This window comes from Luteitalea sp., from assembly GCF_044337415.1.
Lineage (GTDB): Bacteria > Acidobacteriota > Vicinamibacteria > Vicinamibacterales > Vicinamibacteraceae > Luteitalea.
The window spans coordinates 1-45,562 of sequence record NZ_JBIINP010000024.1; the positions used below are offsets into that span (position 1 = coordinate 1).

Sequence of the window (45,562 nt, forward strand, 5' to 3'; positions counted from 1 at the left end):
CGGGACGTCTCAGGGCCGCCTGCACCACATTCCCGGCGGCCCGGGGCGACACTTTCGCCTGGAAAGGACCAGCAGTTTGTCGGAAACCCGCCTCAAGATTGCCCTCTTCATCGACTTCGACAACATCGAGATCGGCGTCAAGACCACCCTGGGTGGCCACTTCGACGTCGGCGCCGTGCTCGAGGCCATGAAGGAACGCGGCGAGGTGGTCACCAAGATCGCGTACGGGGACTGGACCCGTGCCGGTGACTACAGCCGCTCGCTCACCCAACACGCCATCCAGATGGTCCAGCGCAACCTGACGCCCGGCGGCGACAAGAACGGCGCGGACATCAACCTCGCGCTCGACGCGCTGGAGATGGCCTTCACCCACAGTCACATCAACGCCTTCGTGATCGTCGGCGGCGACAGCGACTTCATGGCGCTGGTCGAGAAGCTCAAGCTGTACGACCGCCAGGTCTTCGTGATCGGCGGCCGGGCGTTCACCAGCGTGATCCTGCAGAAGAACTGCACGGAGTTCATCGCCTACGAGAACCTGATCGGGCGGCGCGGCAGCAGCAGCCGCGGCGGCGCGAGCAAGGACATCAAGGACTCGATGCCCCTGGTCAAGCGCGCCCTCAAGGTGCTCGCCGATCGCGAGGTCACGCCGCAGCTCGGCGTCCTCAAGAGCACGCTGCTCCAGCTCGACTCGACGTTCTCGGAACGCGAGTACGGCGTGAGCACCTTCCGCGACTACGTGCAGAAGCTCGAGCGCGCCGGGCAGGTGACCCTGCGCGGCGACGAGCGCAGCCTGCTCGTCGAGATGAAGGAAGGCGTCGAGGTGCCCGACGTCGTGCCGAGCGCCCCGCCGGTGGCCGTGCAGCGGCGCTCGGAGCCTCGTCGCGAATCCACGCGCGAGGCAGCGCGCGAGGCCGCCCCCGCGGTACAGGCCGAACCGACGCCTGAGGCCCCGCTCGACGGCCAGTCCGAGCCCGCCGTGGCGGCCGCGCCCGACCAGGCCGGTGAGGCCGCGCCCGCGGCGCCGGCCGAGCTCGCCGAGGGCTACGCCGTCATCCGCGACATCTTCCTGCGCCCCGGCATCGTCTCGCGCTGGCCGCTGTACGTGCGCCAGGTGAAGCAGGTCATCCGCGCCAACAACGAGGGCTTCGACGAGCGCCGGTACGGCTACAACGGCATCGTGGACGCGCTCCGCTACGCCCAGCGCGAGGGCCTGTTCCGGCTCGACCGCGACCGCCAGGGCGTGATTCGCATCTACCCCGGGACGCTGCTGGCCGATCAGCCCGGCGCCACGCAGCCCGCCGCGGGCGCTGGCGAGCCCGAACTGCCGATCTTCGACGGCGGCGCGCGAGTGGTCACCGAGGGTGACGACCTCCACGAACCGGGCGACGTCAATGGCAACGTGGCCAGCCCGCACGACCCGCCGCCGGCCCCGAGGCCGGGACGCCGCAGCCGCGGTGGCCGCGGGCGCCAGCGCTTCGGTGACCGCGAGCCGGTCGTCGACACGACCGGCGAGGTGGAGGCGCCCACACACGATGGCGATCTCTTCCCGGACCAGGCCGACGCGATCGCCGTGTCGCCGGCCCCCGCGCCCGTGATCGAGGCCGAGACCGGGACTGCGCCCGAGACCGAGGCCGTCGAGGCCACGCCGGCCCGGGCGCGCAAGGCCGCGAAGAAGCCCGCGGCGAAGAAGGCCGCTGCCCCTCGCAAGAAGGCGGCCGCTCCCGCCAAGAAGGCCGCCCGCAAGACCACGCGCTGACAGCGCGTACGGCGCGCAGGCGGACTCCTGTCGTCGCGCCCCGGACACCTCACACGCAAAAAGCCCGCCTCGGCCATGCCGGGGCGGGCTTCGTTGCAGAGGGCCCCCGCCAATGATGGCGAGTCAGCGTGGGCTTACGGCTCGAACGCGCGACTGGCCTTCACGACACCGGAGAAGTGCCTCTCGCCGCCGTCGGCCGCGCGGATCAGCACCTCGTGCGTCCCCGGCGTGATGGCGATGCGCCCGGGCCCCACTCCGGCCGAGGCGCCATCGACGATCACTTCCGTCCCCTCGGGCGCGTCGTAGTAGGCCGACGACACCTTGAGCGACAGTCGCGTGACCGCACCGGGCTCGACGGTGAACGAGAGCGGCTGGTCGATGCCGAGACCGCGGTTCTCGGCGCGGAGCCGGTACGGACCGGGTGGCAGCAGGATCTGGCCGTCCATGCTCGCGCCGATCTTCTTGCTGCCGAGGAACAGGTCGACTTCGTACTCCGAGTCGACGAGCACCCACCCCGCGAACACCTTCACTTCGATCGGCGTCGTCTCGCCCGCCACCACCGTGGCCGACGCCGTGACCGTCCCGGCCTCGCTGCGGACCACGAACTGCAGATCGCCCTCGGGCAGATCCTCGAGCAATGTCGGCGTCTTGCCGCGAGCCTTGCCGTTCACGAAGAGCTCGGCGTCCGACGGGCTGGACGACACCTGGAGCGCGCCCCGTCCCGTGCCTGCCGACAGCCATTCGACGGCCTGCGTCGTGACCACGCCGTCGCTGATCTCGACAGGCATGTCGCGCACGAGCCTGCCCTGGCGCAACCGAAGCGTATGGCGGCCCGGCTTCACCTCGCCCCGGAAGGGCGTGCGGCCCATGACCGTGCCGTCGACGAGCACTTCGACGCCGGAGCGCCCGGTCTCGACGACGAGCGTGCCGTGCGCGCCCGGTTGCACCCACCACCACGCCGCGAACGCCGCGCCATTGAACAGGGCGATGAGGGCCGCCGCGGCGAACAGGCGGCGCCAGTTGATGCCGCGAGGCGTGGCCTCCGGCATCGGCAGCACTCTCGGTTCCTGCGCCGCGGGACGTCCCGAGGGCAGCGGACCGAGGGCGTCGGCGGCCGTGGTGACCGCGACGCGCGAGCCGTGCGCCATGAGGTCGGTGACATCCGGCATGCCGACGGCGCGAATCTCCTGTTCGAAGGGTCGCAGGCTCTCGGCGCCGACCACAGGTGCGGGCATCGGGGCCACGGGCGCCGGCGGCGCTGCCGCCACCGGAGGCGCGGGCACGAAGACAGGCGCGGGCGGCGCCGGGGGCGCAGGCCTCTCGGGAATGACCACCTCGCCCGACGCGGACGCAGTCGCCGGATAGGAGCCGGTGCCCCAGTCGTCGCTGCCACTGCGAGCCGCCACCTCGGGCAGGTCCGTGAGCGGAGGGCTGGCCGGCGGCGGAGGGGCGGCCATCTCGCTGGCGGTCGGCTGCGCGATGCGCGGACGCATGACCCCCATGTCGGCGGGCGGGGTCCAGGTCGGGACTTCGCGTTCGAGCAACGACGTCGGTCGCGCCGCCACCACGGCGTGCAACTGCGCCTTCTCCTCGACCGCATCTCGTTCATCAGGCGGCGGGATCGGCGCCATCACCATCGGCGCTGGCGCAGCGACAGGCACGGCGACCGGCGGCGGTTCCGGAGCGACCACGGGCGCGGTCACGACCGGGTCGTCGGGTGGTGCGATCACGACAGGGGCCGGCGGGAGGACCGGTGTTCCCTTCTTCTTGCGCGAACGACGACGCTTCTTGCGCGACGCAGTCGCGCCTGACTGTTCGTCGCTCCCCGACGACGCGTCGACGTCGTGATCCTCGCGGTCGTCGAGGTCGGCACTCGCCTCCACGGAGGGCAGCGGTGTCGACTCGGTCTCCGGCGCCTCCGAGGCGAGCTGGTCCCAGGCGTGATGGTCCACACCCTCGTCGACGACCACGACCTCCGGCACCACCTCGAGATCGGCGGGCGGCGCCTCGACGGCCAACACGTCGGTCGGCGGCGCGTCGGTCAGCGACGCCTCGAGCGCGACCATTCCCGGCTCGAGGTTCGCACCCGACAGCACGCTCGTCGGCAGGTCGTCCGCGACGACACCGAGGACTCGCTCGGCGACGACGACCGGCGCACCCTCGTCCGGATCGGCCTCGACGGCGCCAAGCGGCTCGACCGGCGCGACGGCCTCGTCCGGCTCCGGACTCGCCTCGGCAGCGTCCGCAGGCCGGGCGGTCAACAGCGCATCACGCCAGTCGCTGTCCTGCGGGCCGCTCTCGGCATCCATGAACAGCGCAGAAACGGCCTGCAGCGGCGCTGCCTCGGCCAGGGGCGACGACGCCTCGTCGGCCTCGTCTGGCGCCGGCTCGAGCTCCTGCAACATGATCGGGCGCAAGTCGCCGAACACGCTGCCGGACGAGCGGCGGGCGTAGGGGTCCGGCTCGGTGTCGGCGGCGGTCTCGGCCACCATCGCCTCTGCACGATCGCCGTCCGGCACGAACGCGTCAGCTATCACGAACGCATCGGCACTGTCGAGGACGACCGACGGTGTCTCGTCGAACGTCGGGATCTCGATCGCTTCGGCGGCCGGAGCCGCGTCGCCGGCAATCGTGACGAGGACCTCCGGTTCGACCGTCGTCGCCACCCACGCCTCACTCGCGTCGCGGAGTGTGTCGTCGGTCACGGACGCATCGACGTCTGCCGGTCCGGGCGCCTCGACCTCCACAGGGGGCGCGACCGCGTCCAGCAGGACCTCGGGCGCGAACTCGAGCGTTGCCGGCTCATCGCCCACGAAGGCGAAGGGCGTGCTCGCGTCCTCGACGATGGACGGCGCCTCATCGCGGTCCTGCGCGTGGTCGACGACGACGGCTGCGTCCTCACCCGCACCGATGCGCGTCGCGCGCGCCTCGATCGCCTCGAGCGACAGGTACCCGAAGTCTGCGCCGACCGCCTGGTCGTCCCCTGCGGGCGCGGCGTGCGCCTCGTCGTCACTGACCGGGATCGCGTCGTCCGCGACGGGCGTGGCCTGCTCGACGACCTCCTCGACGAGCTCCTCGCGGGCGCTCGAACGGTCATCGGCCTCCGGCGCGACGGGGGTCTCGTCGCGCCACGGCAGCGCCTCCTTCCACCAGTCGGCAGGCACGTGATCGATGGCTGCCGCTGGCGCGGGGGCCTCCGGTGCAAGGACGACGATGGGTTCCACCGCGAACGTCGGCTCGACGGCAACAGCGATGTCCACGTCGTCGGCCACGCCGACGACGTCCTGGCTCACGACGATGTCTTCGATCGGTTCGAACCGGTGCTCGACCGGGCTGGCCACCGCGAACGCGTCGGCCGCAGGTTGCGCCGCGGGTTCCGCCACGTAGTCCGGCTCGGCAGGCACCGGCTCCTCGACGGCCACCTGCGTCGTTGCGTCCGCAAGCACGACCGATGCGGGCGGAGACACGAGCGCAGGCTCGTCCACCTCGACTGGAGGCGGGGTGTCGACCACGAAGTCGAGCGCCGCGGGCACGTCGGCCAGATCGCCGCCGGGCATGGACGACCACCGCACGCGCTCATCGACGAGGGGTTCCGACGTGGGCGGCGTCTCCGGAATCAGGTGCACCGGTCCGGGATCGGCCACCGGCGCCACGGCCTCGACGAGCGTCGAGAACTGTTCCTGCAGCGCACGCCGCTCAGCCTCGAGCGTCTCGAGGGATGGCGCGGCGAACTCGGGGGCCGGAGCTGCCCGCATGGCGCGGGTCACCGGATCGGGCAGGGGCGCACTGCCGCCCTCGAGTTCGGCCTCCAGGCGGAGCAGGGCTTCGATATCGATCCCATCGTCGCCGCCTGCGGCGTCAGCCTGCGGGGCGGCGACAGCCGGCGACGTGACGGCGATGGGGACGGCTGGCGCGGTGGCCGGGCTGGCCGACGCGGGCGCTGGCGCCGAGGTCGGGGCCGGCGCAGGCGCAGGCGCGAGGGCCGCGACGGCGGCAATCACGCCCTTGACGCGCGCCGAGGTGACGCCCATCGCGGTGGCGCCGCCGGCCACGAGCCGTTCGTACGCCTGCTGGGCCTCACGCACCGAGGCGAAGGCCTTCCGGTTGTCGAGCGGTGCGAGGCGCTCGAGCCAGGCAACGACAGCACCGGCGATGCCCGCCGCCGGTGAACGCGACAGGCGGTCCTGGATGAGGGGCAGCAGGCCGCGCAGCCGGTGCGGATACTCCTCCTCGTCGATCGGCCGTCCCAGGAGGGCCGCGATGGCCAACAACCCGGCCTGCGCGAGGTCGGCCTGGATGTCGAGCCTGACCTGGCCGGTGGCGGGAGGCGTGGGGATGCGCCACTCACGCCAGAGCTGGTGGCGCGGGCGCTGCAACCGGTCGATGGCCGGGCCGAGCACGTGCTCGACCATGACGACGCGGCCGTTCGGCGTGAGCACGAGCCGTTCGGGCGCCAGGGTGCCATGCGACACCGTGCGCGAGTCGTGCAGGATGGCCAGGCCGCCGAGCACCTCGCGGGTCACGTGCAGGCCGGCGCCGGCGTCGAAGGTGACCAGGCCGTGGCCGGCCATCTCGAGCACTTCGGCCAGTCGGGTGCCCTCGAGGTGGCTCGACACGAGGACCGGCCCGCGGCCCTTGCCCGAGGGTTCCAGGCCGAGGATGCGGGAGAACTTGACGTGCTGGAACTTGGTGAGCCGCGCCACGCGCTCGCGCAGCAGCGCCTCGGCGGCCGAGAAGTCCGCGACGAGGTGGAACCACTCGACGACCTCGCCGCCGGGCAGGTCCCGGCGCTCGCGCACACCAAGCCCGTCGCGAAAGATGACCCGTTCTTCCGCCGGTTCCGGGGAGTGTGCTACTTTCACCGCGCGCGTCCTTTCCGGGTGTTGAAAGCCGCTGCGATCACACGCATTGCCCCTGTGGTCTTGCAACGCCCACACCAGCCCACCCGCGCATGCCGATCAGTGCAAAGCCTCAGTGTCATGGGCGGTTCTGGTATCGGCGCGGTCACGGGTCGGCTCCACTGCGCCGCCTCCGCACGCAAGCGTGCAACGGCGACCACGAATTTGTAATCGGCTGATATGTACCGCGCTTCATTCCGATGCATCGCGGGGTGCCACGGCACCCACCCGCTCTTCACCCCCCTGTACCGCTGCCCCACGTGCGGCGACCTCCTTGAGGTGACCCATGACATGGCGGCCCTCAAGGACCGGTCGGCCGGGGCGTGGATGCGGCTGTTCGATGACCGGTACAAGCGGACGCTGTGGCCCTACGGCTCAGCTGTATGGGGCAAGAAGGAGTGGGTGTGCCCCGACATCCGCGACGACCAGATCGTGTCGATGGACGAGGGCGGCACCAACCTGCTCTGGGCCGAACGCTACGGCACGAGCCTGGGCGTGCCCGACCTCTGGATCAAGCAGTGCGGCAACTCGCACACGGGGTCGTTCAAGGACCTCGGGATGACGGTGCTGGTGTCGGCGGTCCGGCAGATGATCACGGACGGCCAGCACGTGCGGGCCATCGCCTGCGCGTCGACCGGTGACACCTCGGCCGCCCTGGCCGCCTACGCCGCGGCGGCGGGCATCCCCGCCATCGTCCTGCTGCCGAAGGGCAAGGTGTCGGTCGCGCAGTTGCTGCAGCCCATCGCCAACGGCGCGCTGGTGCTGTCGCTCGACACGGACTTCGACGGCTGCATGGCCATCGTGCAGCGCCTGGCCGCCGAGGAGGGCGTGTACCTCGCCAACTCGATGAACAGCCTGCGCCTCGAGGGGCAGAAGACCGTCTCGATCGAGATCGTGCAGCAGTGGGACTGGCAGGTGCCCGACGTGATCATCATCCCCGGGGGCAACCTGGGGAACGTGAGCGCCCTGGGCGCCGGGTTCGACATGATGCAGGCGCTCGGGGTGGTCGCCAAGCGCCCGCGCATCGTCGTGGCGCAGGCCGAGCGGGCCAACCCCCTCTACCTGGCGTACAAGAACGGCTGGAACTTCGAGCCGGTGCAGGCCCAGAGCACGCTGGCCTCGGCCATCCAGATCGGCAACCCGGTGTCGATCCGGAAGGCGATCCGCACGCTGCAGGCCTACGACGGAATCGTGGAACAGGCCAACGAGGCAGAACTGGCCGATGCGTCGGCCCGCGCCGACCGGACCGGCATGTTCAACTGCCCGCACACGGGCGTGGCGCTGGCCGTGCTGGAGAAACTGGCGGCGCGCGGCGAGGTGACCCGGGACCAGCGCGTGGTCGTGGTGTCGACGGCCAACGGCCTGAAGTTCAGCGACTTCAAGCTGCAGTACCACACGCGGAAACTCGCCGGCATCGACGCCCGGCTGTCCAACAGCCCCGTCGAACTCCCCAACGACTACGACGCCGTCCGCCGGGCCATCGACGCGCACGGCTGACGCGTGACGCGACCGGGTACCGGGTACCGGGTACCGGGTGCCGGGTTCAGGGTGCCGGGCTTGGAGCGCTTCGGGCTGGAGCGGCCCGAGCCGGATGCCGGTGTTTGGTACCCCGTACCCGGTACCCCACATGCTTCCGTAACACTTGTGATACAAGAGCGTGCATGCAACAAGTCCCGGGCACGCCCGGCGGCCACCATGCGGTGGACCCCGGGGACGCCCTTGCGCGCACTCGCCCCCTGCCCACCGCCCCACGCCGCTCGCACACCAGCGCGGCCGAAACCATCGTCGAACACGTCCGGGAGTTGCTCGAGCGCGGCGCGCTCCGGCCCGGCGACCGCCTGCCTCCCGAGCGCAGCCTCGCCCTGCAGACGGGCGTGAGCCGGTCGTCGGTGCGCGTCGGCCTGCGCGCGCTGGCCACGATGGGCATCATCCAGTCGCGGCACGGCTCGGGCACCTACATCGCCGACGGCCCGCCGATGCTCGAGAGCGACTCGCTGCACTTCCTGGCGGCGCTGCACGGCTTCACGCGCGACGAGATGTTCGAGGCGCGCCGCCTGATCGAGGTGAGCGTGGCTGGCCTGGCGGCCACCCGCGCGACCGGCGAGCAGGTGGCGGCGATGGCCGAGGAAGTGACCAGCATGTTCGCGTCGCTCGACGACGCGCAGGCGTTCCTGCGGCACGACATCCGGTTCCACCAGGCCGTGGCCGCCGCATGCGGCAACCCGATCCTGACGTCGCTGGTGGAGATGCTGTCGCAGGTGTTCTACGAGCGTCGCCGCGAGACGGTGGAGCGGGCGCGGAACTTCCGCGACAACGCGGAGATGCACCGGCGCATCTACATGGCGATCCGCCACCGCGACCCGGTGGCCGCCCGCGAGGCCATGACCCAGCACCTCACGGCCTCTGACGAGGCGCAGGCGCTCGAAGAGGTTCATGCCTCATGAGCCATGCTTCATGCCTCATGCGAAGGCCCGCGCGACGCGAAGCCTTGCATGAGTCATGAGTCATGAGTCATGAAAGAAACGCCTCCACCCCACCCCACGTGGCGTGGTCCTGCAGGCGCAGGGTGTGCAGGTAGAGGTTCACGTCCTCGGCCGGGAACTGTTCCTTGATGGCCGTGACGGCGGCGGGCAGTTTCTCGGCGTCGACGGTGGGCTGGGACTCGTCAGAGATCAGCCCGTTCTCGTGGGCGATGCCGAGCGCGTCGAGGAACACGGCCATCATCGGCCGCTGCTTGCTCAAGTGGAAGGTCACGAGCAGGCGTCCCGCCACGCCGTCGGACACGGCGGCCAGGCCGGCGGTGTACTTCACCTTCTTCTCGAGCGGCAGCGCGAGCACCGACTTGACGCGGAAGTTGAGGCGGCGCGACAACAGCCCCAGGACTTCGGCGTGCTCGGCCCCGGCTTCCCCCTCGCTCCAGAACGCCTCGGCGGCGCCCTTGCGCTGGCCTTCGGTCATGAGCTTCCAGAGTTGCGAGGCGCGGGTGATCTGTTCGACGTCGGACATGGTCAATGGCTCGTACGGCTACGGGCTTCGGGCTACAGGCTACCTGAGTTGGCGACGGCTGCGGGTGGCCTGCAGCCTGTAGCCTGCAGTCCGCACGCCGTGAGCCGGTGATTTTACCGCGCCACCTCGGCGCGAGCCTCGAGATCCAGCCATCGGGCCATCACGGTCTCGAGTTCGGCCTCGGTGGCCTCGAGGGCCCCGGCGACTTCGGCCATCCCGATGGCGCCCCGCATGTGGAAGTCGGGCGCGTTGATGGCGGCCTCGAGTTCCTGCTTCCGGGCCTCGAGCGTCTCGATGGTGGCCGGCAGTTGCTCGAGTTCCCGCTTCTCCTTGAAGGACAGCTTGGCGGGGCGGGCGGCCGCCGCCTCCGCGCGGCCTGCGGGGCGGGCGTCGCGCACAGGCGCGGGCGGAGCCTCCGCGAGCGCCGCCTGCGCCGCCTTCTGGCGCACCCAGTCGCTGTACCCGCCCACGTACTCCCGCACCACGCCGTCGCCTTCGAAGGCGATGGTGCTGGTGACCACGCGGTCGAGGAACGCGCGGTCGTGGCTGACCACCAGGAGCGTGCCCGCGAACCCGAGCAGCAGGTCCTCGAGCACGTCGAGCGTCTCGAGGTCGAGGTCGTTGGTCGGCTCGTCGAGCACCAGCACGTTGGCGGGCCGCACCAGCAACCGCGCCAGGAGCAGGCGGTTGCGCTCGCCACCCGAGAGGGCACGCACGGGAGACTGGAACCGCTCGGGCGTGAACAGGAACTCCTTGAGGTAGCCGGCGACATGCCGCGTGCCGCCGCCGGGCACGTCGACCATCTGCCGGCCATCGGCCACCGTGTCCATCACGCTCGCATCCGGATCGAGCTGCTCGCGCTCCTGATCGAAGTACGCGATCTCGAGGTTGGTGCCGCGGATGACCTCGCCGTCCTGCACCGGTAGCGTACCCAGCAGCAGCCGCAGCAGCGTCGTCTTGCCCGACCCGTTCGGCCCGAGGATGCCCACGCGATCGCCGCGCATGATACGGCCGCTGAAGTCCCGCACGATCACGCGGTCGCCGAAGCGATGCGCCAGGTGACGCGCCTCGAGCACCACGGTACCCGACCGCTCGCTGTCGTCGATGGCCAGTTGCACGGTGCCGGCCTTCTCGCGCCGCTGCGCCCGCTCGCGCCGCATGGCCTCGAGCGCACGCACACGGCCCTCGTCGCGCGTACGCCGTGCCTTGATGCCCTGCCGGATCCAGGCTTCCTCGCGCGCGAGCAGCTTGTCGAACTTCGCGTCGGACTGCGCCTCGGCCTCCTGCTCGGCCTCGCGCGTCGAGAGGTAGCCGTCGTAATCGCCCGGATAGCTGCGCAGCCCGCCGCGATCGAGCTCGACGATGCGCGTGGCGAGCGACCGGAGCAAGGCGCGGTCGTGCGTCACGAACAGCAGCGCACCCGTGTATTCGCGGAGGAAGGCCTCGAGCCACTCGATGGAGTCGATGTCGAGATGGTTGGTCGGCTCGTCGAGCAGCAGCACGTCGGGCTGTCGCACGAGCGCCTGCGCCAGCAGCACGCGTCGGCGCTGGCCGCCCGAGAGGGTGTTCACGGGCGCGTCGGCCGGCAGGTCGAGCCGGACGATGACGTCCTCGACGCGCTGCTCCAGGCGCCAGCCATCCTGTCGCTCGAGCGCATCCTGCAACTGCCCGAGGCGGGTCATGAGTTCGGGCGTGCCGTGCTCGGCCACGGCGTGCGCCACCTGGTGGTACTCGGTGGCGATGTCGCCGAGGGCACCGAGGCCCTCGGCCACGACGGCGAACACGCTGCGATCGCCGCCCGGCGGCACGTCCTGCTCGAGCCGCGCGACGCGCAGCCCGGGCTGTCGCCACACCCGGCCGGTGTCGGCGGGAATGTCCCCGGCCACCACCCGCAGGAGCGTGGACTTGCCCGCACCGTTGCGCCCGATGAGGCACACGCGTTCCCCCGGCTCGAGCCGCAGCGTTGCGCGGTCGAGCAGGGGGCGATGGCCGAACGCCACCGTCACATCGTCGAGTTCAATCAGCGCCATTTGAAGAGAATGCGGCGATGCAGCGATGCCGGAATGTCGGGGCGCAGTGCCTCCATCGACGTCCTCGGCACGCGCGGCATCGCGACATCACACGTGATCACTTGCCGAGCAGCTTCTGGAACGCGGCCGACATCGCCGTGGCGCCGGTCGACGAAGGCGCGGGCGCCTGTGGCCGCCGGTCCTGCCGGTCCTGCCGCTCCTGTGGCTGCGGCCGCCCGCCGCCGGGACGCGGACCGCGGTTGGCCGGCTGGCCGGCCGCCTTGGCGTCGCGCGCCTGGGCGGGCCGCGGCGACGGGCGCTCGGCCTTGCGCATGGTGAGCGCGATCCGCTTGCGCGGGATGTCCACCTCCAGCACCGTCACGCTGACGATCTGGCCGGCCTTCACGACATCGCGCGGGTCCTTCACGAAGCGGTCGGCGAGTTGCGACACGTGGACGAGGCCGTCCTGGTGCACGCCGATGTCGACGAAGGCCCCGAAGTTGGCGACGTTGGTCACCACGCCCTCGAGCACCATCCCCGGCTCGAGGTCGGAGAGCTGGTGGACCGACTCCTTGAACTTCGCCTGCCTGAACTCGGGGCGCGGGTCGCGGCCCGGCTTCTCGAGCTCGGCGAGGATGTCGCGCACGGTCGGCGTGCCGAAACGGTCGGTCGCGAACTGCGCCGGATCGAGCGTGCGGAGGAACGTGCTGTCGCCGATGAGCGTCGGCAGGTCACGGCCGGTCACCTGCGCGATCCGCTGCACCACCTCGTAGGCCTCGGGGTGTACGGCCGACGCGTCGAGCGGATCGGGCCCGTTGAGGATGCGCAGGAAGCCGGCCGCCTGCTCGAAGGTCTTGTCGCCGAGCCGCGGCACCGACAGCAGCTCGCTGCGGCGCGAGAACGGCCCGTGCTGCGTGCGGTAGTCGACGATCTGGGCGGCCAGGCGCGAGTTGAGGCCGGAGATGCGCGAGAGCAGCGCCGGTGACGCCGTGTTGACGTCGGCGCCGACGGCGTTCACGCAGTCCTCGACGACGCCATCGAGCTGCCGCGCGAGCGCCGACTGGCTGACGTCGTGCTGGTACTGCCCCACGCCGATCGACCGCGGCTCGATCTTCACCAGCTCCGCGAGCGGGTCCTGCAGTCGACGAGCGATGGACACCGCGCCGCGCAGCGTCACGTCGAGGTCGGGCAGCTCCTTCGACGCGAGCTCGGACGCCGAGTACACCGACGCCCCGGCCTCCGACACCACGATGCGCGTCAGCCCGAGCTGCGGGAACTTCTCCATCAGGTCGACGACGAGCTTCTCGGTCTCGCGCGACGCGGTGCCGTTGCCGATCGCGACGAGGTCGACCTTGTGCGTCACGCAGAGCGCCGCGAGCGCCGCGATCGAGCCGTCCCAGTCCTTCCTCGGCTCGTGCGGGTAGATGGTGGTCGTGGCGACCACCGCGCCCGTGTTGCCCACCACGGCCACCTTGACGCCAGTGCGGATGCCCGGGTCCAGCCCCATCGTGACGCGGGTGCCGGCGGGCGCCGCCAGCAGCAGGTCGCGCAGGTTGCTGCCGAACACGCGGATGGCCTCCTCCTCCGCCATCTCGCGCAGCTTCGTCTCGACGTCGTTCTCGAGCTTGGGCTGCAGGCGGGCCTTCCAGGCCAGCGCGACCGCGGTCCGCAGGAAGTCGTCCGCCGGACGGCTCTTGTGCTCCACGCCCGAGAACGCCGCCATGCGACGCTCCGGCTCACTCAGCACGTGCCCGCTGCCGTCGTCGGGCAGCGTGATCGAGAGCTTGAGCGCGCCTTCCTTGCGGCCGCGGAGCAACGCCAGCACGCGATGCGACGGCAACTTGGCGACGGGCTCGCTGGCGTCGAAGTAGTCGCGGAACTTCGCGCCCTTCTCCTCCTGGCCCTCGACGACCGCCGACTTGAGCGTGCCCTGCTCCCACACGAAGGTACGCAGGCCGCCGACCAGCTCGGGCGCCTCACTGAAGCGCTCGATGAGGATCGCCCGTGCGCCGTCGAGCGCGGCCGCGACGTCGGCCACGCCGGTGGCCTCGTTCACGTACACCGTCGCCGCCTGCTCGGGCACCAGCGTGGGATCGGCCAGCAGCGCGTCGGCCAGCGGCTCGAGGCCCTGCTCCCGGGCGATCTGCGCCTTGGAACGCTTCTTCGGCCGGTGCGGCGCGTAGAGGTCCTCGAGGCGCGTCTTCGAGTCGGCGCTGCGGATGGCGTCCTCGAGCTCGGGCGTCAGCTTCTGCTGCTCCACGAGCGAGGCGAGGATGGCGGTACGCCGCTCCTCGAGCTCGCGCAGGTAGCGCAGGCGCTCCTCGAGCGTGCGCAGCTGCGTGTCGTCGAGCCCGCCGGTGGCCTCCTTGCGGTAGCGCGCGATGAAGGGCACCGTGGAGCCCTCGTCGAGCAACGCCACCGCGGCGGTCACCTGCATCGGCTTGACGGACAATTCCTGGGCGATCCGATCGAGGATCGGCGTGAACACGGCCGGGGTGGCGGCCGGAGTCGTCGTCATGGTCTGTCTTTCAGCGGCGCGGTGGGGACACCGCGCCCTGCCTGTGTGCGGTCGGAGATCGCGCCCCTACCTGGTCAGCTTGCGGTACTTGACGCGATGCGGCGTGTCGGCCGCCGTGCCGAGCCGGCGGTGCCGATCGGCTTCGTAATCCTGGTAGTTGCCCTCGAACCACACGACGGTGCTGTCGCCTTCGAAGGCGAGGATGTGCGTCGCGATGCGATCGAGGAACCACCGATCGTGGCTGATGACGACGGCACAGCCGGCGAAGTCGAGGAGGGCTTCCTCGAGCGCGCGGAGCGTGTCGACGTCGAGGTCGTTGGTCGGCTCGTCGAGCAGCAGCAGGTTGGCGCCGCTGCGCAGCAGCTTGGCCATGTGGACGCGATTGCGCTCACCGCCCGACAACTGCCCCACCAGCTTCTGCTGGTCGCGGCCCTTGAAGTTGAACCACGACACGTAGGCGCGCGAGGCGACGGTGCGCTTGCCGAGCGTGACCTCGTCGTGCCCGCCCGAGATCTCCTCCCACACCGACTTGTCGCCCTTGAGCGCGTCGCGCGACTGGTCGACGTACCCGAGCTGCACGGTCTCGCCGAGCCGCAGGGTGCCGCCGTCGGGCTGCTCGACGCCCGTGATCATCCGGAACAGCGTCGTCTTGCCGGCGCCGTTGGGGCCGATCACGCCGACGATGCCGCCGCGCGGCAGCGTGAACGTGAGGTTCTCGAACAACAGGTTCTCGCCGAACGACTTCTTCAGGTCGCGGGCTTCGACGACGATGTCGCCGAGACGCGGCCCCGGGGCGATGAAAATCTCGACCGAGTCGATCTTCTCCTTGGTGTCCTGCGCCAGCAGGTCCTCGTACGCGTTGAGGCGGGCCTTGCCCTTGGCCTGGCGCGCGCGCGGCGACATGCGGATCCAGTCGAGCTCGCGCTGCAGGCTGCGCTGGCGGCGCGACTCGGCCTTGGCTTCCTGCGCCAGGCGCTGCTGCTTCTGGTCGAGCCAGCTGGAGTAGTTGCCTTCCCAGGGAATGCCCTGGCCGCGATCGAGCTCGAGGATCCAGCCCGCCACGTTGTCGAGGAAGTAGCGGTCGTGCGTGATCGCCACGACCGTGCCCTTGTACTCCTTGAGGAATGTCTCGAGCCACGCCACCGACTCCGCGTCGAGGTGGTTGGTCGGCTCGTCGAGGAGCAGCAGGTCGGGCGACTGCAGCAGCAGCCGGCACAGCGCCACGCGACGCCGCTCGCCACCCGACAGCGTCGTCACGTCGGCGTCGGGCGGCGGCAGGCGCAGCGCGTCCATCGCCAGTTCGAGCTTGGTGTCCAGGTTCCAGGCGTCGACTGCGTCGATGCGGTCCTGCACCGCCGCGAACTCGTCAGCGGTCTCGTCCGAGTAGTTGGCCGACAGTTCGTCGAAGCGCGCCAGCAGGTCCTTGATGGACTGGACGCCTTCCTCGACGTTGCCGAGCACGGTCTTGGACGGATCGAGCTGGGGCTCCTGCGGCAGGTAGCCGACCGTGCAGCCCTGCGCGAGGAAGGCCTCGCCCGAGAATTCCGTCTCGACGCCGGCCATGATGCGCAGCAGCGTCGACTTGCCCGCGCCGTTGTAGCCGAGGACGCCAATCTTGGCGCCGGGCAGGAACGACAGCCAGATGTCCTTGAGCACGACCAGGTCCGGGGGATAGACCTTGGTCAAGCCCTTCATCGTGTAGATGTACTGAGGTGCCATGCAGGTGGGGCGAGCGAACCGTTTCCAGTGATGGTGCCGAGCGGCCCGCCGGGGATCGGCGGGCGGCAGGCTAGTCTAACCGAAGGACAGAGGTAGGGCGCGGTGTCCCACCGCGCCGCTGTCGACACGGCGCGGTCGGAGACCGCGCCCTACCTCAGTTGTCGCCGTCCAGCAGGTTGCCGAGGCCGCCGAGGACCGAGCCCTCTTCCTTGCCGCCGCGGGCCATGCCCGGCGCGGCCTTCATGATGCGATCGGCCATGCGGCTCAGGGGCAGCGACTGCAGCCACACGCGACCGGGACCGGTGACGACGGCGAAGAACAGGCCCTCGCCGCCGAAGAACGCGGTCTTCACCTTGCCGACGAACTGCACGTCGTACTGCACCGAGGGCGTCAGTGCGACCAGGCAGCCCGTGTCCACGCGCAGCGTCTCGCCCGCCTTGAGATCGAACGACTCGATCATCCCGCCGGCGTGTACGAAGGCGAGGCCGTCGCCCGTGAGGCGCTGCATGATGAAGCCCTCGCCGCCGAACAGGCCGACGCCGATCTTCTTCTGGAACGCGATGCCGATCGAGATGCCCTTGGCCGCCGCGAGGAAGCTGTCCTTCTGGCAGATCAGCTCGCCGCCGAGCTGCTTGAGGTCCATCGGCAGGATGCGACCGGGGTACGGCGCCGCGAACGCCACCTTCTGCAGCGACGCGGTCGGGTTGGAGAACACCGTGGTGAACAGGCTCTCACCAGTCAGCAGGCGCTTACCTGCGCCCATCAGCGCCCCCATCAGGCCGCTCGACTGCGGCTGCTGCGAGCCGTCACCGAACACCGTGTCCATCTGAACGCCGGACGTCATGTACATCAGGCCGCCCGCCTCGGCCACGGCCGCCTCGCCCGGGTCGAGTTCGACCTCGACGAACTGGACGTCCTCGCCGACGATCCGGTAGGTGAGCTCGAACGCGCGCTGCCCGATCGGCGGCGGCGCCGCGCCTGGCATCGCGACGGCTGGCGCGGCCGCAGAGAAGAACACGGCAAGCTGTGCCGTGTCGCGCGCGGCCTGCCACTGCGTCATGCCGTTGGTGAACACGAGCGTGTCAGGCGCGACCTGGCCGGACCTGATGCGGCTGGCGAGATCATCGAGCGAGATGGGGCCGACGGGCTGGTTGTTCTGGGCGTAGTACCACATGGCGGAAATGGGGGCTCGGGGCTAGGGGCTGGGTAGGGCGCGCTCTCCGAGCGCGCCGTTCATCGTTCTTGCTGCTGATCCTACTGCGCGTCACCGGCGAGCGTCTCGCGCTCGATGCGGTCGACGTCGGCGTGGTCGAGGCGCAGCAGGCGCTCGAGTTGCGTGAGGTACATGCGCTCGCCCGGGGAGACCTCGCCCTCGCCGTGGACGACGGCCCAGGCGAGCGCGTAGGCGGCCAGCTTCTGCTCGTCGGTCGTGAACGCCGGCGTGATCGACTCGAGCGGGCGGCGCGCGGCGATCTCGGCATCCACGAGGCCGCCAGCGCCGAGGGCCGTGGCACGCGCACGGATCGTCGCGACTTCCTCGTCCGAGAGATCGCCATCGGCGCGCGCCGCGCTCACCGCGAGTTGCACCAGCGGCAGCAGCGTCGCCGGCACGGGCACGTCGGGCACGGCCATCGGCGGCGGTGTGGATCCCGGAATCGGCGGGAGCGGCGGCGGTGCCATCGCTGGGGTGTCCATCACGCCCCGAGGCGTAGCCGCGGGCGGCGATGGCGGCATCGGCGGCACGTGGCCGCCCCCCGTCTGGCCACCGTGGGCCAGCGGGTTGCCGCTGCCCTGCTGCATGGTCTCGATCGCGCCCCAGATGAGGCCGCCGACGGTCAGCAGTGTCCCGGCATTCACCAGGCCGCCCTTCGACCGCCTGCCGCCCCCGAGCACACCGCCTGCCAGCGACGACAGGTCGAAGCCACCGCCGCGGCGCTTCTTCTTGCCACCGAAGAAGCCGCCGACCAGTTCGCCAATCAGTCGTTCAGGATCCATGTCACAAGATCTTACGAGCCAAAGCCCGCGGAGTTCAGCCAGGCCTGCGCGTGCGCCACATCGTCGCGCGTCAGGTTGTGGCCGCCAGTCGACCAGAACGGCGTCACGGTGGCCCCCGCCGCGGTGAGCACGTCGGCCAGCTTGCGTGCTTCTCCGAATGGCACGATGGGGTCGGCCTGCCCTGCCGCGAGGAACACGGCGTGCCCGGCGAGCGACGGCAGTGGCTCGGGCGTGATCACCAACTGCGCGTGCAACAGCGCAGCACCGGCCAGACTCTCGGGATGCAGCAGCATCGTCGCGTGGGCGATATTGGCGCCGTTGGAGTAACCGACGGCCACCATGCGCTGCCGGTCGAGACCGTAGTGCGCGGCCGCCTCGTCGAGGAACGTCGCCAGCTCGCCAGCACGCACCCGCACGTCGTCGAGGTCGAAGCGCCCTTCGGCAAAGCGACGGAAGAAGCGCGGCATGGCGCCTTCGAGCACGCGTCCGCGGGGACTGAGCAAGGCCGCCGTCGGGTGGAGCGCCTTGCCGAGCGGCAGCAGGTCGCGCTCGTCGCCGCCGGTGCCGTGCAGGAGGACCAGCGTCGTCGTCGCGCCCGCCTGCGCCGGCACGTACTCGTGCGTGAACTCGTCGAGCAGACCCATCACACCACTCTATCGCTACACGGGAACGCTTCGCGACCGCCGACGTGCGCGGCAGCCACCCGACGGCTCGCACCCGAGGCGCACCACCCACGCCAGAATGCCGCGCGGCAAGGCCCATGGCAGGTTTTCCCTCCCAACGTTGCTTGCCCGGATATGCGCCCTTCTTCTCCTCACCCCATGGCTCAGATTCACCGCTCTCCAGGTCGCCGCGGTCTCGGCGTCCTCGGCGGCATCTCGACGTTCATTGCCGTCCTTCTCCTCGCCGCGCCCGACGCTGCCGCGCAGCGCCTGACCAAGACGTCCACAAGCCTTGTCGTTCCGCCCACGAGCTTCGCCGGCCTGCCCCTCACTCTCAGCGCCACCGTCAGCCCGGTGCCCGATAGCGGCACCATCACCTTCACCGCGACCGGCAAGAATGCCGTGCCGCTGCCCGGGTGCACCGCCGTCCCCGTGACGGCGGGAACGGCGACGTGCAGCTTCGTGCCCACGAACGTCGGCACCTACAAATTCAGTGCCTCGTACTCGGGCAGCAGCCTGTTTGCCGCCTCGACGGCCCGCTCGACAGTCAGCGTGACGCCGATCGTGCCGGTCGCCACCACGACGACGGCCGGCATCGTCACGGCTGCCCCCACCGCCTACCAGCCGGTCGTCCTGCGGGCGGCGGTCACGCCCGTGCCGCAGGGCGGCACCGTCACGTTGACGGCCACCCTGGATGGGGCCGCCCTCTCACTGCCGTCCTCGTGCGCTGCGTTGGCGCTCGATGCCAGTGGACAGGGCACCTGCAGCTTCAGCCCGCAGTTGGCCGGCGTGCTCAGCGTGTCAGCCGCCTACAGCGGCAGCCTGACGCACCTCGCCTCGGCCACCACCACCCCCGCCTCCGGCGCCGTGGCGGGTGCGGCAACCACGGTGACCGTCACCGATAACGCGACGTCGGTCCCCGGTGGCCCTGCGCCGGCGGTCTTCGGCGACATGGTGGTGTTCAAGGCCAGGGTCTCTCCGGCCGGCACCACGGTGCCGCCGACGGGCAGCGTCGTGTGGACGCTGACCCACGAGGGGCCGCCAGACGCGGCGCAGGGGCTGGGCACCTGCCAGGAGTCGGTGGTGTCCGATGGCGAGGCCATCTGCGCGGTGACGCCCGTCGAGTGGAGCGAACCGGGCGACCCCTTCAACTTCTATCCGTTCAAGTACTCGATCACCGCCACGGCGACGTTCGTCCCGGCAGCGGGCACAGGCTGGGCGACGGGGTCGACGGCCTCCGACAACACGAGCAAGATCACGCTCGGCAGGCTGCTCGCGAAGTACTCCTCGGTGTGCGTCGGCGCCACTGCGTCGTAGAGCGCGGCCGACTCCTCGTCGAACGACACGCGCTGGCCGCCGCGGATGGCGGCACGCGTGGCGAGCGCCCTGGCCTGAGCCCGAAGCATCTCGAGCCGCCAGGCGGCGTCGGGCAGGGTGGGCATCGCGAGGGCGTCCAGCGACGCGCGCAGGGCGGCGATGTCGCGTGTCACGTCGGCAAGCGGGCGTGCCGCCGCGGTCGCCTCGGCCTGCAGGTCGGGCGGGCCGTAGTACGCGTCGACGGCGTCGGGGTCGTGCACGCCCAGCGCCAGCACGAGACGCACGTAGACAAGGGGGAGTTCATCCATGCTGGTCACGTCGTACCATGCGGAAGGCCGCCCGTCGTGCCCGTCCGGGACCGTTCATCCGCGTCATGGCACCGTCGTCGTGAACGACGTGCCCTCGACGTTGACCACGCGGCCCTCGCCGTCGAGGATGAAGACCTGGAGCTGCCGACCATCGTCCATGTGCAACGAGAAGGAATCGCCCCGTCCCCGCCACGCCGTGAGGACGTCGGGGGGCGCGAGCACGTGGCCCTCGATCACCCATTCCCCGGGCTGGAGTTCGGCCCCGTCGACATGCCAGTCGCGATAGACGTCGAGTTCGTACGCCACCGCCGTCGGCGAGGCCGGCGTGCGCGGGTCATGCAGGCGTCCTTCGCCGAACAGCCGCTCCACGAGTCGCAACATGGGTGATCTGCTCCGTCTTGTCCTGCGCGCCGTCGCCACCGCCTGGCTCGTGGCGATCGCGCCGCTGGAGCTGGCCTCGACGCTCACGCGCCTGGTGCCGCGCCTGGTCGACGGCGTCGGCTGGATGGCCAGCGGGTTGATCGCGGCGCGCATGCTGGTGGTCGTGCTGGGCATCGTGGTCGGTCGCCAGCTCTGGCACCGGTCGGCCCATGTCCTGCGCCCGGTCCTGGTGTGGGCTGCCGCCGATCTTGGCACGCTCGCGCTCGTCCTGGCGAGTCGCGCGCTGCCCAGCAATCGGGCGCCTGGCGATGGCCTGGTCGCGTGGCTGGGCTACGCAGGCGCTGCGCTCCTCGTGATTGTCGCGGCGCAGATGACGCAGGACGCGGCCCGGGACGCCGACCACTGACACGGATCGCGCTTGCCCCGCGCGGAGGCGCACGGTAGCATCGCGACCTTTCCGGGCGCTGCGCCCGCGTTCTCGCAGGAGGAGGCTCCGTTGTTCATCGCTGCGCCCGCGCGCGTCGCCGCGGCAGGACTGTGGTGTGTGCTGGCCTCGGCCGGCGCGCTGGCCCAGCCGGTCGCCCCAATAGCCATCCGCAACGCCCGCATCGTGCCCGTCGCGGGCACCCCAATCGAGAGCGGGACCATCGTGCTGGCCAACGGCGTGATCAAGGCCGTCGGTCCGCGCGTCGACATCCCCGCCGAGGCCGTGGTGATGGATGGCACCGGCCTCACCGTCTATCCGGGGTTGATCGACACCTTCTCCGAGGTCGGCGTCGGCGCGCCTGCGGGCCCGCCCGCCGGGGCCGCCCCGGGTGCGCCCGCAGGGGCTCCACGCCCGGCGACGCGCCCGATTCGCGGGCCCGAGGATCGGCCGGGCACCACGCCGTGGATCCAGGCCGCCGACGAGTTCCGCGCCGACGACCGTCGCATCGAGACCTGGCGCAATGGCGGCGTCACGACCGTCGTCACGGCGCCTCGCATCGGCGTCTTCCCCGGGCAGGCCGCCGTGGTGAACCTGAGCGGCGAGCGGCGCGAGGACGTCATCGTGCGCAGTCCCGCGGCCCTGCCGATCTCGCTGTCGCCACCAGCCGGGGGCGGCACCTTCCCGGGCTCGCCGATGGGCGTGATCGCCTACGTGCGGCAGGTGTTCCTCGACACGCGCGATGACGCGGAACGGCAGCGACGCTACGCGCAGGATCCGCGCGGCAAGGCGCGCCCCGACCACGACCGCTCGACGCTCGCGCTGCAGCAGGCCCTGCAGGCGAAGATCCCCGTGCTCATGCCGGCCGTGAGTGCCCGCCAGATCAGTCGCGCGATTGCTTTCGGCCGGGAACTGGATGTGCCCACCGTGATCTATGGCGCCCATGCCGGGTTCGAAGCCGCCCCGCAGTTGGCCAAGGCCCGCGTCCCGGTGCTCGTCAGCGCGCGCTGGCCCGAGAAGCCGCGCGACGCGGATCCCGACGCGGATGAGGCGCTCCAGGTGCTCGAACTGCGCGATCGCGCGCCTGGCACCCCCAAGGCACTCGTGGATCAGAAGGTGCCGTTCGCCTTCTACTCGGACGGCCTGGCGACGCCCGCCGAGTTCCTCGCCAATGTCCGGAAGGCCGTCAAGGCAGGCTTGCCGGCCGACGCGGCGCTGCGCGCGCTGACGCTCGATGCCGCGCAGATCTTCGGCGTCAACGATCGACTCGGCAGCCTGGAGACCGGCAAGGTCGCCAACCTCGTTGTCGTGCAGGGTGACTTGCTCGGCGACAAGCCCGTCATCAAGCATGTGTTCGTCGATGGTCGCCGCTTCGACGTGCCCGCAGACGCCGCGCCCGCCGGCCCCGCCGGGCCGCGCGGTGGTGCGCCCCGTCCCGGGGAAGGAGATCGCCGATGAAGCGCCTGGCCACCCTCGTCCTCACCGCCACGGCCGCCGCCGGGCTCGTGCCTGCTCGCGCCGATGCGCAGCCGGCCGGCCCGGTGACGGTGATCCGCAATGCCACGGTCCTGACGGTGACCAAGGGCACCCTCGAGAAGGCGTCCATCGTGATCCGCAACGGCCGCATCGCCGCCGTCGGGACGAACGTCGAGGTGCCGCGCGGCGCGACCGAGATCGACGCGACCGGGCGCTTCGTGATGCCGGGCATCATCGATGCCCACAGCCACATCGCGATCGACGGCGCCGTGAACGAGACGAGCCTCTCGGTGACCTCGATGGTCGGCATCGAGGACGTGCTCAATCCCGACGACATCGACATCTACCGGGGCCTGGCCGGCGGCGTCACCGCGGCCAACGTGCTGCACGGCAGCGCCAACGCGATCGGCGGCAAGAACGCCGTGATCAAGCTGCGCTGGGGCAAGGACGCCCAGGGGCTGCTGCTCGAGGGCGCACCTCCGGGCATCAAGTTCGCGCTCGGCGAGAACCCCAAGCGCGCGAACTTCGGTGGTGGCGGCGCCGCCGAGCGTCGCTACCCGGCGACGCGCATGGGCGTGATCGACGTCATCCGCGAGGCCTTCCTCGAGGCGCGGGCCTACCAGGCGACGTGGAAGGCCTACGACGCCGCCGTCAAGGCCGGCGACCGCACCGTGCAGGCGCCACGCCGCGACCTGAAGCTCGAGCCGCTCGTCGAGATCCTCGAGGGCAAGCGACTCGTGCACGCGCACAGCTACCGCGCCGACGAGATCCTGCAGTTGCTGCGCCTGGGCGAGGAGTTCAAGTTCCGCATCGCCACGCTGCAGCACGTGCTCGAGGGCTACAAGGTCGCCGACGAGATCGCCAGGCACGGGGCGGGAGCGTCCACGTTCTCGGACTGGTGGGCCTACAAGTTCGAGGCCTACGACGCCATCCCGTACAACGCGGCCCTCATGACCGAGCGCGGCGTCGTGGTCTCGATCAACTCCGACAGCGCCGAGGAGCATCGGCACCTCAACCAGGAAGCTGCCAAGACGATGAAGTACGGCGGCATGACCGAGGAGCAGGCCCTGCGGATGATCACGATCAACCCGGCGCTGCAACTGGGCATCGACAAGCGGGTCGGCTCGATCGAGGTCGGCAAGGACGCCGACCTGGTCATCTACGACACGCACCCGCTCAGCACGTACGCCGTGCCGCAGCAGGTACTGGTCGATGGCACCGTGTACTTCGACCGCCAGAAGGACCTCGAGCAGCGCGAGGTGCGCGCGCGCCGCAAGAGGGAGCTGAAGGACAAGGAGAAGGCCACCGCGCCGGCCGCCCGCCCCGGGGGCCCGGACACCACGCCGAAGGCCGAGACCACGCCTGCCCTGGAGGTCCGTCGATGACGCGCGCCCGCCACATCCTCGCGCCCGCCTTCGCGCTGGCGATCGCCGCGACGCAGTTGGGCACGGCCCCGGCCCACGCGCAGGCACGGGCCTCGACGTACGCCATTCGAGGCGCGCGCGTCCACACCGTGTCTGGCGCGGTCCTCGAGAACGCGACGGTCGTCATCGCCGACGGCCGCATCCTGTCGGTGGGGCCGTCCGCCCCCGTGCCCGCGGGCGCGGAGGTGATCGACGGCGCCGGCCTCGAGGTCGCGCCCGGGTTCTTCGATGCGATGAGCCAGCTGGGGCTCACCGAGATCAGCGCGGCCGCCGCGACCAACGACAGCACCGAGGTCGGGGCGTTCGCGCCGCAGGTCGACGCCGCGACGGCCATCCACCCCTCGACCGAGCACATTCCCGTGGCGCGCGTGAACGGCGTCACCCACGCGGTCTCCGCGCCTGGCGCGGGCGGCAACGGCCCCGTCATCGGCGGGCAGGCGTCGGCCATCCACCTCGATGGCTGGACCGTCGAGGAGATGCTGCTCCGGCGGTCGGTGGGCATGGTGGTGAGCTGGCCGACCGCGGGCGGTCGCTCGTTCGACCCCGCCACGTTCACGCTCCGCACGCGGCCCTATCGGGAAGCCCGCGAGGAGCAGGCACGGCAGACGCGTGAGCTGGCGCGCTGGATCGCCGACGCGCGCGACTACCGTGCCGCGCGAGCCACCGGCGGCGACCGCATCGGGCGCAACCACAAGCTCGAGGCGCTCGGTCCGGTGGTGGCTGGCGAACGGCCGTGGCTCGTGCGGGCCGACCGCGAGCGCGACATCCGCGAGGCCGTGGCGTTCTTCGTCGACACCCACAAGCAGAAGATGGTGCTGGTGGGAGCCGCCGAAGCCTGGAAGCTTGCGGGGTGGCTGGCCGAGAAGCAGGTGCCCGTCATCCTCGGGCCGACGCAGGCCCTGCCGCCCTCCGACGACGACCCCTACGACACGACGATGAGCGCGCCGGGCGCGCTGCACAAGGCGGGTGTCGCCTTCGCGCTGTCGACCTACAGCTCGTCGGACGTGCGCAACCTGCCCTACGAGATCGGCACGGCCGTCGGCTTCGGCTTGCCACGCGATGCGGCGCTGCGCGCCATCACGCTCGCCCCGGCACGCATCCTGGGCCTCGACGACCAGGTCGGCTCCATCGAGCCAGGCAAGGTCGCGAACCTCGTCGTCACGCGAGGCGCCCCCCTGGAGATTCGCAGCACGGTGACGCACGTCTTCATCAAGGGCGTGCCGGCGCCACTCGCCTCCAGGCACACCGAGCTCTACGAGAAGTACCGCAACCGACCGCGGCCGGCCACGAAGTAGGCCGCTCAGGGGGCCGGCGCCTGCCGCCGGCCCTGCCGTAGCCGCGTCCCTTCCCTCTCGGCGTCCAAGCGGCTACGATGCCGTGTCGGGCATGGCGCGCCACACGCTCGTCGGCGCCGGCCACGCCCTGCGTCCACGCCGAAAGATCGATGTCCAGCCTGCCCACGCCCTCGTCGCCCCAACCCCGTCCGTCCGTGCTCGGCCCCACGGTGGTGATCATCGGCTCGGTCAGCGCCGACGAGGACCTCTTCATCCACGGCACGCTGCGCGGTCACCTCGCCGCCCCGGACCACTGCGTCCGCCTCGAAGCCGAGGCGCATGTCGACGCCGACGTGCTGGCGCGCGACGTCACGATGCTCGGGGAAGCCACGGGCAAGTTCACGGCCACCGAGATCGTCGACATCCGCAACGGGGCGCGCGTCCAGGGGCAGATCGCCGCGCCGCGGCTCGTGCTCGAGGAAGGCGGCATCGTGAACGCCAAGGTCGAGACCCGCAGCGTCGACGCCGCCGTGCGCGTGGCGCAGTACCGCAGGCAGAAGTAGTCGCCTTCGCCGCGGTGTGGCGGCGCCACCCACGGCCGAATCACCCGCAGCGCGGCGTCGGCGCACGTGGCCGGCCTGAAACCGCTTGCCCACGGCGATGGCTGACCTCATGATGTCCGGATGACCACGGTCTCGCCTCGCGCCCTGCCGGGCACCAGCGCCACTGACTCCTGGACCGCCGTCGACGCGACCGAGCTGTACGACATCGATCGCTGGGGCAACGGTTACTTCTCGATCGGGAGCAACGGCCACGTGCTGGTGCATCCGACCAAGGATCGATCGCGGGCGATCGACCTGAAGGAGCTGATGGATCGGCTCCAGATGCGCGGCATCAACCTGCCGATCCTGGTCCGCTTCCCCGACATCCTCAAGCACCGCCTGGGCGACATCCACGACGCCTTCCAGGCGGCGATCCAGCAGCACCAGTACACGGGCAAGTACACGTGCGTGTACCCGATCAAGGTGAACCAGCAGCGGCAGGTCGTCGAGGAGGTCCTCGAGTTCGGCCGGCCGTACAACTTCGGCATCGAGGCCGGCAGCAAGCCGGAGCTGATGGCCGTGGCGGCGCTGGCCTCCAACGACACGCCGATCATCTGCAACGGCTTCAAGGACGCCGAGTTCGTCGAGATGGCGATGCTGGCCCAGAAGATCGGGCGCAACATCATCCCCGTCGTCGAGAAGTACACCGAGCTCCAGCTGATCCTCGACTACGCCGAGAAGGTCGGCGTGCGCCCGCAGATCGGCTTCCGCGTCAAGCTGGCGGCGCGCGGCAGCGGCCGCTGGCAGAGTTCGGGAGGCTACCGCTCCAAGTTCGGCCTCACCGTCACCGAGATCATGCGCGGCTTCGAGGAACTCAAGTCGCGCGGCATGGAGGACTGCTTCAAGCTCCTCCACTTCCACCTCGGCAGCCAGATTCCCAACATCCGCATCGTCAAGGGTGCGCTGGTCGAGGCGGCCCGCATCTACTGCGAGCTCCACAAGGCCGGTGCCGGCCTGCAGTACATGGACGTGGGCGGCGGCCTGGGCGTCGACTACGACGGCTCGCAGACCAACTTCGAGTCCAGCATGAACTACACGCTGCAGGAGTACGCCAACGACGTGGTGTACCACCTGCAGCAGATCTGCGACGAGATGTCGGTCCCCCATCCGACGATCGTGTCGGAGAGCGGCCGCGCGATCGCGGCGTACCACAGCCTGCTGGTGTTCAACGTGCTGGGCGTATCGGAGTTCGGCGAGGAACGCGTGCCCGAGGAGGTCACCGACGACCTCGAGCAACCGGTCGCCGACCTCATCGAGACGCTGAGAAACCTGACGGGCCGCAACGCGCTCGAGAGCTACCACGACGCGCAGGCCGCGCTCGACATGGCGATGAACCTGTTCTCGGCCGGCTACCTGTCGCTGGAGCAGCGCTGCCACGCCGAGAACCTCTACTGGCACATCTGCGTCAAGCTGCAGAAGCTGGTCGCGGGCCTCGATCACGTGCCCGAGGACCTGCAGTCGCTCGACGAGATGCTGTCGGACACGTACTTCTGCAACTTCTCGCTGTTCCAGTCGATCCCGGACAGCTGGGCGATCGGCCAGCTGTTCCCGGTGATGCCCATCCACCGCCTCGACGAGCGGCCGACGCAGCATGCGGTGCTCGGCGACATCACCTGCGACTCCGACGGCAAGATCGATCAGTTCATCGATCGGCGCGACGTCAAGAAGACGCTGCCCCTGCACACGATCAAGGACGAGCCGTACCTGCTCGGCGTGTTCATGGTGGGCGCCTACCAGGAGATCCTCGGCGACCTGCACAACCTGTTCGGCGACACGCACGCGGTGCACGTCTCGCTGAACGACAAGGAAGAGGTCGTCCTCGACGCGGTCATCAAGGGCGACACCGTGAAGGAAGTGCTCGACTACGTGGAGTTCGACGTCGAACACCTGCTCGGCAAGATGCGCATGGACGTGGAAGCCGCCGTGCGCGCCGGCCACCTCGACTACCTCGAGTCGGGTCGCCTCCTCAGGTTCTACGAGGAAGGCCTCCACGGGTACACATACCTCGAGGACCCGAACGACAGGTAGAGCGGAAGAGTAGAAGGAAAGAAGAGTAGAAGAGCAGAAGGCAGGGCGGGAAGGCGGAAGGGCGAAGCCCTGACACACAAGGGGCGAAGCAAGTCACCAGCAGCGCGGCCACTGGCCTTGCGTCTTGCTGGCTTCTTCCTTCGCCCCTTCGCCCTTCCCGCTCTGCCTTCTTACCTTCTACCCTTCTGCTCTTCTACCCTTGTCGTCGTGCCGCGGACCGCGCGGCGGTCTGGGGCCGCGGCGGTCGCCACGGTCCCCGCGGTCCCCGCGCTCTTCCCGCGGATCGTCGAAGCGACGGCACGCCGCGGCGAAGCGGCGCTCCAGGTCGGCGGCCTCCGGGCCGGCGAGCGGGCCGAGGCGGGCCCAGGCCCCGCGGGCGACGCGCACCGACTCCTGCGCCGCGCGACGCTTCGTCTGGTCGTCGACGCGGCCGCCGATGGTGTTGGAGGCGAGGGCCTCCTTCAGCATCGTCGCCAGCGCCACGGCGGGCGCGGCCTGCACTGCCGCCTGGGGCGCCTGCTGGGGCACGCCGAGCTGCTCGACCTGCTGCACGAGTTCGGTCATGCGGGCCCGCGTCACGGCCGCGTCGAATGTCGACTGGCGGAACGCGTCCGGGTACCGCTCGACCAGCGTCGCGGCGGCGGCGGCGAAACGCTCCTGCATCGGCGTGACGACGTCGCGCGGCAGCGGTGGGCCATTGCGCCAGGCCTGCCAGGCCTGCTCGGCCTGCGCCAGCACCGTCGCGCCCTCCAGGGCCTCGCCCTCGGCCGACGCCAGCGCCTCGAACTCGGCCAACGCCTGCTCACGGCTCACGCGGCGACTGTCGAACTCGACCTGGTGCCGATTCTTGTAGCGCTCGAAGAAGCGATCGCATGCGGCGCGGAACTTCTGCCACAGCTGTTCCGACTTCTGCCGCTTCACCGGCCCGCTGGCCTTCCACGTCGCCTGGAGCGCCTTGATCTTCTCGACGCCCGCCTGCCAGTCGGTGGACTCGGCGATCGCCTCGGCCTGCGCGATCAGGTCCTCCTTCACCGCCTGGTTGGCGCTCCACACGTCCTTGCGCTGCGACAGGTCCTCCTTGCGACGCGTGAAGAACCGGTCGCAGGCCGCCCGGAAGCGGTTGTTGAGCGCCTTGCCCTCGTCACCCCGCGGCGCGTGGCCCAGCGTGTTCCACCGCTGCTGCAGCGCCTTGAGGGCATCGGCCGTCTTGAGCCAGTCGCTCGACTCGGCGAGGGCTTCGGCCTGCTCGGCCAACTGCGCCTTCTCCTGCAGGACGGCCGCATCCTCCACCTGCCGCTGCGCGAACCAGGCGTCGGCGCGGACCTGCGCCGCATCGGCGCCGGCCTTGAAGCGCTGCCAGAGGGCGTCGCCCTCGGCCCCGCGCGGGCCGGCGCTGGCCTGCTTCCAGAGCACACGGAGTTCCTTGAGCTGCCTGGCCACCTCGGGCAGGGCCTCGACCTGCGCGAGCGCCTCGACCTTCTCACACAGCTCCTGCTGCACGGTCGCGTTGGCCCAGCGCTTCCAGTCGTCGGCGCTCCGCAGGTCGCGCACGACGTCCATCAGGCGCGCCTGCACCTTCTTCAGGCGCTCCACGACGCCCGCCTGGTCGTCGCGCGACGGCAGGGCGCCGAGCTGCTCGGCGGTCGTGCGGGCGTCACGCAAGGCCTGGTCAGCATCCTTGAGCGGCAGGTCCTCTCGCGCGGCCACGGCTTCGAGACGCTCCACGGACTCGAGCGCCCGCTTGAGGTTCTCTGCCCGGGCGGTCGCCTCATGCTCGCGGACGGCCGCCGTGCGGGTCGCGATGGTGCCCTCTGCGGCCTTCACGCGCGCCACGAGGACGGGGTCGACGGCAGTGCCATCCTGCGCCAGCGAAGTCCAGCGCTTCAACAACTCGGCCCACCGCTTGTGCGCACTCGCCAGGTCGTCCACGGCAGCCAGCTGCTCGGCCTCCTCGGCCAGCGTCGCCAGCTGTGCGTGCCGCTCGGCGTTGGCCAGGCGTGCGGCGAGACGCGCGCGTTGCCCGGCGATCGCGGCCAGGAAGCGCTGGTTCACGGCATCGCTGCCCGGCTCGTGCTCCGCATCGAGCGTGCCCCATGCCGCCTGGGCGGCCGTGACCGCGTCCTCGATGTCGTCGCCCGTGTAGCCTTCGAGCGTCGCGCAGACCTCGGCACGACGCGCATCCTTTGCGGCGCGCGCCTCCGCCTCGGCCTGTGCAGCCGCGACCTCTGCCCGCAACTGCTCCACCCGGGCGCGGGCGGCAGCCACCGCGGCGTCGAACCGGGTCTGGAGCAGCGATGTCTCGCCCTCGCCACCCGCAAGCGTCTGCCAGGCCTCGACCGCGGCGTCCAGGGGCGCCTGCACGGCATCCGGACGCACCTCCCGGGCCAGGCCTTCCACCATCTCGCACAGGCGCTCGAGGCTCAACTCGCCCGCGGGCGCCGGCGCTTCGACGACGGCCGGCTGCTGCTCACGCAAGCGGGCCCGGGCGCGCCGCGACACCAGCTTGTTCTTCGCGCGGCTGGCTACCTGCTCCAGGGCCTCCGCGTCGGTCACCGACTCCAGCGCCGACAGGGCCACGTCCTTGTGCTCGCTGTTGAGCGCCACGAGGAGCCGCTCGGCAGGATCGGCGATCAACGCAAGCGCAGCCAGGCGAATACCGCCGCCGGCCGCCCGACCCGCCACGCTGCCGATCAGGCGCGGCGCCGCCAGGCGGCGCAGCGCGGCAAGCCCCACCGCCTCGGCCTCCGTCGTGCGCGCAATCACGGCGAGGTCACGCTCGTCGTCAAGGCCGCCGAGCGCCTGGAGCGCCTCGGCCTCGTCGCCGCCGTCGGTGGCCAGGTCCATCAGCAGCTTGCGCGCCTCGGCACGCACGCCCTCATCCATGTCGCCGCGGGCGACGCTGGCGAGCGTCCCGATGTCCTCCACGCGCGCCACGGCGCGGCGGCGGACGGCCGCGTCGGCGTCCTCGCGGGCCAGCGTGCGCAGCACGTCCTGGGCGTCGTCACCGAGCTCGTTGACTGCCTCGAGCCGGACGGCCGCATCGGCATGCTTCCACTTGGGCTGCCGGAAGCGATCGAAGAGGGACATGGCTGCGCGTTCTCCGGAAATGTTCCAGCGCGGCAGGCGGCCGCGCGACAGAATCGGTAGTCTACCCGCTGATCCCGACCTTCTGGAAGCGTTTCGCCTCGACCGGTCGGGGCGGTCGGGCTATCGTGTAGCCGCATGCCGCCACCGCGCCCGACGCACTTCGACCGCTCGATCATCGAGGGGTCCCTCAGCCGGGCCGTGTGGCGCATCGCCTGGCCGACGATGCTGCAGAACGCCATCGGGGGGCTGCAAGGCATCATCGATCACGCGCTGGTGGGCCACTTCGTCGGCTTCACCGCCAACGCCGCCATCGGCGTCAGTTGGCAGATCTTCCTGGTCGTCATCGTCTTCATCAGCTCGTTGTATGCCGGCATGAGTGTCCTGGTGGCGCGATTTGCCGGGGCCGGGGACCGCGATGCGGTGGACCATGTCGTCGGCCAGGCCTTCCTCGTCTCCCTGGTGCTGGCCGGGGGCATCATGGCGCCGGTCGGCTACCTCCTGTCACCGCGCCTGCTCCTGTTCGTCAATGCGGCCCCCGAAGTGCGCGAGGCGGCCCTGCCGTTCCTGCGGCTGATGTTCCTCGGCGGTATCGGCCTGCTCACGTTCTTCCTGCTGGGCGGCGCCTTCAGGGCGGCTGGCGACCCACGCACGCCGCTCCGCCTCGGGGTCGTGCTCACCGCGCTCAACGTCCTCTTCAACGTCATCCTGATCCGCGGCGCCGGCCCCATCCCGGCCTTCGGCGCGACCGGTGCCGCCATGGGCACCGTGTCGGCCTCGCTGATCGTCGCGGCCCTGGGCATCGCCGCCATGCGGTCCCCGACGGCGGCCATCCACCTGCCAAGCCTCACCGCCCTGCGCCCGGATTGGGCCATCATCCGGCAGCTCTTCAAGTTCGGCCTGCCGACCGGGTTCCAGGGCGTGGCGATGAACGTCGGCGGCGTGTTCCTGCTGCGCTTCATCGGCGCGCTCCCGCAGAGTGCCCACGCGCAGGCGGCCTACGCCATCTCCTACACCGAACTGTTCTCGCTCATCACCTTCACGTCGGTGGGCGTGATGGGCGCCACCGCCGCCGTCGTCGGCCAGAACCTCGGCGCCGGCAAGGTCGACCGGGCGTGGCAGGCCGTGGGCGTCAGCTCGCGTATCGCGTTTGCCGTGGCCGTGGGCGTCGGCCTGCTGTTCGTCACGATTCCCGGGCCGCTCCTGGCCATCTTCGGCGTCGACGACCCGGTCACCGGCGCGCTCGGCCGCAGCCTGCTGCGTCACCTCGCCGTCTCGGGGTTGTTCGTCACCGTGGCGCTCGCCTACACCGGCGCCCTGCAAGGCTCGGGCGACACCCGCAGCCCGCTGTACATCTCGATCGTCTCGCAGGTCCTCATCCCCCTCGGCTTGTGCGCGCTCTGGCAGCGCGTCGGCACCTTCGAGCCGGTGGACATCTGGCGCGCCATCGTCGTCGGGCACATGACGCGGTGCCTGCTGTCGATCGCCCGCTTCCGCCAGGGCAAGTGGCAACGCATCGTCGTGGACGTCGGGCAACGGGTGCCCGACGCGCCGCGGCCGGAGGTCACATAAGCAATGGGCGACACGAACAGGCACGTGGTGGCGATCTTCGGAGGGGCATGCGCGGGCTCGACGGCGGCGGATCTGCTCGCAGCCAGAGGCGTCGAGGTCGTGGTGTTCGAGCAGAACCTCCGCCCGTACGGCAAGATCGAGGACGGCCTGCCCCGCTGGCACCGGGACCAGCGCCGCATGGAGTACCGGCGAATCGACGGCCGCCTCGACAAGCCGGGCGTGCATTTCGTGCCGCGCACCCGCCTCGGCGCCGACATCACCTTCGAGGACGTCACCACCTGGGGCTTCAGTGCGGTACTCCTCGCCAATGGCGCCTGGCGCGACCGTCCCCTCGATGTGCCCGAGGCCGACCGCTGGGTCGACCGCGGCCTGGTCTACCAGAACCCCTTCATCTACTGGTTCAATCACGCTTGCGAGGCGGGCTACGCCGGACGACGGTACGACGTCCCTGTGGGTGCCCTCTGTATCGGCGGCGGCCTGGCGTCCATCGACGTCGTCAAGGTCTTCCAGCTCGAGACCTACGGCCGCGCACTGCGCGGCCGCGGCATCGACGTCTCGATGCACGACCTCGAGCACGCCGGCATCCCGGCCACCTGCACGGCCCACGGCATCGCCGACCCGCGCGAGCTCGGCGTGGAGGACGCGTGGCTGCTCTACCGGCGGCGCGTCGAGGACATGCCGCTCGCCACGCCTCCCGACGGCGCGACGCCCGAGCAGGTCCTGAAAATCGAGGCCGTGCGCAAGAAGATGCTGGCCAAGGCGCAGGAGAAGTTCCTGTTCCGGGTGCGTCCCATGGCGCTGCCGACGGCGCTCCTGATCGAGGACGACCACGTGGCCGGCGTGCGCTTCGTCGAGACCGAGATGCGCGACGGCAAGGCCGTGCCCGTCCCTGACAAGCCGTTCGAGTTGCGGAGCCCGCTGGTCGTCAGCGCCATCGGCAGCCTGCCCGAGCCGCTGCCCGGCATCGTCATGAAGGGGACGTTCTACGACTATGCCGACTGGGGTACGGGCGCGTATGCCCCCGTGCCCGGAGTCTTCGGCGTCGGCAACGTGGTCACCGGACGCGGCAACATCAAGGCGTCCGAGCTCCACGCCAAGGACGTCGCCCGGCACCTCCTCGAGCACTACCTCGGCATCCAGTCGCCAGACGCCTCCCGCGACGTCAGCGGCCTGGCGACAGGCGCCGAGGCGCGCGCCGAGGCTGCCGTCGAGCAGGTCGCCACGTACCTCGACGGCAAGGCCCCCTTGCCGGCCGCCGCAGCCGACGCGTTGCTGGCCCGCGCGCGAGCGCGGCAGGCGGCGGTCGGCTTCGACGACTACCGCAGCTGGATGGCGCGCGTGACGCCCCCGGATGCGGAATGACTTTCGATTTCACTTCGCCTTCAGGTAGCCTGTAGCCCGGCGGCTGCAGTCCTTCGACCTGGAGTCCGCACGACCGCATGCCTGAACCGAACCTGTTCGACCTGCCCGACGCCCCCGACGGCGGCAACACGCCGCCCTCGGGGCCCGGCGAGACCGCCGTGCCCCTGCACGAGGCCGCCCAGACCCGCTACCTCAACTACGCCCTGTCGGTCATCACCTCGCGGGCCCTGCCCGACGTGCGCGACGGCCTCAAGCCCGTGCAGCGCCGCATCCTCTACACGATGTGGCAGCAGAACCTGACCGCCGACGCCAAGCACCGCAAGTGCGCCAAGGTGGTCGGCGACGTGATGGGCAACTACCACCCGCACGGCGACAACGCGCTCTACGAGACGCTCGTGCGCATGGCGCAGCCGTTCTCGCTGCGCTATCCGCTCATCGACGGCTCCGGCAACTTCGGCTCGCTCGATGGCGACAGCGCGGCGGCCATGCGCTACACCGAGTGCCGCCTCGCCCGCATCAGCGACGAACTCCTCGCCGAACTCGATCAGGACACGGTCCCGTTCCGGCCCAACTACGACGGCACGCGCACCGAGCCGGTGGTGTTGCCCTCGCGGGTGCCGACGCTGCTCATCAACGGCGCGATGGGCATCGCGGTGGGCATGGCAACCAACATCCCGCCGCACCACCTCGGCGAGGTCTGCACGGCGCTGCTGCGGCTGATCGACAACCCCGAGCTCACCACGCTGCAGTTGTGCCGCTACGTCAAGGGCCCCGACTTCCCCACCGGCGGCCAGATCCTGAACTCGCCGGACGAGCTCAGGGAGATCTACCGCACGGGCAGCGGCGCCATCCGGCTGCGCGGCATGTGGGAGAAGGGCGAGGTCGGCCGCGCCACCAAGGTGATCACGATCACGGCCATCCCCTACACGGTCGACAAGTCCGAGCTCGTGACGCGCATCGCCGACCTCGTCGTGTCGCGCAAGCTGCCGCCCCTGCTCGACGTCCGCGACGTGAGCACCGACGACATCCGCGTCGAACTCGAGGTCAAGCGCGACGCCGACGACGCGCTCGTGATGGCGTACCTCTGCAAGCACACACCGCTGCAGGTCAGCCTCGGGGTGAACCTCACCTGTCTCATCCCGACCGAGCAGGACGACATCGGCCGGCCCGAGCGCCTCGACCTCAAGGCCATGCTGTGGCACTTCCTCCACTTCCGCATGGACGTGGTGGCGCGGCGCCTCGAGCACGAAGCGGCCGCCCTCGCCAAGCGGCTGCACATCCTCGAGGGCTTCGAGAAGGTCTTCGACGCGCTCGACGAGATCCTGGACATCGTCCGCAAGTCGGACGGCAAGGCCGACGCGGCCGGCAAGATCATGGCGCGCTTCGGCCTCGACGCGGAGCAGACCGACGCGATCCTGGAGCTCAAGGTGTACCGCCTCGCGCGGCTGGAGATCCTGGTCATCCAGCGCGAGCTCACCGACAAGCGCGAGCGGCAGGCCGAGATCCGCGCCCTCCTCGAGGACGAACCGGGACGCTGGGCGCTCGTGCGCAGCGAGATCGCCGAGGTCCAGAAGCTCTACAGCGACACGCGCGCCGATCGCCGGCGCACCTCGTTTGCCAGCGACGAGGACGTGGTCGAGTACGACGCCGAGGCCTTCATCATCGAGGAGGACAACGTCGTCATCGTCTCGCGCGACGGCTGGATCAAGCGCCAGAAGGAGGTCAAGGATCCGGCGACGACGCGCCTGCGCGAGGGCGACGAGGTGCTGGCGGCCATCGGCGGCAGCACGCGCGCGACCCTGGTGCTGTTCACGACGCAGGGTGTGGCCTACACGTGCCGCTTCATCGACGTGCCGGCCTCCACCGGATACGGCGAGCCCGTGCAGCGCCTGTTCAAGTTCAAGGATGGCGAGCGCGTGGTGGCGGCCATGAGCCTGGACCCGCGCGTCAGTCCCGACCTTCGCGCGACGACGGAGGGCGCCACGCCATCGCGGCACGCCCTGGCGGCCACCTCCGACGGCTACGCGATGCGCTTCAGCCTCGAGCCCTACCTCGAGCCGAGCACCCGCGCCGGCCGCAAGTTCGCGCGCATGCCGGAGGGCGTCGAGATCGTCGGCGTCGCGCCGGTGACCGGCGCCGAGACCATCATCGCGGCGACGCGCGAGGCACGCGCCATGCTGTGTCCCGTCGAGGAGGTCAACGTCCTGTCGGGTCCCGGACGCGGCGTCATCCTCATCAAGATCGAGGCCGCGCGCGATCGCCTGCTCGGCTTCATCGCCTCGAAGGGCGACCGCGACCTGATGATCGTGGAGACGTCGCGCGGCGCCGAGCAGACCATCAGCACGGCCAAGTACGACGTCACGGCGCGCAGCGGCAAGGGTCGGGAACTGCTGCAGCGCGGGTCGTTCACGCGCATCGTGCCGCCGGCACCGGTGGTGATCGGCCCGGCCGAGTAGGCCCTCCATCGACGACGCCCGCGCTCGTGCGCCTGGCGCTCGGATTAGGATCGAATGCCATGCGCGCGCTGCTGCTGATGCTGTCCCTCGCTCTCGCCGCCTCCTGTGCCGGCGCCTCCGCCCCCCAGGTGCCCGAGACCGGCTGGCGTGTCGGCGCGTCGAGCCGATCGGTGCTGCCCACCGTCGACGGCGGCACCGGCTACGCCGCGCCGGAGCGCCTGCCGCCCGACGCCGACGCCGACGACCCGGGCGTGTTCGCCGCCCAGTTCGACCAGGGGCCGCTGACCGTCGGCAACGGCCGGGACAACGCCCACTGGGTGCGCGACGACCTGCGCGTGCGCGCCTTCGCCCTGCAGCGCTCCGACGCAGAGCGCGTCGTGGTGATCGTGTCGGCCGATGTGTACATGGTGTTCCGCCCCGACGCCGAGGAACTGCGGCGGATGGTGCGGGAAGTGCTACCCGAGGCGCAGCGCGACCGTGTCGAGGTCCTCGTGCACGCCACGCACAACCACCACGGCCCCGACACCGCGTTCGCCGTCAACGCGGAGTGGTACCGGCTGTTTCTCGAACAGGCGCGCGATGCGGTGCGCGAGGCCGTGGCGCGTCTCGAACCCGCCACCCTGCGCGTGGCCGAGGGCCTGCACTACTTCGGCGGCAGTGATCTGGGCGGCCTGCGCGTGTTCGACCCCACGCTGGGCGTGCTGCAGGCGCGCGCCGTCGACGGCCGCGTCATCGCCACGCTCGTGAACTGGGCCAACCACCCCGAGAGCACGCTGAACTGGTCGCCACCGCGCGACCGCATCGCGGCGGCCTGTCGCACGCTGGGCTGGGTCGACACGGCCTGTGATGCCCAGGGGCGCTACCTGACGGCCGACTACCCGGGCGCGCTGGCGCGCTGGCTGGGCCGCCGCATCGGCGGCGAGGTCGTCTACGTCAACGGGGCGGTGGGCGCGATGGCGTCGCCGCTCGACGTGCCGGTCTGGGAGGTCACCGAGCGGGCCCCGATCGGCGACGGCTACACGCCGCCGTCGGCGGCCGTGCCGCCCGGCAGCGCCGGCCAGGATTTCAAGGTCCGCAACTTCCGCAAGGCGATCCTCATCGGCGAGCAGTTGGGCGTGGCCGTCGAGGGACTGTTACGCGATGCGCGTCCGCTGGCACCGGGGCCGCTCACCGTGGCGCACCAGGCCTTCTTCACGCGCATGTCGAACATCGGGTTCCGCAAGCTCGCGGTCGTGGATCCCCGGACCGGTCGGGCCGCGCTCGGCTTCAAGCCCGGGGAACTCTTCACGTGTCCGGCCTCGGGGCCCAAGACCGCGGCGACCTGCACGGACGACCGGCGGGCGGTCGAAGACGACCCGGTGGTGGGACCGATTCGCAGGGGCGACCACACGCGGTCGGCCGTGAGCCTGCTGCGCATCGGTGAGGTCACCATGGCGTTCCTGCCGGGTGAAGTGCCGGGCGAGTTGGTGATCGGCCTGCCGCGGGGCATCGCGGCCACGCCGCAGCACTGGGCGGACGAGACGCCGGAGCAGCACGCCGCGCCCGAGCGCATGCGGATTCCCGGATACGTGAAGCGGATGCTACCGGGGACCTACACGTGGGCCGTGGGCCTTGGCAACGACGAGCTCGGCTACATCCTGCCCATCGACAACTACCGGGTGCTCTGCGTCGCCGACAAGCTCGGTGGCCCCGGCGCATGCGCGCGCCTCCATGCGGCCGGCATCATCGACTTCCCCGATGCCGTCGCCGGCACACGCTGCAAGGCCCTCGCCGACGATCCCGCCGCAGCGGCGGCGCTGCCCGAGGGTGCGGCGCGCGAGGCCGTGGTCGGCTCCTGCCGCTACGGGCAGGCGCTCGGCCGGGCGGCCGGCCACTACGAGGAGACCAACTCGGTCGGGTGGGACGCGGCGGCCGACATGATCGCTGCCGTGGCCGCAGTGACCGGTAAGGACGATCGCACGCAGGTCAACGAGCGCTTCGCGGGGCACCACCACAGGTATCCGCCGCCTCGCCCCTAGCGGGGCTCGGCGGCGGTCAGCAATGCCGCGATGCCGGGATGCCGGAATGTCGAAGGCCGGCAGCATCCCGTCGCTCCTCAGCACTCGAAGTCAGCACGTCGGCGTTCATGGCTGCGTCGCGGGTCGCTCGCGCATCGGGGTGGGGCCGTCGCCTTCGGCTCGGCCCGATCGTCTCCAGCATCGCCACGGGTCAGATCGCAATGCCGTGATGCTGCGATGCGCAAATGTCGGGGGCCGGCAGCATCCCGCGGCGCCGGTGGCCTTGGACGTCCCGACGTGGCCATGAAGGACGACGGCCGACGCTGGAGGCCGAAGGTGCGGCCTTCACATTGTCAGCATTCCGGCATCGCGGAATTCCCACCACAGGGCCGCCGAATGACGACCCGGTCGGTCACGCCGTGACCGACCGGGTCTGGAATCCAGCGGCCTCCAGGTCATGCAGGATGGCTTCCATCCGCGCCGGGACGTCGGCGGGCAGGTCGGCGCTGTGCTGCTTGATGAGGCGACTCATGGTGAACGCCCGGAAGCGGATCGCCTCCATGTGGAAGGCGCGGATGGCGCGTTCGAGATGCTCGCCGAGGTCGATCAACTGGGCGGCGACGGCTGTGGTCGGGGCCGTCCGCAGGAGCGCCACGAGGGCCGCCGCATCCTGGGCCGCCCGTTCGCGGGGGCTGAGGGTCGAGGTCGTCACGTCGTCATTCTAGCGAGACGGCGGGTCCCGTGGTACCCCACCGTGCCCCGATCGGCATGGGCCTGCCAGCAACTCGCTGTCGTGCCACGGGTGTGTCCTGTTTGGGTTTGTTGCCCCACTTGCTAGCTCAAAGTTGGCGTTTCAACAAACCGTGTCATCCGCCTTGCTCAACTGCGCTCCATCCGGCATACTGCCGCCACTTGCGTCGGGTGCAATGCCGCGCCCGCCCACGTCTTCCTCTCCACGCGAGGCACACGTCACTATGGGTTCTGCTGCGTCGCGCGAAGCCATTCGCGCCATCCGGGAATGGGCCATCACCGGGCCCGCTTCCCGCCCTGCTCCCCGTTCCGCGGACGACTTCGGCCGGCTCGTGTTCAACGATGCCGTCCAGCGCATCAAGCTGCCGCGGGCGGTCTACAAGGCCCTGCGCCGTACCATCACGCGCGGCGAGACCCTCGACGTGTCGGTGGCCGACGCCGTCGCCGTCGCCGTCAAGGACTGGGCCCTCGAGCACGGCGCCACGCACTACACGCACTGGTTCCAGCCCCTCACCGGCATCACCGCCGAGAAGCACGACGCCTTCCTGTCGCCGACCGCCGAAGGCAAGGCCGTCACCGAGTTCAGCGGCAAGGAACTCATCAAGGGTGAGCCGGACGCCTCGTCGTTCCCGTCCGGGGGCATGCGATCGACGTTCGAGGCGCGCGGCTACACCGCGTGGGACCCGACGTCGCCGCCCTGGATCTACAAGACCGCCTCTGGCACGACCCTCGTCATCCCGAGCGCCTTCGTCAGCTGGACCGGCGAGTCGCTCGACAAGAAGACGCCGCTGCTCCGCTCCATCGAGGCGCTCTCGAAGCAGGCGGTCCGCATCCTGAAGCTGTTCGGCTCCTCGTCGGACCGCGTCATGACCACGTGCGGCCCCGAGCAGGAGTACTTCCTGATCGATGCCAACTTCTACTACGCGCGTCCGGACCTGATCGGCGCCGGCCGGACCCTCTTCGGGGCCAAGCCGCCGAAGGGCCAGGAGCTCGAGGATCAGTACTTTGGCTCGATCCCCGAGCGCGTGCTGGCCTGCATGCGCGAGGTGGAGGACGAGCTCTACGCCATCGGCGTGCCGATCAAGACGCGGCACAACGAGGTCGCACCGAGCCAGTACGAAATCGCGCCGATCTTCGAGCAGGCCAACGTCGCCACCGACCACCAGATGATGGTCATGGAGACGCTCAAGCGCGTCGCCCCCAAGCACGGCCTCGCCTGCCTGCTGCACGAGAAGCCATTTGCCGGCGTCAACGGCTCGGGCAAGCACGTCAACTGGAGCATGTCCGACAGCGAGGGCAACAACCTCCTGAATCCGGGCGACACGCCGCACGACAACGTGCAGTTCCTCGTGTTCTGCTCCGCCGTCCTGCGCGCGGTCAACAAGTACCAGGGCCTGCTGCGCATGAGCGTGGCCAGCGCCGGTAACGACCATCGCCTCGGCGCCAACGAGGCCCCGCCCGCCATCATCTCGATCTTCCTCGGCGACATGCTCACCAGCATCTTCGAGCAGATCGAGAAGGGGGCCACGCGCAGCACGCAGCACGGCGGCCTGCTCGAGACCGGCGTCGACGTGCTGCCCAAGCTCCCGCGCGACGCGGGTGACCGCAACCGCACGAGCCCGTTCGCCTTCACCGGCAACAAGTTCGAGTTCCGCGCGGTGTCGTCCAACCAGAGCATCGCGTTCCCGAACATCGTGCTGAACGTGGCCGTGGCCGAGTCGCTCGACTACATCGCGACCGAGCTCGAGAAGGCGGTCGAGAAGGGGGCGGCGCTCGAGGACGCGATCGGCAAGCTCCTGGTCAAGCTGGTCAAGGAGAACAAGCGGATCATCTTCAACGGCAACGGCTACTCGGAGGAATGGCAGAAGGAAGCTGCCAAGCGCGGCCTGCTGAACCTCCGCAACACCGTCGACGCCCTGCCCCAGCTCGGCACGGCCGAGGCCGTCAAGCTGTTCGAGGACTACAAGGTCCTCAACAAGCGGGAGCTCGAGGCACGCCTCGAGATCAACCTGGAGGCCTACAACAAGTCCATCAACATCGAGGCCCAGACGATGGTGCTGATGGCCAACCGGTACATCCTGCCGGCCGCGCTGTCCTACGTCACGCAGGTGGCGCAGTCGGTGGCCGCGGGCAAGGCGGCCGGCGTCCAGAGCAAGGAAGCCAAGAAGCTGCTGACCGAGCTCACCAAGCTGGTGGACAGCTTCAAGCAGCGCACCGAGGCCCTGATCAAGGCGCTCGCCCATGAGGGCAACGGCGACTCGCACAAGCACGCCAAGTACATGCGCGACAAGATCGTGCCCGCCATGGCCGCGCTGCGCGAGACCGGTGATGCCATCGAGCAGATCGTGCCGTCCAACGACTGGCCGCTGCCGACCTACCGGGAAATGCTGTTCATCAAATAGGACATCGGCAGGCGGCAGTCGGCGGCAGTCGGCAGTCGGTAGTGACAAGAACGGGCGGCGGGTGCACACGCACTCGCCGCCTTTTGTTTTTGTTTCGCCTGCCGTATCCTTGCTCGGCGGCGCCGCGGCTCGCCTCGGGTCTCCTGTGGCCCGCGGCCGGCAGTCCGGCCCGCCTGACCGAACACCTGCCGAATGAGCACGTCCTACACCGCCAAAGACATCACCGTCCTCGAGGGGCTCGAGCCGGTCCGCAAGCGCCCCGGCATGTACATCGGCGGCGTCGGCGCCGCCGGGCTGCATCATCTCGTCTGGGAGGTCCTCGACAACTCCATCGACGAGGCGATGAACGGATATGCGAGCCAGATCGGCGTGGTCCTGCACGCCGACGGCAGCTCCATCACCGTGACCGACGACGGGCGCGGCATCCCCGTGGATGAGCACGCCCAGACCAGGAAGACGGCCCTCGAGGTCATCTTCACCGTGCTCCATGCCGGCGGGAAGTTCGAGCAGGGCAACTACAAGACGTCAGGCGGCCTGCACGGCGTCGGCGCCTCGGTGGTCAACGCGCTGTCGAAGGAACTGGTCGCCACCGTCAAGCGCGACGGATTCCTCTGGGAGCTGCGCTTCCGCCAGGGCGTGCCCCAGGGCCCCATCAAGAAACTCGGCCCCGCGCGCGGCACGGGCACGACCGTCTTCTTCCATCCCGACGCGACCATCTTCCCGAAGATCGAGTTCGACGCCGAGACCATCGCCCAGCGCCTCGAAATCGCCAGCTACCTGCATCGCGGCCTGAAGATCTCGTTCGAGAACGAGGTGACCCGGGAGAAGGTCACCTACAACCACGCCGATGGCCTGGCCGACTACCTGAAGAAGCTGGTCGCCGACCGGGGCGCGAAGCCGGTGCACGACACGGCCTTCGTCGTCACGCGCGACGGCGCCCTGCGGCTCGACCTCGCCCTCCAGTGGACCGAGTCGACCGACGAGCACCTGCGCAGCTACGTCAACGGCATCCCGACGGGGTCGGGCGGCACCCACGAGAACGGATTGCGCGCCGGCCTCGGCAAGGCGATGCGCAACTTCATCGAGACGCACAACCTCACGCCCCGCGGCGTGACCCTCACCGCCGAGGATCTGCGCGAGGGCCTGGTGGGCGTGCTGAGCGTGTTCATCGAGGAGCCGCAGTTCCAGGGGCAGACGAAGGACCGGCTGAACAACCCCGAGGTGCTATCGGCCGTCGACGGCCTGGTGCGCCCGGCGCTCGAGCACTGGCTGAACTCGAACATCTCGATTGCCGAGGCCATTGTCGCGCGGGTGATCCTCGCCGCGCGCGCCCGCGAGGCCAGCCGCGCCGCGCAGCAGGAGGTGACCCGCAAGACGGCGACCGCCCATCGCCTCACCCTGCCCGGCAAGCTCTCCGATTGCACCACCACCAACCGCGGCCTCAGCGAGCTCTTCATCGTCGAGGGCGACTCGGCCGGCGGTTCCGCCAAGCAGGGCCGCGACCGCATCCGGCAGGCGATCCTGCCGTTGCGCGGCAAGGTGTTGAACACCGAGAGCGCCTCGACCGCCAAGGTCCTCGAGAACAAGGAACTGGCCGACCTGGTCACGGCCCTCGGCTGCGGCGTCGGCAAGCAGTTCGATCTGGCGCGCCTGCGGTACGGCAAGGTCATCATCCTGGCCGACGCCGACTCCGACGGCCACCACATCGCGACCCTCCTGCTGACGTTCATCTACCGGCACATGCCGCAGCTGATCGCCGGTGGCCGCGTCTACCTGGCGCAGCCGCCCCTGTTCCGCATCGACGTGGGCAAGGAGACGTTCTGGGCGCAGGACGATGCCCAGCGGGATGCGCTGGTGAAGAAGCTCACCGGGCGGGCCCGGCCAGACATCACGCGCTTCAAGGGCCTCGGCGAGATGATGCCGAAGGTGCTGTGGGAGACGACCCTGAACCCCAAGACGCGTCGTCTTCTCCGGGTCACGATCGCCGACCAACTGGTCACCGATCGGGTGATCAACGAGCTGATGGGGAAAGATGCCTCGGCCCGGTTCCGGTTCATCATGGACCGCGCCGAGGAGGCCGAGGAACTGGACGTGTAGCGCCCGATAGTTGCAGCCCAGCCGTCACGAGCGTAAGGTTGAGCACTCGAACCCATGACTCGTCGCCCCGCGTCCATGCTTGCATCGGCGCTGTTCCTCCTCGCGTGGAGCACGTGCCCCTCGACCGTCCTCGCCCAGGCCCCGACCGCGCCGCCGGCCCCAGCCCCGGCCACCGGGCAACCGGCGCCTCAGCCTCCTGCCGAGGCTGAGGCCGAGGAAAAGCAGAAGTACGAAGAGGAAGTGGTGGTCAGCGCCTCCCGCACGGAGCAGGCGCTGGTCAATGCGCCCGCCACGGTGACCCTGATCGATCAGGCGCTCATCCAGAACTCCCCGGCCACCAACTACGCCGACCTGCTGCGCGCCGTGCCCGGGCTGAACGTCACGCAGACCTCGGCGCGCGACATCAACATCACCTCCCGCTCGGCGACCGGGACCCTCGCGACCTCGCAACTGGCGCTGGTGGACGGCCGGAGCATCTACCAGGACTTCTTCGGGTTCATCGCCTGGGACTTCCTGCCGATCGACCCGCAGGAGATCAAGCAGATCGAGGTCATCCGCGGGCCGGCCTCCGCGGTCTGGGGCGCCAACGCGCTGACCGGCGTGGTCAACATCATCACCAAGACCCCGCGCGAGCAGCAGGGGTCGTCGTTCTCGCTGAGCGGCGGCGTCTTCGGGCGCGACGCGGACGGCGTCGAGCGCGCCCAGGGCAACCTGTTCTCGGTCAGCGCCAGCCACGCGGCGGCGGTCAACGACCGCTGGGCCTACAAGGTGACCAGTGGCTACTACCAGCAGGACGCGATGGCCCGGCCGTCGGGCCCCATCAACAATGGCACCGCGACGCAGTACCCCGACTTCGGCAACAGCGGCACGCGACAGCCGAAGTTCGATGCCCGCCTCGACTACGACCATCCGGACGGTCGCCAGAAGGTGGTCATGCAGGGCGGCTTCTCGGGCACCGAGGGCATGATCCACACCGGGATCGGGCCCTTCGACATCGATCGCGGGACCTACCTGGCGTACGGCAAGGTGAACTACTCGCGCGGCGCGACGCGGCTCAACACCTTCGTCAACCGCGTCGATGGTAGCGCCACCAACCTGCTCGCCGTCGGCGTCGACGGCAGGCCGCTGCCCTTCATCTTCAAGAACACGACCTTCGACGTCGAGGCCGGCCACCTGGCCACCATCGGCACCCGCCACGTGCTGAGCATGGGCGGCAACTTCCGCTACAACGCCTTCGACCTGTCGTTGGCACCCGGCGAGGACTCCCGGACCGAGGGCGGCGTCTACCTGCAGGACGAGATCTTCCTGTCGTCGATGTGGCGCTGGGTGGTCGGCGGCCGTGTGGACAAGTTCTCCGTGCTCGACAACGTCGTCTTCTCCCCGCGCACGACCCTGATGTTCAAGCCCGCGCCCGCACACACGATTCGCGTGTCGTACAACCGCGCGTACCGGGCACCCTCGCTGGTCAACAACTTCCTCGACACGACGATCATCAACCAGCTCGATCTCGGCGCGCTCAACCCGGGGCTGGCCGGGCGCGTGTACAACTTCCCCGTCGCCGCCGTCGGCAACCCCGGCCTCTCCGAGGAGTCGCTCGACGCGTACGAGATCGGCTACTCGGGCGTGATCGCCAACCGCGCGACCGTCAGCGCCGCCTTCTACGTCAACGACAGCAAGAACTCGATCTTCTTCACGCAGAACGGGTCGTATCGCGCCGCCAATCCGCCGCCGGGCTGGCCGCTGCCGCCCGCCGCGCTCGAGCTGATCTTCCTCTCGGGCCGCTTCGGTCCGGGCAATGGGCTGCCGGCCTCGTTCACCTACCTGAACTTCGGCAAGGTGCGCCAGAAGGGGCTCGAACTCGGCGTCGACGCCGACATCGCGGCCGGCTGGTCGGGCTTTGCCAACTACTCGTTCCAGCCGACCCCCGAGCCCTCGGGGTTCGACATCTCGGAACTGAACCTGCCGTCGCGGCACCGGGTGAACATCGGCGCCAACTACAACGGTCCGCGGATGCTGGGCAACCTGTCGATGAGCTACGCCAGCGA

Annotated in this window: 28 protein-coding genes; 17 read left to right on the top strand and 11 right to left on the bottom strand. The window is 70.3% G+C overall.

Annotated elements, in window-relative coordinates; genetic code table 11:
* The first annotated feature begins 76 nt into the window (after nucleotides 1-76).
* Nucleotides 77-1,756, top strand: coding sequence for an NYN domain-containing protein (locus ACIRDX_RS06555; protein ID WP_396624599.1), 1,680 nt, complete (start codon nucleotides 77-79; stop codon nucleotides 1,754-1,756).
* A 134-nt stretch (nucleotides 1,757-1,890) separates the two neighbouring features.
* Here ACIRDX_RS06555 and ACIRDX_RS06560 read toward each other — a convergent pair whose 3' ends face one another.
* Nucleotides 1,891-6,555 (bottom strand): PEGA domain-containing protein, encoded by a 4,665-nt coding sequence (locus ACIRDX_RS06560; protein WP_396624600.1) that lies wholly within the window; start codon nucleotides 6,553-6,555, stop codon nucleotides 1,891-1,893.
* 279 nt (nucleotides 6,556-6,834) lie between these two features.
* Here ACIRDX_RS06560 and thrC point away from each other — a divergent pair, with 279 nt between their 5' ends.
* Both thrC and ACIRDX_RS06570 read left to right on the top strand, forming a co-directional pair.
* The gene (thrC, locus tag ACIRDX_RS06565; protein ID WP_396624601.1) at nucleotides 6,835-8,151 is read left to right on the top strand and encodes a threonine synthase; all 1,317 of its coding nucleotides are present in this window, start codon (nucleotides 6,835-6,837) and stop codon (nucleotides 8,149-8,151) included.
* Nucleotides 8,152-8,315: 164 nt separating this feature from the next.
* Entirely contained in the window at nucleotides 8,316-9,098 is a 783-nt protein-coding gene (locus tag ACIRDX_RS06570; protein WP_396624602.1) for a FadR/GntR family transcriptional regulator, read from the top strand.
* Between the two features lie 67 nt (nucleotides 9,099-9,165).
* Here the strand turns inward: ACIRDX_RS06570 and ACIRDX_RS06575 are convergent, their stop codons facing one another.
* The 7 genes from ACIRDX_RS06575 to ACIRDX_RS06605 all read right to left on the bottom strand — a co-directional run bounded on the left by ACIRDX_RS06575 (nucleotide 9,166) and on the right by ACIRDX_RS06605 (nucleotide 18,545).
* A complete protein-coding gene (locus ACIRDX_RS06575; RefSeq protein ID WP_396624603.1) occupies nucleotides 9,166-9,660 on the bottom strand; it encodes a hypothetical protein in 495 nt (164 codons plus the stop codon).
* A 113-nt stretch (nucleotides 9,661-9,773) separates the two neighbouring features.
* Nucleotides 9,774-11,690: an ATP-binding cassette domain-containing protein gene (locus ACIRDX_RS06580; protein WP_396624604.1), complete on the bottom strand. Its 1,917-nt coding sequence runs from the start codon at nucleotides 11,688-11,690 to the stop codon at nucleotides 9,774-9,776.
* Nucleotides 11,691-11,787: 97 nt separating this feature from the next.
* Nucleotides 11,788-14,187, bottom strand: coding sequence for a Tex family protein (locus ACIRDX_RS06585; protein ID WP_396624605.1), 2,400 nt, complete (start codon nucleotides 14,185-14,187; stop codon nucleotides 11,788-11,790).
* A 66-nt stretch (nucleotides 14,188-14,253) separates the two neighbouring features.
* On the bottom strand, nucleotides 14,254-15,906 hold the full coding sequence (ettA, locus tag ACIRDX_RS06590) for an energy-dependent translational throttle protein EttA (protein ID WP_396624606.1): 1,653 nt from the start codon (nucleotides 15,904-15,906) through the stop codon (nucleotides 14,254-14,256).
* A 154-nt stretch (nucleotides 15,907-16,060) separates the two neighbouring features.
* On the bottom strand, nucleotides 16,061-17,080 hold the full coding sequence (locus ACIRDX_RS06595; RefSeq protein WP_396624607.1) for a TIGR00266 family protein: 1,020 nt from the start codon (nucleotides 17,078-17,080) through the stop codon (nucleotides 16,061-16,063).
* An 80-nt stretch (nucleotides 17,081-17,160) separates the two neighbouring features.
* Nucleotides 17,161-17,901, bottom strand: coding sequence for a DUF533 domain-containing protein (locus ACIRDX_RS06600; RefSeq protein WP_396624608.1), 741 nt, complete (start codon nucleotides 17,899-17,901; stop codon nucleotides 17,161-17,163).
* Nucleotides 17,902-17,912: 11 nt separating this feature from the next.
* Nucleotides 17,913-18,545 (bottom strand): alpha/beta hydrolase, encoded by a 633-nt coding sequence (locus ACIRDX_RS06605; RefSeq protein ID WP_396624609.1) that lies wholly within the window; start codon nucleotides 18,543-18,545, stop codon nucleotides 17,913-17,915.
* A gap of 177 nt (nucleotides 18,546-18,722) precedes the next feature.
* On the opposite strand from ACIRDX_RS06605, the gene ACIRDX_RS06610 reads away from it, so the two are divergent.
* The gene (locus tag ACIRDX_RS06610; protein ID WP_396624610.1) at nucleotides 18,723-19,880 is read left to right on the top strand and encodes an Ig-like domain-containing protein; all 1,158 of its coding nucleotides are present in this window, start codon (nucleotides 18,723-18,725) and stop codon (nucleotides 19,878-19,880) included.
* Between the two features lie 371 nt (nucleotides 19,881-20,251).
* Here the strand turns inward: ACIRDX_RS06610 and ACIRDX_RS06615 are convergent, their stop codons facing one another.
* The gene (locus ACIRDX_RS06615) at nucleotides 20,252-20,569 is read right to left on the bottom strand and encodes a hypothetical protein (protein WP_396624611.1); all 318 of its coding nucleotides are present in this window, start codon (nucleotides 20,567-20,569) and stop codon (nucleotides 20,252-20,254) included.
* Here ACIRDX_RS06615 and ACIRDX_RS06620 point away from each other — a divergent pair.
* The 6 genes from ACIRDX_RS06620 to speA all read left to right on the top strand — a co-directional run bounded on the left by ACIRDX_RS06620 (nucleotide 20,568) and on the right by speA (nucleotide 27,797).
* Nucleotides 20,568-20,975: a hypothetical protein gene (locus ACIRDX_RS06620; RefSeq protein ID WP_396624612.1), complete on the top strand. Its 408-nt coding sequence runs from the start codon at nucleotides 20,568-20,570 to the stop codon at nucleotides 20,973-20,975. The two genes, ACIRDX_RS06615 and ACIRDX_RS06620, sit on opposite strands and share 2 nt — an antisense overlap.
* A gap of 90 nt (nucleotides 20,976-21,065) precedes the next feature.
* Nucleotides 21,066-22,451, top strand: coding sequence for an amidohydrolase family protein (locus ACIRDX_RS06625; RefSeq protein WP_396624613.1), 1,386 nt, complete (start codon nucleotides 21,066-21,068; stop codon nucleotides 22,449-22,451).
* On the top strand, nucleotides 22,448-23,854 hold the full coding sequence (locus tag ACIRDX_RS06630) for an amidohydrolase (RefSeq protein ID WP_396624614.1): 1,407 nt from the start codon (nucleotides 22,448-22,450) through the stop codon (nucleotides 23,852-23,854). The genes ACIRDX_RS06625 and ACIRDX_RS06630 overlap by 4 nt, the downstream gene beginning before the upstream one ends.
* On the top strand, nucleotides 23,851-25,188 hold the full coding sequence (locus tag ACIRDX_RS06635; RefSeq protein ID WP_396624615.1) for an amidohydrolase family protein: 1,338 nt from the start codon (nucleotides 23,851-23,853) through the stop codon (nucleotides 25,186-25,188). Before ACIRDX_RS06630 ends, ACIRDX_RS06635 begins: the two co-directional genes overlap by 4 nt.
* A 149-nt stretch (nucleotides 25,189-25,337) precedes the next feature.
* Entirely contained in the window at nucleotides 25,338-25,730 is a 393-nt protein-coding gene (locus ACIRDX_RS06640) for a polymer-forming cytoskeletal protein (protein WP_396624616.1), read from the top strand.
* A 120-nt stretch (nucleotides 25,731-25,850) separates the two neighbouring features.
* Nucleotides 25,851-27,797 (top strand): biosynthetic arginine decarboxylase, encoded by a 1,947-nt coding sequence (speA, locus tag ACIRDX_RS06645; RefSeq protein WP_396624617.1) that lies wholly within the window; start codon nucleotides 25,851-25,853, stop codon nucleotides 27,795-27,797.
* Between the two features lie 177 nt (nucleotides 27,798-27,974).
* On the opposite strand, the gene ACIRDX_RS06650 is transcribed toward speA, so the two are convergent.
* Nucleotides 27,975-30,884, bottom strand: coding sequence for a DUF349 domain-containing protein (locus ACIRDX_RS06650; RefSeq protein WP_396624618.1), 2,910 nt, complete (start codon nucleotides 30,882-30,884; stop codon nucleotides 27,975-27,977).
* Between the two features lie 135 nt (nucleotides 30,885-31,019).
* On the opposite strand from ACIRDX_RS06650, the gene ACIRDX_RS06655 reads away from it, so the two are divergent.
* The 4 genes from ACIRDX_RS06655 to ACIRDX_RS06670 all read left to right on the top strand — a co-directional run bounded on the left by ACIRDX_RS06655 (nucleotide 31,020) and on the right by ACIRDX_RS06670 (nucleotide 38,289).
* A complete protein-coding gene (locus tag ACIRDX_RS06655) occupies nucleotides 31,020-32,453 on the top strand; it encodes an MATE family efflux transporter (protein WP_396624619.1) in 1,434 nt (477 codons plus the stop codon).
* A 3-nt stretch (nucleotides 32,454-32,456) separates the two neighbouring features.
* On the top strand, nucleotides 32,457-33,815 hold the full coding sequence (locus tag ACIRDX_RS06660) for a hypothetical protein (protein ID WP_396624620.1): 1,359 nt from the start codon (nucleotides 32,457-32,459) through the stop codon (nucleotides 33,813-33,815).
* A 77-nt stretch (nucleotides 33,816-33,892) separates the two neighbouring features.
* Nucleotides 33,893-36,271, top strand: a complete 2,379-nt coding sequence (locus ACIRDX_RS06665; protein WP_396624621.1) for a DNA topoisomerase (ATP-hydrolyzing) subunit A — start codon at nucleotides 33,893-33,895, stop codon at nucleotides 36,269-36,271.
* Nucleotides 36,272-36,330: 59 nt separating this feature from the next.
* Nucleotides 36,331-38,289, top strand: coding sequence for a hypothetical protein (locus ACIRDX_RS06670; RefSeq protein WP_396624622.1), 1,959 nt, complete (start codon nucleotides 36,331-36,333; stop codon nucleotides 38,287-38,289).
* A 391-nt stretch (nucleotides 38,290-38,680) separates the two neighbouring features.
* Here the strand turns inward: ACIRDX_RS06670 and ACIRDX_RS06675 are convergent, their stop codons facing one another.
* Nucleotides 38,681-38,980, bottom strand: coding sequence for a hypothetical protein (locus ACIRDX_RS06675; protein WP_396624623.1), 300 nt, complete (start codon nucleotides 38,978-38,980; stop codon nucleotides 38,681-38,683).
* Between the two features lie 262 nt (nucleotides 38,981-39,242).
* On the opposite strand from ACIRDX_RS06675, the gene ACIRDX_RS06680 reads away from it, so the two are divergent.
* From ACIRDX_RS06680 to ACIRDX_RS06690, 3 genes are all read left to right on the top strand, one after another.
* On the top strand, nucleotides 39,243-41,420 hold the full coding sequence (locus ACIRDX_RS06680; RefSeq protein WP_396624624.1) for a glutamine synthetase III: 2,178 nt from the start codon (nucleotides 39,243-39,245) through the stop codon (nucleotides 41,418-41,420).
* Between the two features lie 192 nt (nucleotides 41,421-41,612).
* Entirely contained in the window at nucleotides 41,613-43,517 is a 1,905-nt protein-coding gene (locus ACIRDX_RS06685; RefSeq protein WP_396624625.1) for a type IIA DNA topoisomerase subunit B, read from the top strand.
* A 54-nt stretch (nucleotides 43,518-43,571) separates the two neighbouring features.
* Nucleotides 43,572-45,562 (top strand): TonB-dependent receptor plug domain-containing protein (locus ACIRDX_RS06690; protein ID WP_396624626.1); only part of this gene is annotated, 1,991 nt, incomplete at its 3' end.

What these genes read in the sequence shown, in the direction of transcription:
- ACIRDX_RS06575 (WP_396624603.1), bottom strand. Translation starts at nt 9,660, where the DNA reads ATGTCCGACGTCGAACAGATCACCCGCGCCTCGCAACTCTGGAAGCTC.
- speA (WP_396624617.1), top strand. Translation starts at nt 25,851, where the DNA reads ATGACCACGGTCTCGCCTCGCGCCCTGCCGGGCACCAGCGCCACTGAC.
- ettA (WP_396624606.1), bottom strand. Translation starts at nt 15,906, where the DNA reads ATGGCACCTCAGTACATCTACACGATGAAGGGCTTGACCAAGGTCTAT.
- ACIRDX_RS06670 (WP_396624622.1), top strand. Translation starts at nt 36,331, where the DNA reads ATGCGCGCGCTGCTGCTGATGCTGTCCCTCGCTCTCGCCGCCTCCTGT.
- ACIRDX_RS06600 (WP_396624608.1), bottom strand. Translation starts at nt 17,901, where the DNA reads ATGGATCCTGAACGACTGATTGGCGAACTGGTCGGCGGCTTCTTCGGT.
- ACIRDX_RS06640 (WP_396624616.1), top strand. Translation starts at nt 25,338, where the DNA reads ATGTCCAGCCTGCCCACGCCCTCGTCGCCCCAACCCCGTCCGTCCGTG.
- ACIRDX_RS06580 (WP_396624604.1), bottom strand. Translation starts at nt 11,690, where the DNA reads ATGGCGCTGATTGAACTCGACGATGTGACGGTGGCGTTCGGCCATCGC.
- thrC (WP_396624601.1), top strand. Translation starts at nt 6,835, where the DNA reads ATGTACCGCGCTTCATTCCGATGCATCGCGGGGTGCCACGGCACCCAC.
- ACIRDX_RS06650 (WP_396624618.1), bottom strand. Translation starts at nt 30,884, where the DNA reads ATGTCCCTCTTCGATCGCTTCCGGCAGCCCAAGTGGAAGCATGCCGAT.
- ACIRDX_RS06655 (WP_396624619.1), top strand. Translation starts at nt 31,020, where the DNA reads ATGCCGCCACCGCGCCCGACGCACTTCGACCGCTCGATCATCGAGGGG.
- ACIRDX_RS06570 (WP_396624602.1), top strand. Translation starts at nt 8,316, where the DNA reads ATGCAACAAGTCCCGGGCACGCCCGGCGGCCACCATGCGGTGGACCCC.
- ACIRDX_RS06605 (WP_396624609.1), bottom strand. Translation starts at nt 18,545, where the DNA reads ATGGGTCTGCTCGACGAGTTCACGCACGAGTACGTGCCGGCGCAGGCG.
- ACIRDX_RS06610 (WP_396624610.1), top strand. Translation starts at nt 18,723, where the DNA reads ATGGCTCAGATTCACCGCTCTCCAGGTCGCCGCGGTCTCGGCGTCCTC.
- ACIRDX_RS06665 (WP_396624621.1), top strand. Translation starts at nt 33,893, where the DNA reads ATGCCTGAACCGAACCTGTTCGACCTGCCCGACGCCCCCGACGGCGGC.
- ACIRDX_RS06615 (WP_396624611.1), bottom strand. Translation starts at nt 20,569, where the DNA reads ATGTTGCGACTCGTGGAGCGGCTGTTCGGCGAAGGACGCCTGCATGAC.
- ACIRDX_RS06585 (WP_396624605.1), bottom strand. Translation starts at nt 14,187, where the DNA reads ATGACGACGACTCCGGCCGCCACCCCGGCCGTGTTCACGCCGATCCTC.
- ACIRDX_RS06680 (WP_396624624.1), top strand. Translation starts at nt 39,243, where the DNA reads ATGGGTTCTGCTGCGTCGCGCGAAGCCATTCGCGCCATCCGGGAATGG.
- ACIRDX_RS06660 (WP_396624620.1), top strand. Translation starts at nt 32,457, where the DNA reads ATGGGCGACACGAACAGGCACGTGGTGGCGATCTTCGGAGGGGCATGC.
- ACIRDX_RS06635 (WP_396624615.1), top strand. Translation starts at nt 23,851, where the DNA reads ATGACGCGCGCCCGCCACATCCTCGCGCCCGCCTTCGCGCTGGCGATC.
- ACIRDX_RS06595 (WP_396624607.1), bottom strand. Translation starts at nt 17,080, where the DNA reads ATGTGGTACTACGCCCAGAACAACCAGCCCGTCGGCCCCATCTCGCTC.
- ACIRDX_RS06620 (WP_396624612.1), top strand. Translation starts at nt 20,568, where the DNA reads ATGGGTGATCTGCTCCGTCTTGTCCTGCGCGCCGTCGCCACCGCCTGG.
- ACIRDX_RS06685 (WP_396624625.1), top strand. Translation starts at nt 41,613, where the DNA reads ATGAGCACGTCCTACACCGCCAAAGACATCACCGTCCTCGAGGGGCTC.
- ACIRDX_RS06630 (WP_396624614.1), top strand. Translation starts at nt 22,448, where the DNA reads ATGAAGCGCCTGGCCACCCTCGTCCTCACCGCCACGGCCGCCGCCGGG.